General features: G+C 59.4%; 49 protein-coding genes and 1 riboswitch (1 of these 50 running past the window's edge). Of the genes, 26 read left to right on the forward strand and 23 right to left on the reverse strand.

The genetic code is table 11. From position 1 onward, the window contains the following. The first annotated feature begins 253 nt into the window (after positions 1–253). The 11 genes from codB (at position 254) to hemB (ending at position 9,813) form a co-directional block, all read left to right on the forward strand. The gene (gene codB, locus AACT07_RS14800; protein WP_069528553.1) at positions 254–1,498 is read left to right on the forward strand and encodes a cytosine permease; all 1,245 of its coding nucleotides are present in this window, start codon (positions 254–256) and stop codon (positions 1,496–1,498) included. After that, positions 1,492–2,757, forward strand: a complete 1,266-nt coding sequence (locus AACT07_RS14805; protein ID WP_069528555.1) for a cytosine deaminase — start codon at positions 1,492–1,494, stop codon at positions 2,755–2,757. The genes codB and AACT07_RS14805 overlap by 7 nt, the downstream gene beginning before the upstream one ends. 95 nt (positions 2,758–2,852) lie before the next feature. Continuing rightward, entirely contained in the window at positions 2,853–3,230 is a 378-nt protein-coding gene (gene crcB, locus AACT07_RS14810) for a fluoride efflux transporter CrcB (protein ID WP_005339378.1), read from the forward strand. Positions 3,231–3,295: 65 nt separating this feature from the next. Next, a complete protein-coding gene (gene ubiE, locus AACT07_RS14815) occupies positions 3,296–4,048 on the forward strand; it encodes a bifunctional demethylmenaquinone methyltransferase/2-methoxy-6-polyprenyl-1,4-benzoquinol methylase UbiE (protein WP_005342396.1) in 753 nt (250 codons plus the stop codon). Between the two features lie 8 nt (positions 4,049–4,056). Further along, a complete protein-coding gene (locus AACT07_RS14820; protein ID WP_069528557.1) occupies positions 4,057–4,665 on the forward strand; it encodes a ubiquinone biosynthesis accessory factor UbiJ in 609 nt (202 codons plus the stop codon). Continuing rightward, positions 4,665–6,305 (forward strand): ubiquinone biosynthesis regulatory protein kinase UbiB, encoded by a 1,641-nt coding sequence (gene ubiB, locus AACT07_RS14825; RefSeq protein WP_069528559.1) that lies wholly within the window; start codon positions 4,665–4,667, stop codon positions 6,303–6,305. Before AACT07_RS14820 ends, ubiB begins: the two co-directional genes overlap by 1 nt. 42 nt (positions 6,306–6,347) lie before the next feature. After that, positions 6,348–6,599: a Sec-independent protein translocase subunit TatA gene (tatA, locus tag AACT07_RS14830; protein WP_069528561.1), complete on the forward strand. Its 252-nt coding sequence runs from the start codon at positions 6,348–6,350 to the stop codon at positions 6,597–6,599. 3 nt (positions 6,600–6,602) lie between these two features. After that, on the forward strand, positions 6,603–7,067 hold the full coding sequence (gene tatB, locus AACT07_RS14835; RefSeq protein ID WP_069528563.1) for a Sec-independent protein translocase protein TatB: 465 nt from the start codon (positions 6,603–6,605) through the stop codon (positions 7,065–7,067). After that, positions 7,064–7,819: a twin-arginine translocase subunit TatC gene (tatC, locus tag AACT07_RS14840; RefSeq protein WP_005339388.1), complete on the forward strand. Its 756-nt coding sequence runs from the start codon at positions 7,064–7,066 to the stop codon at positions 7,817–7,819. Before tatB ends, tatC begins: the two co-directional genes overlap by 4 nt. 188 nt (positions 7,820–8,007) lie before the next feature. Continuing rightward, on the forward strand, positions 8,008–8,793 hold the full coding sequence (locus AACT07_RS14845; protein ID WP_069528565.1) for a TatD family hydrolase: 786 nt from the start codon (positions 8,008–8,010) through the stop codon (positions 8,791–8,793). Positions 8,794–8,796: 3 nt separating this feature from the next. Further along, positions 8,797–9,813, forward strand: a complete 1,017-nt coding sequence (hemB, locus tag AACT07_RS14850) for a porphobilinogen synthase (RefSeq protein WP_069528567.1) — start codon at positions 8,797–8,799, stop codon at positions 9,811–9,813. Between the two features lie 83 nt (positions 9,814–9,896). Here the strand turns inward: hemB and AACT07_RS14855 are convergent, their stop codons facing one another. Beyond that, the gene (locus tag AACT07_RS14855) at positions 9,897–13,403 is read right to left on the reverse strand and encodes a hypothetical protein (RefSeq protein ID WP_069528569.1); all 3,507 of its coding nucleotides are present in this window, start codon (positions 13,401–13,403) and stop codon (positions 9,897–9,899) included. Positions 13,404–13,571: 168 nt separating this feature from the next. Further along, positions 13,572–15,761: an immunoglobulin-like domain-containing protein gene (locus AACT07_RS14860; protein WP_069528571.1), complete on the reverse strand. Its 2,190-nt coding sequence runs from the start codon at positions 15,759–15,761 to the stop codon at positions 13,572–13,574. Between the two features lie 50 nt (positions 15,762–15,811). After that, positions 15,812–15,897: riboswitch (cyclic di-GMP riboswitch) on the reverse strand. A 437-nt stretch (positions 15,898–16,334) separates the two neighbouring features. On the opposite strand from AACT07_RS14860, the gene prlC reads away from it, so the two are divergent. Together prlC and AACT07_RS14870 are read left to right on the forward strand one after the other, a co-directional pair. Beyond that, positions 16,335–18,377 (forward strand): oligopeptidase A, encoded by a 2,043-nt coding sequence (prlC, locus tag AACT07_RS14865; protein WP_069528573.1) that lies wholly within the window; start codon positions 16,335–16,337, stop codon positions 18,375–18,377. Positions 18,378–18,584: 207 nt separating this feature from the next. Then, a complete protein-coding gene (locus AACT07_RS14870; RefSeq protein WP_069528575.1) occupies positions 18,585–21,131 on the forward strand; it encodes a putative bifunctional diguanylate cyclase/phosphodiesterase in 2,547 nt (848 codons plus the stop codon). Positions 21,132–21,137: 6 nt separating this feature from the next. On the opposite strand, the gene AACT07_RS14875 is transcribed toward AACT07_RS14870, so the two are convergent. Then, positions 21,138–21,878, reverse strand: coding sequence for a substrate-binding periplasmic protein (locus AACT07_RS14875; RefSeq protein ID WP_042081324.1), 741 nt, complete (start codon positions 21,876–21,878; stop codon positions 21,138–21,140). Between the two features lie 76 nt (positions 21,879–21,954). Between AACT07_RS14875 and AACT07_RS14880 the strand changes: the two genes are divergently transcribed. Then, positions 21,955–22,704, forward strand: a complete 750-nt coding sequence (locus AACT07_RS14880) for a class I SAM-dependent methyltransferase (RefSeq protein ID WP_069528577.1) — start codon at positions 21,955–21,957, stop codon at positions 22,702–22,704. A 71-nt stretch (positions 22,705–22,775) separates the two neighbouring features. On the opposite strand, the gene AACT07_RS14885 is transcribed toward AACT07_RS14880, so the two are convergent. Genes AACT07_RS14885 through rhlB form a run of 3 tightly spaced genes read right to left on the reverse strand, consistent with a single transcriptional unit; the run spans position 22,776 to position 25,852 of the window. Further along, entirely contained in the window at positions 22,776–23,030 is a 255-nt protein-coding gene (locus AACT07_RS14885) for a Rho-binding antiterminator (protein WP_069528580.1), read from the reverse strand. Between the two features lie 30 nt (positions 23,031–23,060). Beyond that, positions 23,061–24,551: a guanosine-5'-triphosphate,3'-diphosphate diphosphatase gene (gene gppA / locus AACT07_RS14890; protein ID WP_069528582.1), complete on the reverse strand. Its 1,491-nt coding sequence runs from the start codon at positions 24,549–24,551 to the stop codon at positions 23,061–23,063. An 11-nt stretch (positions 24,552–24,562) separates the two neighbouring features. After that, complete coding sequence (gene rhlB, locus AACT07_RS14895) at positions 24,563–25,852, reverse strand: ATP-dependent RNA helicase RhlB (RefSeq protein WP_069528585.1); 1,290 nt, start codon at positions 25,850–25,852, stop codon at positions 24,563–24,565. A gap of 113 nt (positions 25,853–25,965) precedes the next feature. Between rhlB and trxA the strand changes: the two genes are divergently transcribed. From trxA to AACT07_RS14925, 6 genes are all read left to right on the forward strand, one after another. Beyond that, positions 25,966–26,292 (forward strand): thioredoxin TrxA, encoded by a 327-nt coding sequence (gene trxA / locus AACT07_RS14900; RefSeq protein ID WP_005339416.1) that lies wholly within the window; start codon positions 25,966–25,968, stop codon positions 26,290–26,292. A gap of 204 nt (positions 26,293–26,496) precedes the next feature. Then, positions 26,497–27,762 (forward strand): transcription termination factor Rho, encoded by a 1,266-nt coding sequence (gene rho, locus AACT07_RS14905; protein WP_005339417.1) that lies wholly within the window; start codon positions 26,497–26,499, stop codon positions 27,760–27,762. 108 nt (positions 27,763–27,870) lie between these two features. After that, a complete protein-coding gene (locus AACT07_RS14910; protein WP_069528587.1) occupies positions 27,871–28,863 on the forward strand; it encodes a hypothetical protein in 993 nt (330 codons plus the stop codon). Positions 28,864–28,896: 33 nt separating this feature from the next. Beyond that, positions 28,897–30,366 carry a 4-hydroxy-3-polyprenylbenzoate decarboxylase gene (ubiD, locus tag AACT07_RS14915; protein WP_005339421.1) on the forward strand — a complete coding sequence of 490 codons (1,470 nt, stop codon included), beginning with the start codon at positions 28,897–28,899 and terminating at the stop codon, positions 30,364–30,366. A 146-nt stretch (positions 30,367–30,512) separates the two neighbouring features. Next, positions 30,513–31,211, forward strand: coding sequence for an NAD(P)H-flavin reductase (fre, locus tag AACT07_RS14920; RefSeq protein WP_005339423.1), 699 nt, complete (start codon positions 30,513–30,515; stop codon positions 31,209–31,211). Positions 31,212–31,430: 219 nt separating this feature from the next. Next, positions 31,431–32,444, forward strand: coding sequence for a GGDEF domain-containing protein (locus tag AACT07_RS14925; RefSeq protein WP_005355901.1), 1,014 nt, complete (start codon positions 31,431–31,433; stop codon positions 32,442–32,444). Positions 32,445–32,498: 54 nt separating this feature from the next. Here the strand turns inward: AACT07_RS14925 and ubiK are convergent, their stop codons facing one another. Next, on the reverse strand, positions 32,499–32,756 hold the full coding sequence (gene ubiK, locus AACT07_RS14930) for a ubiquinone biosynthesis accessory factor UbiK (protein WP_005339429.1): 258 nt from the start codon (positions 32,754–32,756) through the stop codon (positions 32,499–32,501). 300 nt (positions 32,757–33,056) lie between these two features. Here ubiK and AACT07_RS14935 point away from each other — a divergent pair, with 300 nt between their 5' ends. Beyond that, positions 33,057–35,501 (forward strand): VolA/Pla-1 family phospholipase, encoded by a 2,445-nt coding sequence (locus AACT07_RS14935; RefSeq protein WP_069528589.1) that lies wholly within the window; start codon positions 33,057–33,059, stop codon positions 35,499–35,501. Positions 35,502–35,567: 66 nt separating this feature from the next. Here AACT07_RS14935 and glpG read toward each other — a convergent pair whose 3' ends face one another. The 7 genes from glpG to AACT07_RS14970 all read right to left on the reverse strand — a co-directional run bounded on the left by glpG (position 35,568) and on the right by AACT07_RS14970 (position 41,708). Further along, entirely contained in the window at positions 35,568–36,401 is an 834-nt protein-coding gene (gene glpG / locus AACT07_RS14940; protein WP_005339431.1) for a rhomboid family intramembrane serine protease GlpG, read from the reverse strand. Beyond that, positions 36,398–36,721, reverse strand: a complete 324-nt coding sequence (glpE, locus tag AACT07_RS14945; protein WP_005355913.1) for a thiosulfate sulfurtransferase GlpE — start codon at positions 36,719–36,721, stop codon at positions 36,398–36,400. The genes glpG and glpE overlap by 4 nt, the downstream gene beginning before the upstream one ends. A 122-nt stretch (positions 36,722–36,843) precedes the next feature. Continuing rightward, a complete protein-coding gene (locus tag AACT07_RS14950) occupies positions 36,844–37,545 on the reverse strand; it encodes an ABC transporter ATP-binding protein (RefSeq protein WP_005339433.1) in 702 nt (233 codons plus the stop codon). 10 nt (positions 37,546–37,555) lie between these two features. Next, complete coding sequence (livG, locus tag AACT07_RS14955; RefSeq protein WP_005339435.1) at positions 37,556–38,329, reverse strand: high-affinity branched-chain amino acid ABC transporter ATP-binding protein LivG; 774 nt, start codon at positions 38,327–38,329, stop codon at positions 37,556–37,558. Beyond that, positions 38,326–39,594 carry a high-affinity branched-chain amino acid ABC transporter permease LivM gene (locus AACT07_RS14960; protein ID WP_069528591.1) on the reverse strand — a complete coding sequence of 423 codons (1,269 nt, stop codon included), beginning with the start codon at positions 39,592–39,594 and terminating at the stop codon, positions 38,326–38,328. Before AACT07_RS14960 ends, livG begins: the two co-directional genes overlap by 4 nt. Further along, complete coding sequence (gene livH, locus AACT07_RS14965) at positions 39,594–40,520, reverse strand: high-affinity branched-chain amino acid ABC transporter permease LivH (protein WP_005339439.1); 927 nt, start codon at positions 40,518–40,520, stop codon at positions 39,594–39,596. Before livH ends, AACT07_RS14960 begins: the two co-directional genes overlap by 1 nt. 66 nt (positions 40,521–40,586) lie before the next feature. Then, positions 40,587–41,708 carry a branched-chain amino acid ABC transporter substrate-binding protein gene (locus AACT07_RS14970; protein WP_069528593.1) on the reverse strand — a complete coding sequence of 374 codons (1,122 nt, stop codon included), beginning with the start codon at positions 41,706–41,708 and terminating at the stop codon, positions 40,587–40,589. Between the two features lie 434 nt (positions 41,709–42,142). Here AACT07_RS14970 and AACT07_RS14975 point away from each other — a divergent pair, with 434 nt between their 5' ends. Next, positions 42,143–43,147: a substrate-binding domain-containing protein gene (locus AACT07_RS14975; RefSeq protein ID WP_005355925.1), complete on the forward strand. Its 1,005-nt coding sequence runs from the start codon at positions 42,143–42,145 to the stop codon at positions 43,145–43,147. 130 nt (positions 43,148–43,277) lie between these two features. Here the strand turns inward: AACT07_RS14975 and AACT07_RS14980 are convergent, their stop codons facing one another. The 3 genes from AACT07_RS14980 to AACT07_RS14990 are packed head-to-tail and all read right to left on the reverse strand — an operon-like array spanning position 43,278 to position 44,963. Beyond that, positions 43,278–43,931: a DUF799 domain-containing protein gene (locus AACT07_RS14980; protein WP_019446311.1), complete on the reverse strand. Its 654-nt coding sequence runs from the start codon at positions 43,929–43,931 to the stop codon at positions 43,278–43,280. Further along, positions 43,928–44,281: a DUF4810 domain-containing protein gene (locus AACT07_RS14985; protein WP_050498494.1), complete on the reverse strand. Its 354-nt coding sequence runs from the start codon at positions 44,279–44,281 to the stop codon at positions 43,928–43,930. Before AACT07_RS14985 ends, AACT07_RS14980 begins: the two co-directional genes overlap by 4 nt. A gap of 10 nt (positions 44,282–44,291) precedes the next feature. After that, entirely contained in the window at positions 44,292–44,963 is a 672-nt protein-coding gene (locus AACT07_RS14990; protein WP_069528594.1) for a CsgG/HfaB family protein, read from the reverse strand. 376 nt (positions 44,964–45,339) lie between these two features. Here AACT07_RS14990 and AACT07_RS14995 point away from each other — a divergent pair, with 376 nt between their 5' ends. After that, positions 45,340–47,604 carry a methyl-accepting chemotaxis protein gene (locus AACT07_RS14995; RefSeq protein WP_069528596.1) on the forward strand — a complete coding sequence of 755 codons (2,265 nt, stop codon included), beginning with the start codon at positions 45,340–45,342 and terminating at the stop codon, positions 47,602–47,604. A 74-nt stretch (positions 47,605–47,678) separates the two neighbouring features. On the opposite strand, the gene AACT07_RS15000 is transcribed toward AACT07_RS14995, so the two are convergent. Next, complete coding sequence (locus AACT07_RS15000) at positions 47,679–48,173, reverse strand: DM13 domain-containing protein (protein ID WP_040069868.1); 495 nt, start codon at positions 48,171–48,173, stop codon at positions 47,679–47,681. Positions 48,174–48,299: 126 nt separating this feature from the next. Further along, on the reverse strand, positions 48,300–48,677 hold the full coding sequence (locus AACT07_RS15005; RefSeq protein ID WP_019446305.1) for a CesT family type III secretion system chaperone: 378 nt from the start codon (positions 48,675–48,677) through the stop codon (positions 48,300–48,302). Between the two features lie 198 nt (positions 48,678–48,875). On the opposite strand from AACT07_RS15005, the gene AACT07_RS15010 reads away from it, so the two are divergent. Continuing rightward, a complete protein-coding gene (locus AACT07_RS15010) occupies positions 48,876–50,237 on the forward strand; it encodes an ADP-ribosyltransferase (protein WP_069528599.1) in 1,362 nt (453 codons plus the stop codon). 230 nt (positions 50,238–50,467) lie between these two features. Continuing rightward, positions 50,468–52,006, forward strand: coding sequence for an ADP-ribosyltransferase (locus tag AACT07_RS15015; RefSeq protein WP_069528601.1), 1,539 nt, complete (start codon positions 50,468–50,470; stop codon positions 52,004–52,006). A 120-nt stretch (positions 52,007–52,126) separates the two neighbouring features. On the opposite strand, the gene AACT07_RS15020 is transcribed toward AACT07_RS15015, so the two are convergent. The 4 genes from AACT07_RS15020 to glyQ all read right to left on the reverse strand — a co-directional run bounded on the left by AACT07_RS15020 (position 52,127) and on the right by glyQ (position 57,327). After that, positions 52,127–52,891: an EAL domain-containing protein gene (locus tag AACT07_RS15020; protein ID WP_069528603.1), complete on the reverse strand. Its 765-nt coding sequence runs from the start codon at positions 52,889–52,891 to the stop codon at positions 52,127–52,129. A gap of 453 nt (positions 52,892–53,344) precedes the next feature. Continuing rightward, positions 53,345–54,163, reverse strand: coding sequence for a restriction endonuclease (locus tag AACT07_RS15025; protein ID WP_069528605.1), 819 nt, complete (start codon positions 54,161–54,163; stop codon positions 53,345–53,347). Positions 54,164–54,324: 161 nt separating this feature from the next. Continuing rightward, positions 54,325–56,394, reverse strand: a complete 2,070-nt coding sequence (gene glyS, locus AACT07_RS15030) for a glycine--tRNA ligase subunit beta (RefSeq protein ID WP_069528607.1) — start codon at positions 56,392–56,394, stop codon at positions 54,325–54,327. A gap of 9 nt (positions 56,395–56,403) precedes the next feature. Then, the gene (glyQ, locus tag AACT07_RS15035) at positions 56,404–57,327 is read right to left on the reverse strand and encodes a glycine--tRNA ligase subunit alpha (RefSeq protein ID WP_005339464.1); all 924 of its coding nucleotides are present in this window, start codon (positions 57,325–57,327) and stop codon (positions 56,404–56,406) included. A gap of 222 nt (positions 57,328–57,549) precedes the next feature. On the opposite strand from glyQ, the gene AACT07_RS15040 reads away from it, so the two are divergent. Next, positions 57,550–57,671: the start of a DNA-3-methyladenine glycosylase I gene (locus AACT07_RS15040; protein ID WP_069528609.1), read on the forward strand. 451 nt of this gene lie beyond the right edge of the window; only the first 122 of its 573 coding nucleotides appear in the window; it begins with the start codon at positions 57,550–57,552; its stop codon lies beyond the right edge, outside the window.

Below are 57,671 nucleotides of genomic sequence, written 5' to 3' on the forward strand. Positions count from 1 at the left end.
TTAAATAGAAAGCCTCCCTGAAAAGGGAGGCTTTTTTGCATCTGTCAGTTTTCTTATATCCCCCTACATTCCCTATTCCCGCAACCCCCCTCTGCTTGCAGTCGACACAGTTTATCTGCTGATTTGAGTCCCGGTGTGTTACTCATTTGACTGCTATTGATGGTTTTATCCAGAGATTTAACCATGATTGATTGACGTAAAACGTTTTACATGTAAAATCCGGCGCGTTTTGCCTATTACGTGGAGAAAGAGCATGGCGCAGGATAACGAATACTGTTTGGGGGCTGTTCCCGCCAAGGGGCGCAAAGGTGTGCTGTCGCTGATGCTGGTGATGCTCGGCCTGACCTTCTTCTCTGCCAGCATGTGGACCGGTGGTGCGCTGGGCACCGGCTTGGTGTTCGATGATTTCATCAAGGCGGTACTGCTCGGCAATTTGCTGCTGGGGATCTACACTGCCTGTCTCGGTTATATCGGTGCTTCAACCGGTCTCTCTACCCATCTGTTGGCGCGCTACTCGTTTGGGGTGAAAGGTTCCTGGCTGCCGTCCCTGCTGCTGGGCGGTACTCAGGTCGGCTGGTTTGGCGTTGGCGTGGCGATGTTTGCCCTGCCGGTGCAGAAGGCGACCGGCATAGATGTGAACTGGTTGATCGCCATTTCGGGCATTTTGATGACGGTAACCGTCTACTTCGGGATCTCCGCCCTGATGGTGCTGAGCTTTGTGGCCGTACCGGCCATTGCTCTGCTTGGCGGCTACTCGGTCTGGCTGGCGGTGACCTCGACCGGGGGCATGGCTGCATTGCAGCAGGTGCAACCAAGCAATCCCATCGAGTTCACCACGGCGTTGACCATGGTGGTCGGTTCCTTTATCAGTGCAGGAACCCTGACCGCCGACTTTGTTCGGTTTGGTCGCAAACCCTGGGGCGCCGTCATGATTACCATGGTGGCGTTTTTTTTGGGCAACACTCTGATGTTCGTCTTCGGCGCAGCCGGTGCGGCTGTGACCGGTCAGGCCGATATCTCGGAAGTGATGCTGATGCAGGGACTGCTGATCCCCGCCATTCTGGTGCTGGGCCTCAATATCTGGACCACCAACGACAACGCGCTCTATGCCTCCGGCCTCGGTTTTGCCAACATTACCGGCCTCAAGAGCAAGCCGCTCAGCGTGATCAACGGCCTAGTCGGTACCGCCTGTGCCCTCTGGCTTTACAACAACTTTGTCGGCTGGCTGGCCTTTTTGAGTACGGCAATTCCGCCGATCGGTGGCATTATCATCATGGATTTCCTGCTCAATCGTGAGCGTTACCGTCAGTTTGCCGATCAGCAGTTCGAGACGGTGCGCTGGCAGGCGCTGGTTGCTACGGCAGTCGGGGTGGCTGTCGGCAAGTGGCTACCGGGCATAGTGCCACTCAACGCGGTATTGGGCGCCGCCTTCACCTATTTCATTCTGGTTCGCCTCACCCAGCGGCCGGTTCTGGTACAGGAAGCTAACAAATGCTGATTCAACATATTCGTTTGGCCGATCGGGAAGGGTTGTGGCAGATCCGCTGTCAGGATGGGGTCATCACCGCCATCGAACCCCATGACGAACATGCCGTCGCCGGTCGGGTATTGGACGGGGAGTGCGGTCTGGCTATCGCCCCCTTTATCGAACCCCACATTCACCTCGATACCACCCAGACGGCCGGTGAGCCGAGCTGGAATCTCTCCGGCACCCTGTTCGAGGGGATCGAGCGCTGGGCCGAACGCAAGGCGCTGCTGACCCATGAGGATGTGAAACAGCGCGCCATCCAGACGCTGAAGTGGCAGATCGCCAACGGCATCCAGTTCGTCCGTACTCACGTCGATGTCTCCGATCCCAATCTGGTGGCGCTCAAGGCGATGCTGGAGGTGCGGGAGGAGATGAAGGAGTGGGTCGAGCTGCAGATCGTCGCCTTCCCGCAGGAGGGGATCCTCTCCTACCCGAATGGCAAGGCATTGCTGGAGGAGGCGCTCAAGCTGGGTGCCGACGTGATTGGCGCGATCCCCCACTTCGAGTTTACCCGAGAATATGGGGTCGAAAGTCTGCACTACATCTTCGATCTTGCCGAAAAGTATCAGGTTCTGGTCGATGTGCACTGCGACGAGATCGATGACGAGCAGTCTCGTTTCATCGAGACGCTGGCAACCCTGGCCTACGAGCGGGGTATCGGTCATAGAGTCACCGCCAGCCACACCACCGCCATGCACTCCTACAACGGCGCCTATGCTTCCCGCCTGTTCCGTCTGCTCAAGATGGCGGACATCAACTTTGTGGCCAATCCGCTGGTGAACATTCACCTGCAGGGGCGGTTCGATACCTATCCCAAACGCCGCGGCATTACCCGGGTGAAGGAGATGCTGGAGGCGAACATCAACGTCTGCTTCGGTCACGACGACGTGTTCGATCCCTGGTATCCCATGGGCACTGCCAACATGTTGCAGGTGCTGCACATGGGGCTGCATGTCTGCCAGATCATGGGTTACGAGCAGATCAACGACGGTCTGAAGCTGATCAGCAGCCACAGCGCCCGCACCCTGAATGTGCAGGATCGCTATGGTATCGAGGTGGGCAAACCGGCCAACCTGTTGATCCTGCCTGCCGACAACGGCTTCGATGCGGTGCGCCGTCAGGTGCCGGTGCGTTACTCGATCCGCCACGGCAAGGTGATTGCCCAGACCCGCCCGGCCCAGACCGAGATCGTGCTGGGTGAGCCAGAGCCGATCGATTTTCGCCGCTGAGATTTCAATCAGGCGGGATGTCGATTAGTTCCGCCTCTGGGCACAAGGGCCGCCATTGCGACATAATGGCGGCCTGACCCTGAGGGAGTGACACCATGCAAACCTGGTTCTATGTTGCTGCAGGGGGCGCCATCGGCGCCTGCCTTCGTTTTGGGATTGCCGAACTGATGGCCTTGCTGCTGGGGCGCCACTTTCCTTACGGGACTCTGGTGGTCAACGTGGTGGGCTCTTTCATCATGGGGGTGGCGTTCGCCCTCATCAGTCATGGTCATGTGGTAGAACACCCGATGAAGCCGCTGCTGATGGTGGGGATCCTCGGAGCCCTGACTACTTTCTCTTCCTTTGCCCTCGATACGGTGGTGCTGGCTCAACATGGGGCCTATCTGAAAGCGCTGCTCAATATCGGTCTCAATCTCTTCCTCTGTCTGGCCATGGTGGTGCTGGGCATGCAGTTGGTTGCGAGCCGGGTTTAAGGTGTCCGGACGCCAGTGGCTCTGGTAAACTGGCGGCCATTCTTTGCTCTATGGGTGTTTAAGGGATGTCAGAACAAGCAACGACAACGCATTTTGGCTTTAAAACCGTGGCCGCGACCGAGAAGGAAACTCTGGTAGCAGGTGTCTTCCATTCGGTGGCAGCCAAGTATGATCTGATGAACGATCTGATGTCGTTCGGCATCCACCGCCTGTGGAAGCGCTTCACCATCGACTGTTCCGGTGTGCGCAAGGGCCAGAAGGTGCTGGATCTGGCCGGTGGTACCGGTGACTTGACCGCCAAGTTCTCCCGCATCGTCGGCGAGACCGGTCAGGTGGTACTGGCGGATATCAACGACTCCATGCTGAAAGTGGGCCGCGACAAGCTGCGCAATCTGGGGGTCGCCAACAACGTCTCCTACGTGCAGGCCAATGCCGAGGCGCTCCCTTTCCCCGATAACCACTTCGATGTGATTACCATCGGCTTCGGCCTGCGCAACGTCACCGACAAGGACAAGGCGCTCGCCTCCATGTTCCGGGTGCTCAAGCCGGGTGGCCGTCTGCTGGTGCTGGAGTTCTCCAAGCCGGTCAGCGAAGTGATCGCCAAGCTCTATGATCTCTACTCCTTCAAACTGCTGCCGAAAATGGGCGAAATCGTCGCGAACGACAGTGAAAGCTACAAATATCTGGCAGAGTCCATCCGCATGCACCCGGATCAGCAGACCCTGGCTGGCATGATGGAAAATGTCGGTTTCGAGCAGGTGGAATACTTCAATCTGACCCAGGGTGTGGTCGCCCTGCACCGCGGTTACAAGTTTTAAGGTTGCCTATGCCGATGGATGCCATGGTCACCGCGGTGATCGAAACCAGCCTCAACCAGTTGCTGGCGCTGGACAAACAGAGCCCGGAGCGGCTGCGCAAACTGGTGGGCAAGGTGCTCAAGCTGGAGCTGCGTGAACTCAAGCCACTCTGGTTTGTCTTCTCCGAGCGTCGGCTGGATGTGCTGGCCCAGCATGAAGGGGAGGCCGATGCGGTGCTCAGCCTGTCGCTGACCGCCCTCGGTCTGCTGAAAGACCCGTCCGCCCTGACCCGCTATATCCGCGAGGAGAAGCTGGATCTGAGCGGTGATCCCCAGCTGGTACAGGCATTCAGCGTGCTATTGGGTGAGCTGGATATCGACTGGGAAGAGGAGCTGTCGCGCTATACCGGCGACGTGCTGGCCCACACCCTGTTCAGCGGTGCCCGTCAGGCGCGTCGCCTGCTCGGTCGCGAGCTGTGCCGCACCCGCAGCCAGCTGGCGGAATATCTGACCGAAGAGGCCCGCCTAGCCCCCGGTCCGCTGGAAGTTGCGAGTTTCAACGATGACGTCGAGGTGCTGGCCCAGCAGCTCAAGGCCGTCGAACTGCGGCTGGCCCGCTTCGAACAGCAGGTGACCTGATGACCCCGAAGGAGTTCAAACGCCTCTATCGCATCATCACCATCCTGCTGGAGCAGGGCATCGACGAACTGGTGCCGGCCCGCTATCAACCCTGGCCGGGTCGTCTGGCCCGTCGCTCCCTGTTCTGGCTCAAGAACAGGCAACCGGAGCTCAGCCGCGGAGCCCGCATCCGCCTCGCCTTCGAGGCTCTCGGCCCCATTTTCATCAAGTTTGGCCAGATGCTCTCGACCCGCCGCGACCTGTTGCCGCCGGATATCGCCGAAGAGCTGGCCCTGCTGCAGGACAGGGTGCCCCCCTTCTGTGGTCAGGCGGCGCGCCAGCAGATCGAGCTGAGCCTGGGTTGTCCCATCGAAACCCTGTTTGACGACTTCGACGAGACGCCGCTGGCGTCGGCTTCCATCGCGCAGGTGCATACCGCCCGCTTGAAGGAGAGTGGCCGCGAGATCGTCATCAAGGTGATCCGTCCCGACATCGAGCCTGTCATCGAGGCCGACCTGCGACTGATGCAGGCGCTGGCCCGTCTGGTGGCCCGTTTTGTGCCCCAGAGCGCGCGACTGCGCCCCATCGAGGTGGTGGAGGAGTATCGCAAGACCATCCTCGACGAGCTGAATTTGATGCGCGAAGCGGCCAACGCCATCCAGCTACGGCGCAATTTCACCGGCTCCGAGGCGCTCTATGTGCCTGAAATCATCACCGATCTCTGCCGCGAGCAGGTGCTGGTGATGGAGCGCATCTACGGTATTCCGGTCTCCGACATTCCAGCGCTGGAAGCCAACGGCACCAACATGAAGCTGCTGGCCGAGCGCGGGGTAGAGGTCTTCTTCACCCAGGTGTTCCGCGACAGCTTCTTCCACGCCGATATGCACCCGGGCAACATCTTCGTCTCTTACGAACATCCGGAAAACCCGCTCTGGATCGGCATCGACTGCGGTATCGTCGGTACCCTCAATCGGGAAGACAAACGCTATCTGGCGGAGAATTTCCTCGCCTTCTTCAACCGTGACTATCGCCGCGTGGCGGAGCTGCACGTGGAGTCGGGCTGGGTACCGTCAGATACCAAGGTGGACGAGTTCGAGTTCGCCATCCGCACCGTGCTGGAGCCCATCTTCGAGAAGCCGCTCTCCGAGATCTCGTTCGGTCACGTGCTGCTCAACCTGTTCAACACCGCGCGTCGCTTCCATATGACGGTGCAGCCGCAGCTGGTGCTGCTGCAAAAGACCCTGCTCTATGTGGAAGGGTTGGGGCGTCAGCTCTACCCGCAGCTCGATTTGTGGCAGACCGCCAAGCCGTTCCTCGAGAACTGGATGCACGAACAGGTCGGGCCCAAGTCGGTATTGAACGCCATCAAGGAGAAGGCGCCATTCTGGGCGGAGAAGCTGCCGGAGCTGCCGGAGCTGGTCTATGAGACCCTGCGTCAGACCCGTCATCAGCAGCGTCATTTCGACCAGATGTTTGCCGAGTTCCGCCGTCACAGCCGTCGGCAGGGGCAGGCCCGCTACCTCTTAGGGGTTGGAGCCAGCCTGCTATTGGCGGGTGTATTCTTGCTGACCCAAAAACAACACATTGAGTGGGGACAAGCCAGTCTCGCCGGTGCAGCCCTCTGCTGGCTGGTCGGCTGGTTGCGAACCCGTTCCCATTAATCAACAACCGCGCCGTCAGGCGCCTGTTCTGGAGAGAAAATCATGGGTGGTATCAGTATTTGGCAATTGTTGATCATTGCAGTCATCGTCGTGCTGCTGTTCGGTACCAAGAAACTGCGCGGCATTGGCGGTGATCTGGGCGCGGCGGTCAAAGGGTTCAAGAAAGCCCTCTCCGACGAGCCGGCTGATGCCAAGGCCGAGCAGAAAGATGCCGAGTTTCCCCCGAAACAGCTGAACGAAGCGGCCACTCAGAGCAGTGAGCCCGCCAAGCAGAAAGACAAAGACCAGGCCTAAGCCATGTTCGATATCGGTTTTTGGGAGCTGGTCGTTATCGGTGTGGTAGCACTGGTGGTACTGGGGCCCGAGCGGCTGCCGGTTGCCATCCGCACGGCTACCCACTGGATCCGCCTCATTCGTTCGACCGCGAACTCGGTCAAGTCCGAGCTGGAGCAGGAGCTCAAGTTGCAAGAGCTGCATAACGACCTCAAGAAGGCCGAACAGTTGCAGATGAGCAACCTGAGCCCCGAGCTGCAGGAGTCCATCGAACAGCTCAAAGCGGCGGCCCAGTCGGTCAATCGCCCCTATCAGGTGGAGAACGAGATCCGTCCGCCGCGCCCCGAGCCGGTCGCCCAGGCTGAGCCTGCCACGCCGGTTGAGCCTGCGGTGCAACTGAGCCACGACGTGCCGCCGGTCAACAGCCAGCGGGAGAGTGAGTCGGTGTCGGTCAGCGACTCCGCAGTAAAAGGGGAGGTGAAGCCATGAGTCAGGCCGAACAACCCCTGATCAGCCATCTGGTTGAGCTGAGAACCCGCTTGCTGCGTTCCATTACCGCCATCCTCGTGGTGTTTCTGGCGCTGATCTACTTCTCCAACAATATCTACGACTTCGTGGCCCAGCCGCTGCTCAGCCAGCTGCCGGAAGGGACCAGCATGATAGCGACGGATGTGGCGACCCCCTTCCTGACGCCGATCAAGCTGACGCTGGTGGTCTCCTTCTTCGTGGCGATCCCCTATCTGCTCTATCAGGCCTGGGCCTTTATCGCCCCCGGTCTGTACCAGCACGAACGGCGCCTGATCATGCCGTTGGTGGTCTCCAGCGCCCTGCTGTTCTATGCGGGGATGGCGTTCGCCTACTACGTGGTGTTCCCGCTGGTGTTCGGTTTCTTCACCAGTACCGCCCCTGCCGGGGTGACGGTGGCGACCGATATCGCCAGCTATCTGGACTTCGTACTGACCCTGTTCTTCGCGTTCGGGGTGGCGTTCGAAATTCCGGTGGCCACCATACTGCTCTGCTGGACTGGCGTGACCACACCGCAAAACCTGAAGGAGAAACGTCCCTACGTCGTCGTCGGGGTGTTTGTGGTCGGCATGCTGCTGACGCCGCCTGATGTCTTCTCCCAGACCCTGCTCGCCATCCCGATGTGGGCGCTGTGGGAGATAGGTCTGTTCTTTGCCCGCTTCTACGTGAAGAAAGAAGATGAAGAGCAACAGGAACAACCGGATGGGGAGAGCTGAGGCTCTGTTCGTCACCTGTTTGCCGGACGGCGAGAGGATGACGAAGTCCGCAGGAATGGCAGAACGAGGGGAGCTGAGGCTCCCTTCCTCTTTTCATGCTCCCGTTCGAGGCGTATGGTAAGACCCCATTCGGTAGATGGTTTTCAAATACCTGATATGTATTCCTTTTGTTCGGAACGTCTCATTCCATGATCGATATCGGTTTAAACCTGACCAGCAGCCAGTTCGTCGGTGAACAGCCTGAGCTGGTAGCCCGTGCCCGTGCCGCCGGAGTGGAGGCGCTGATCCTCACCGGTACCGATCTGACTGGCAGCCGCGAGAGCGCAGAGTTGGCCGCCCGCTGGCCGGGCTACTGCTTCTCCACCGCCGGGGTGCATCCTCACGATGCCAAGAGTGTCGATGAGGCGACCCTGCCCGCCTTGCGCGAGCTGGCGGCACTGCCGCAGGTGGTGGCTATCGGCGAGTGCGGCCTCGACTACAACCGCGACTTCTCCCCCCGCCCGGTGCAGGATGCGGTATTCGATGCCCAGCTGGCGCTGGCCGCCGAACTCGGGATGCCGGTGTTCCTTCACTGTCGCGATGCCCACGCCCGTTTTATCGAGATCCTCCGTCCCTGGTTGCCGAAACTGCCGGGAGCCGTGCTGCACTGCTTCACCGGCTCCGATGAGGAGCTGGACGAGTGTCTGGCGCTGGGGCTGCATATCGGGGTGACCGGCTGGCTTTGCGATGAGCGCCGTGGTCAGCTGCTGCGCGAACAGGTAGCGCGTATTCCGGCCGGTCGGCTGATGATCGAGACCGATGCCCCCTATCTGGTGCCGCGAGATCTGAAACCGCGCCCAAAACGCAACGAACCCGCTTTTTTGCCGCACATCGCCCAGGTGGTGGCGGCCTGTCGTGGTGAAGCGCCCGAGGCCTTGTTGGCCCATACCCGGGCCACCTCCGCCGCGTTCTTCCAACTTCCTCTCCAGGAGTGATTCATGGCTACAACTCTTCCGGGCGCCTTTCCGGACCGCCGCCTGCGCCGTCTGCGCAAACATGATTTCAGCCGTCGTCTGGTGCGCGAGAACGTACTGACCGTCAACGATCTCATCTATCCGGTGTTTGTGCTGGAAGGGGAGAACCGTCGGGAAGCCGTTCCCTCCATGCCGGGGGTAGAGCGTCTCTCCATCGATCTGCTGTTGGAAGAGGCTGCCGAGCTGGTGGAGCTGGGCGTACCAGCTATTGCCCTGTTCCCGGTGACTCCGCTGGAGAGCAAGAGCCTGATGGCGGAAGAGGCCTACAACCCGAACGGGCTGGCCCAGCGCACCGTGCGTGCCCTCAAGGCCCGCTTCCCGGAGCTCGGGGTCATCACCGACGTGGCGCTCGATCCGTTCACCACCCACGGGCAGGACGGCATCATAGATGACGAAGGCTATGTGCTGAACGACATCACCACCGAGATCCTGATCAAGCAGGCGCTCTCCCACGCCGAGGCCGGGGTCGATATCGTCGCGCCGTCCGACATGATGGATGGCCGCATCGGCGCCATCCGCGCTGCGCTGGAAGAGAATGGCTTCATCAACACCCAGATCATGGCCTACTCCGCCAAGTACGCTTCCTGCTACTACGGCCCGTTCCGCGATGCGGTTGGCTCTGCCGGCAACCTCGGCAAGAGCAACAAGGCTACCTATCAGATGGACCCGGCCAACAGCAACGAAGCCCTGCACGAAGTGGCGCTGGATATTCAGGAAGGAGCCGACAGCGTGATGGTCAAGCCGGGTATGCCCTATCTGGACGTGGTTCGTCAGGTGAAGGATCAGTTCGGCGTGCCGACTTTCGCCTATCAGGTCAGCGGCGAGTACGCCATGCACATGGCGGCGATCCAGAACGGCTGGCTGAAAGAGAAGGAGACCATCATGGAGTCCCTGCTCTGCTTCAAGCGGGCCGGGGCTGATGGCATCCTCACCTACTTCGCCAAGCGCGTAGCGCAGTGGTTGAAGGAAGATGCCCGTTAAGCCGGGTTGAAGAGAAAAACGAGAGGGGGAGCCGATGGCTCCCCCTCTGTCGTTATGGCTCTCTTTTGGTAACGAGCGGCTGATTACAGCTTGATCCAGGCATCGCTCCAGGCGCTGCCGGTACCCGGCGCATAGTGGCTGGTCGAGCCGCCACACCAGCCGCTGTAGGGCCAGGGTTTGCACTCGTAGTCGCCACCGTTATTGCTGACCCGTTCGCCACTCTGATAAGCGGTGCCCGCAACATAGGCCGGGTAGCTGCCGTTACCACCGTCACTGTCACCACCCGGAGCCTGTTCCACCAATGCCAGGGTGAAGCGGCGCTCGAAGCCCTGCTTGCTTCCCTCTGCCATGCCCGCCAACAACAGCTCGTAACTGCCTGCCGCAAGGCCAGACTGTGCCAGCTGCAGGGAACCCTGACCATCGATCAGGGCGCTGCCGGTGGCGACCGGATTGCCATCCTGCAACAGGGTCGCGGTGACGGTCACCGGGTTGGCGGTGGTCAGCGTCAGACTGAAGTCGAGCGCGCCGTTGACGATGAGATATTCGGCCGCCAGATCGGTGACGGTGAAGTCACTGCTGCTACCGGTAGTGGGCAGGATGAAGTCTCCGCTCAGGTAGGTCAGACCGGTCCAGCCGGAGCTGGTCAGCCAGTGCTTGCCATTGGTCTGATAGACATTGGGCAACTGGGTGCACTGTTTGTTGTCATTGACGAAGCCGATACCGTAAAAGCCCGCCACATTCTTGTAGCAGAGCTGGCGACCATTCTGGTGCAGCACTGGCTGATCCAGCTTGCCCTTGTGGTGGAGTGACAGCCAGTCAAACTGGTTGATGGCCGAGACCAGCGGCACAAACTGGCCATCGGGCTGACGATAACGGATCAGGGATCCGGCATCACAGAGCAGACCATCAGCCTGCTGTTCGACGTAGCCGTAGTACTGCTCGCCATCCTGGAAGGTGAACCGGCAGAGATTGCCTTTCTCCGACTCTTTGGGGATCCATCCCATCAGCAGTCGCTCCTGATTGTTCAGGGCCGCCAGCTGCCCGGCACTGAAGTCGCTGCCGTTGGCTACCCAGCCTTGCGGCATGGTGGAGAATTGCATGAAGTAGTGGTCGGTATAGTACATGTGGCTGTCAGCGCGGTGCTTGCGAGCCCCCTGGCTGACCGAGTTGTAGCGATAGATGTCGTTTTCCGGCTTGTGGAAACCGTTGAGATCATCGTCCAGATAGGGCAGGTCGCCCTTGCGGATATGGTAGTTGGCCATACCCGTCATCAGCGGATGCCAGCCGTGGCTGCCACGGGCAAACGCGCTCTCATGGCTGTAGGACTTCCCATCGAAGCCGTGTCCAAATTCGTGGGCAATGATGCCCCAGCCGCCGTAGTAGTGGCTGACAAAGTTAAAGGTATCGACCCCGGTGATGCCACCACTCCCCAGCCCGCCCCCCATGGCGGTGATCCCCAGGTTGAGGTAGGGGCGCTTCATCAGGCTGTGGTAGTAGTAGTCATAATCGGCGGCCGTAAAGATCCCGTTCGGCACATAGCTGTTACCGCCATTGCCAAACATCTCGTAGCCGTTCACCGCCTTGAAGTTGTACCAGACGTGTTTGAACTCCTCGGTCGAGACCATGTAGGCCAGGTTGGTGGCGATGATCAGCCACTCGCGGGCGTAGAGGGCATTGATAGGGCGCCAGGAGCCGCTGGTGTTGGTGGCGAAGCGCACGTTCCAGCTTGGCTTGAGGCGTGCCAGCTTCTGGGCAAACGGATCCGAGTTGGAGCTGAACCTGTGCTCGAACTGGGCAGGCAGATTGATGCTGTTGTCGAGCAGGTTGTTGAGATCAAACACGCCATCGCGGCTGGCGCTGTTGAAGCGTCCCTGCTCGCCAAAGGCGCTCAGTGGCAGGGTGATTTGGGCATAGGCGGGCAGGCGATCGAGCTGGCCCAGGATCAGCCACTTGTTGATACCGTTCAGGCGTGACTCGATATTGATGTCATGCAGCTCTCTGGCGGCATAGTTGGTGATGCGCACCGTGTCGTTATCAAGCAGCTCGGTCTTGACCAGCGAATTGATGTTGACCGAACGCTGGGCGCGATCGATCAGCACCTCGTAGGGTTCGTCATTGCGCAGTATGTAGCTGACTGTGGCCGGCATCAGCTGATCGAAGATCAGCGGGCGAGCCGGCAACTGCTCGTCGGCCGTGAAGCTGATCTCCTTGCTCAGCTGCTGGTTGAAACCCAGGCCGCGTTCGTTGGCGGTGACAAGCGCCGAGCCCGCCAGCTGGAGATCTTTCAGCGCCGCCACAGGCTGCTGGTTGATCTCCCGGACAGTAAAGGTCGGGTTCTTGAACTGAAAGTCGTTGGCGATCAGGGTATCGACATCATGCCATTCGATGCGGTCCTTGAAGTTCACCACCAGTCGATCGCCATCCATGTCGATTTTTTGCAGATTGCTGTCGGCGATCACCTGCTCAGGCGCCAGCGGGGTGTTGCTGGCGATGGCATCAGCCAGTTTGCGGAGGTCATAGATGTAGTAGTTTTTGCCGGCGGTGTGGGCCAGCAGATAGTCACCCACCTGATGGAGTTGCACCAGACGGTGGCTGTATTTTCCTTCAAAGGCGAGCCGACCGGCGATGGGGGTCTTGAGGCTGTTCTCCGGCGTCACATCCTGCTGGCGGTAGACCTTGATCTCGCTCAGCGCATCGGCCACCAGCACGTAATCCTGATTGGCAAAGATGGCCTGGGCGCGGTGCAGGCTGTTGCTGCCGGAATCCCGACCGGTTCCCAGGGTGGTGACATAGCGATGCTCGTCGGCCAGATCGAAGATATCGACCCGGTGCGAGTAGCGCGAGACCACGTAGAGCAGGTTGTTGCGGACAAACAGTTCGCTGACCTGGTTGTAGGCCGTGGCACTGCCGGTTTCGGTGCCGCGGATCTCGCCAATCTGCTGGCGGCTCGGGATATCGATAATGGCCACATGGCCCGGATTGCCGTTCTGGCTGACATAGAGCCGATCCTGATAGCGCTCGACCGCCGTGATCAGGCTGGCGTCCAGCCCCAGCTGGTCGGCCGCCAGCTCCTCGCCTTTGTCCAGATATTGCAGCGAGGTGGCAAACGAGTTGACGCTGCAGGAGCTGGTCTCCATCACTACCCGGGTGCGTTCGCCATTCTGGATCTGGCCGTGGGGGAAGTACTCCAGCAGACAGCCGTTGCCGTAGTCATAGTTGCCAAAGCGTTTGTTGACCGCTACGACCCCACCGTCGTACCAGGTCAGCTCCCACTCCTCATCGAAGAAATCAAAGACGTTACGAATGGCTGTTTCGTTGAAAAAGTGGGGTTTGGGCAGATCGAACAGGATGTGGTTATCCGCTGTCAGCGGGTAGAGCAGGCCGTTGATGGCAAGGTGGCGCTTGCCATCCTTGATGATCACGTTCTGCTCGTCAGCCGCACTCTGATGCAGCGCGGCGAGGCGCGCCGTCATCTGCTCGTAGTGTTCCTGATAGGTTTGTTTGAAATAGGCTTGTTCGCGCTCATCGGCCACGACATGGGCCGACAGCAGCAAACCGAGCAGGGTGGCAAGCTTGGTGGTTCTTGGCATGGTGATTTCCTTATCTTGGTTGTTGTTGGATGTTTTTTGGTGGTTGGCAAGCATGTAAAAGAGAGGGGCTAACCCGTCCGGGTCAGTGCATCCTGCCCATCGGCAGCGTGGCCGACGGGCAAGATATGGGCGGGGGCCTGTCGGCCCCCGTTAGTGGTTGGGGCAAGGTCAGAGCTTGATCCAGGCATCGCTCCAGGCAGAGCCGGTACCCGGTGCATAATGGCTGGTCGAGCCGCCACACCAGCCGCTGTAGGGCCAGGGTTTGCACTCGTAGTTGCCACCGGCATTGCTGACCCGATCACCGGCCTGATAGCCGGTGTTGGGGGCGTAGGCCGGGTAGTCACCTTCGCTACCGCCGTTGCTCTCTTCGGTCAGCGCAACCGGGAAGCGCTGTACCACCGGCTGCTGGCCATCTGCCAGACCGGTGATGACTACTTCGTAGCTGCCATCGGTCACATTGCTGCCCTGCAGTACCAGGGTGCTGGTGCCGTTCACCTGGCTGCTGGTGGTACCGTGGCTGTAGCCGCTCTGCTCCAGAGTCGCGGTGATTTGGACCGGGTTGGCGGTGGTCAGGTTGAAGCGGATGCTGACCTGACCGTTGACTATGGTGTACTCGCTCGCCATGGCGCTGACGGTGAAGTCGCTGCTGCCTTCTGCGGGGGGCGTTGTGCCGCCGCAGTCGCTGTCGCCTTGTACGCGCCAGACGCCCCAGTCACCCGTGGTGCCCGGCTCTTCGTTCTGGGTCCACCAGCCTGCCAGCCAGTTCTTGCCGTTGTGGCTGACGATGTCGCCGCCCACGTAGACCTTCTTGGCATCCCAGCTGTTTTCACAGACGGCGCCCTGCTCCCTGACGGTCACGTTGCGCTGCTGGGTTACCTGCTGACCGGCGCTGTCGCTCACCTGATAGGTGAGGGTGTAGCGGCCGACCTTGCTGCTGTCGACGTTGCCGCTGACCTTGATTTGGGCGGTCAGGTCGCCATCTTCTTCATCATGGGCGCTGACGCCGGTCATCGGATCGAAAGCGGTACCCAGTTCCAGCGTGGTGTCGGTGACACCGCTGAACACCGGCTTCATGCTGTAGACCTCGATGGTACGTACCTGCTCGGTGACGTTGTTGTCGCGATCGCTCACCTTGTAGGTGAGGGGGTAGAGGCCGATGCGCTGGCTGTCTACCGAGCCTTCCACCTGGATCTGGCCAGTCAGGTCGCCATCTTCCTTGTCGTTGGCGCTGACACCTGCCAGCGGATCAAAGGCGGTACCCTGCTTGATGCGGGTATCGCTCAGGCCGCTGAACACCGGCTTGCCGTTGTCTACCGGCGGCGTGATCTCCTGATCGTGGATGAAGGGGCCGTAGCTCTTGATGAAGGATTCGTTGTAGGACTGACCGGCGGCGTTGCGGCCCATGTCCCAGTTGATGGACCAGGTCATCACGCCGCGCAGTGGTTGCCCCTCGCTCTTCAGGCGGTTGAAGGCGTTGTAGAGCTTCTGCGGATCCTGCACATAGCCGGTGGCGGCGGCGTCGATGTTGGTCGGAATGCCGAACACCAGCTTGTCATGGGGGATCTTGTAGAAGCCGCGGGTACCGTTGCTCAGCGAATCCGCCATGTAGTAGATGAACTCTTCTTTCAGGGCATCGTTGTTCTGGGCAATCCAGCCGATGCCATCGATGTAGATACCGTCGCCACCCTGGTTGTAGAACTGAGGGTTGATCCAGTCGTAGTACCCTTCCAGATTGCGGATATAGGGGACGTAGGCGCCAGTCTGGGTCAGATAGGGGAACTCCGGCGCCATGGTGATGAGGAAGTTTTTCCCCTGGGCGCGGTAGTGATCCTTGACCAGCCGCAGGGCCGCCGGGATCACGGTCTGGTTGTCGGCGGCGGTGATGGCGGCCTGTTCCAGATCGATATCCAGCCCGTCGAAGCCATAGGTCTCCACCAGACGGATGATCTCGTCGGCAAAGGCCTGCTCCTGACCCTTGCGCAGCTCGATGTGCGCATCGGCACCGCCCAGCGCCAGCAGCACGGCACGGCCCTGACGGTTCAGCTCGGCGATCTGCTCGATAAACTGGCTTTCGCTCATGCCGATGGCCGGGTCGAGTTTGAAGGTGGGGATGGGATCGCTGCCATACACCTTCATGAAGGAGACATCGACCACGTTGTATTGCGGGTTGACCTGATCGAGCTTGACGCAGGGGGCGATACCGCCCTTGTAGCCCGAGCCGTCACACCAGTTGTGCCAATAGCCGACCACTACGCCGGACTGGGGGTTGACCATCGCCTGACCGGCACTGGCGGCATATGCCATGGGGGCGCCCATGCCGAGCAGGCAGCCAAGCAGGGATAATTTGAGTTTGTTCATCGTCTCTCCGTACGGTGCAAATGGGGCGTCGGTTGTGACCGGACGTCCCCGGGGGCAGCCCCGCTGTCATAGGTGTTTTCCCTTAGACCGGTGGCTTTGCGTCGCGCCCTTTCGGGTCACTTTGCCTTTTTCACCCGATTTCTGTGCAGCACAGAGAATCAAGTGACCTGCATGGCAGGTTGCCTATGATAGATGCTTGAAAATAAATTAATCAATAGTTGGTTTTGATTCTAATTAACTGAAAAATATTGATAATTTGTTACAGCTACCACATTTTGTCCGTTTCCATGATTGAGCATGACGGTACTTGGTTGGCAGCTGTGGCGCCGGTAAATGGCGACTTTTTGCCCCTTGAAAGTAGCGGTAAGAGCCAAAAAAGGCCCACAGATTCATTCTGTTACTGGCTGTTGATGGCAAAACTGCAGCAACGGCAGAGATCCGGGTCGCAATGGCTGGAAAAGTACAGGGTTGCGGCGGATTCCCGCTTGATTATTGCGTGGCTTGGCCACATGTTAGAAAGCCATACAGAGCTGCTAAAGCGGTCTGTTCAAGACCAAACAAGAGGTAACCGGGATGAATAACCCTTTGCTGACAATGGATTCGCTGCCCCCTTTCAGCCAGATCAAGCCGGAGCAGGTTCAGCCTGCCGTGATTCAGGCGATTGCTGACTGCAAGCAGAAGATCAGCGATGTGCTGGCCCAGCGTGATCCCCATACCTGGGATAGCCTGATTGCCCCGCTGGAAGAGGTAAATGACCGCCTGTCACGGATCTGGTCACCGGTCAGCCACCTCAACTCCGTACTCAACAGCGAAGCGCTGCGCGAGGCCCATGATGCCTGCCTGCCGCTGCTCTCCGAATTCCAGACCTATGTCGGTCAGCATGAAGGGCTCTATCAGGCCTATCTGGCCCTCTCCCAGAGCGATGATTTCCCGCTGCTGAGCGGTGCCCAGCGCAAGGAGATCCAGAATACCCTGCGTGACTTCCGCCTCTCCGGCATCGGTCTGCCTGCCGAGGCGCAGCAGCGTTACGGCGAGATTCAGGCCCGCCTCTCCGAGCTGGCCTCCCGTTTCAGCAACAACGTGCTGGATGCGACCCAGGGCTGGCACAAGCTGGTGGCCGATGAAGCCGAATTGGCCGGTCTGCCCGACAGCGTGCGTGCCGCTGCCCGTCAGATGGCCGAGCTAAAGGGCAAAGAGGGGTGGCTGTTCACGCTGGATATCCCCTCTTATCTGCCGGTGATGATGTATGCCGACAACCGCGAGCTGCGGGCCGAGATGTACGAAGCCTTCACCACTCGTGCCTCCGATCAGGGCCCCAATGCGGGCAAGTGGGACAACTCCGCCATCATGAGCGAGCTGCTCACCCTGCGCCGCGAACTGGCCCAGCTGCTGGGCTTTGCCAACTATGCCGAGCTCTCCCTGGCCACCAAGATGGCGGACAAGACCGAACAGGTGGTGAGCTTCCTCACCGATCTGGCGGCCAAATCCCTGCCGCAAGGCAAGGCCGAGCTGGAGGAGATCCGCGCCTTCGCCGCCGAGCAGCACGGTCAGAGCGAGCTGGCCGCCTGGGATCTCGCCTACTACGCCGAGAAGCTCAAACAGCACAAGTTTTCCATCTCCGACGAGCAGCTGCGCCCCTACTTCCCCGCCCGCAAGGTGGTGAAGGGGCTGTTCGAAGTGGTGAAGCGGGTGTTCGGCATGAAGGTGCGCGAGCGCCTCGGCATCGACACCTGGCACCCGGACGTGCGCTTCTACGATATCTTCGATGCTGACGACGAGCTGCGCGGCAGCTTCTACCTCGACCTCTACGCCCGCGAGCACAAGCAGGGCGGGGCCTGGATGGATGTCTGTCTGGGTCGTCGCTACCGTCAGGATGGCTCGCTGCAAAAACCGGTGGCCTACCTGACCTGCAACTTCAACGGCCCGGTGGATGGTAAACCGGCGCTGTTCACCCACAACGAAGTGGTCACCCTGTTCCATGAGTTTGGCCACGGCATCCACCACATGCTGACCCGCATCGATGTGGCCGGTGTCGCCGGTATCAACGGCGTGGCCTGGGATGCGGTAGAGCTGCCGAGCCAGTTCCTCGAGAACTGGTGCTGGGAGTCTGAGGCGCTGGCCTTTATCTCCGGCCACTACGAGACCGGCGAGCCGTTGCCTGCCGATCTGCTGGAGAAGATGCTAACCGCCCGCAACTTCCAGGCCGCCATGCAGATGCTGCGCCAGCTGGAGTTCGCCCTGTTCGACTTCCGTCTCCATCAGGAGTTTGATCCGGCCAATCCGGCGCAGCTTCCGGCGCTGCTGGATGAGGTGCGCAGTCAGGTAGCCGTGATGACGCCACCGGCGTTCAACCGCTTCCAGCACAGCTTCTCCCACATTTTCGCGGGCGGCTATGCGGCGGGCTACTACAGCTACAAGTGGGCCGAGGTGCTCTCTGCCGATGCCTTCTCCCGCTTCGAGGAGGAGGGGATCTTCAACCCGGCCACCGGCCAATCTTTCCTGAAGAATATTCTGGAGAAGGGTGGCTCGAAGGAGCCGATGGAGCTGTTCCGAGCCTTCCGTGGTCGTGAGCCCAAGGTGGATGCGCTGTTGCGACACAGCGGGATCGCTGCCTGAGATTCCTGACCCGCCGCCTGTGTGAGCTTCAAGCAGGTACACTGTTTTGCGGCATAGTGGGATCGAGTCGTGATTTCTGCGACAAAAAGGGACCTTTTGGTCCCTTTTTTCAAGGCTTTTTAATATCTTGCTGATTGCATATTTGCACTGCTCACAGCTCTTCAGTAGAGTCGTGTTCTAACCTTCAAGGAGAGAAAGCCACTTGCCATGAGGCGAGCACTCGATTCCGTCTATCAAATCATCTCAAGTCTGGCTCATTCGAGCGGCCAGGGATATTTCGATACCTTTGTGAGTGAAATCGCCGCTGCTGTGATGGCTGATGTCGTCCTGATCGCCAGCAGGGAATCAAATGCTTCCCATCTTACGGTTCAGGCTGCCCATCCCTCCTCTCTTGACCCCGATACCCTGACGCTGCCAATCACTGACTCTCCCGATGCCATTACCTGGCAGGAGGGGGAAGCCTGGTTCAGCGATCGTCTGTTGCAGCTGTTCCCCGCGATGCCGCTTGCCGATGCGTGGCAAGCCCAGGCCTACGCCGGGATCGCCCTCAAGGATGCGGATGGCGAAACCATAGGTATCTGCTGCCTGCTCTATCGTCAGCCGCAGGCCAATATGACCAAGGTGATGGGGCTGCTCCGGTTGCTGGGGCCGCTGGCCGGTCGCGAACTGGCGCTGATGCTGCAACGCCAGCTGCCGCAACTCTTGCCTGATACCCCTCATGTGCTGCAGAGCATGCTGTTTCAGGCCCCGGTGGGGATCGGCAAGCTCGATCTCACCGGCCGCATTCTCTGGGCCAATCCGGCTATCGAGAAGATGTTGGGCTATCCCCTAGACGAGCTGCTTCATCGCTCCATCTCCGACATCAATCACCCGGAGGATTGGCAGCGCAGCCTTGAGTGCTACGAAGAGATCCGGCGCGGCGAGCGCAGCAGTTTCACCCAGGAGAAGCGCTACTTCTGCAAGGGGGGCGAGATCCTGTGGGGGCGGGTAACTGTCACCCTGATCCGCGACGAGCAGCAGCAGCCGGACTACCTGATGGTGCTGCTGGAGAATATCGATCCCCTCAAGCGTCATGCGGAGCAGCTCAAGCTCTCCCACCGGGTCTACGACAACCTCTCCGAAGCGATTCTGGTGTGCGATGCCGACAGCCGCATCATCTCGGTCAACCCGGCCTTCGAGCAGATCACTGGCTACAGCAGCGACGAGGTGCGGGGCCAACGTCCCAGCATGCTCAAGTCCGGGCTGCACGATCAGACCTTCTATGCCGACATGTACCACGCGCTGGAGCGGGTGGGGGTGTGGCGTGGCGAAGTGTGGAACAAGCGCAAGAATGGCAAGCTCTATCCGCAGCAGCTGATGATCAGCACCCTGCGTGAAGCTGGCAAAATCCAGCAATATATCGCCATTTTCAGCGATCTTTCCCAGACCAAAGTGGCCGAGCAGAAGATCGCGACCCAGGCCAACTACGACAACCTTACCAGCCTGCCCAACCGCTGGCTGTTTGGCCGCTGCCTCACCCGCTTCTGCGAGCGGGGCGAGCGCTTCGCGCTCATGGTGCTCGACCTCAACAACTTCAAGGCGGTCAACAACAGCATGGATCACCATGCTGGCGATGCCCTGTTGCGGGAGGTGTCGGATCGACTGGTGAGCCGGGTGCGCACCGAAGATCTGGTGGCCCGTATCGGTGGCGATGAGTTCGCGTTCCTGGTGCCCGGCATCGTCACCCGCCGTCAGGCCGAGGTGTTTGCCAAGCAGGTGATCGGCAGCTTTGCCCGTCCCTTTATGCTGGCCAACCAGCACCTCTATGTGACCGCGACCATCGGCATGACCCTCTGCCCGGTCGATGGCAGCGAGAGCGACGAGCTGCTGCGCAACGCCGAGCAGGCGCTGTTTGCGGCCAAGCGGCAGGGAAGGTTGCTCGGAGCCTACTGCTCATCCATGCGGGAAGAGGTGCGCCAGCGCCACCAGATGCAGCAGGATTTGGCCGAAGCGATCAAGCTGGAGCTGCTGACCATGGCCTACCAGCCCATCTGGGACAATCGCAGTGGACGGGTCGCCAAGCTGGAGGCGCTGGTGCGCTGGTATCACCCCCACTGGGGGCAGGTATCCCCTGCCGAGTTTATTCCGCTGGCGGAAGAGGCGGGATTGATTCAGGGGCTGGGTGCGCTGGTATTGTGGCAATCGTGCCGGGATCTGGCGCGGTTGCAGCAATCCGGCTTCCCTGACCTGCAGATGTCGATTAACCGTTCCACCATGGAGTTCCAGACCATCGACCCAGAGGCGAGTGAGTGGCTCAAGGTGATCCAGCACTTCGGGCTCGATCCTGCCGACATCGTCATCGAAATCACCGAATCTCTGCTGATGGAGAGCAGCGATCAGCACAGGGTGCGGATCGATGCCCTGCGCGAGGCGGGCTGCAAGCTGGCCATCGACGATTTCGGTACCGGCTACTCGGCCCTCAACTATCTGCGCACCTTCCCGGTCGATCTGGTCAAGATCGACCGCTCCTTCGTGCGCCATATCCCCTTCAATGAGCAGGATCGGATGCTGCTCGACGGCATCATCAACATAGTGCACAACCTCGGCATGCAGGTGGTAATCGAGGGGGTAGAGACCCGCGAGCAGCTCAATTTCCTCTGCCAGAAGGGGTGTGCCTTCACCCAGGGTTATCTGCTCAGCCGCCCGCTGGCCTATGACGATCTCACCGAATATCTGCAGCTCAATGACAAAGGGATGTTTCTGCAGATCAGCTAGTGGCGCTTACTCCTTCGATGTCATCTGTTCCTGTTTGGTTTTCAATGTCCGGTAATCCTCGCCGAGATAGCGCAAATAGATGCGATCCAGTACTCCCTCATCCTGCATCTGTTGCAGCGCCTTGTTGTAGGCAGGCAGCAGGTCAGCCTTCTGTTTGCCAAAACAGAGGTAGAGCGGCGTCGAATCGATAAAGGGGGTGAGGGCGCGGATCCTGACGTCCTGCTCTCTCGACAGAATGGGGGCAGAGAAGTAGTCCAGGATGATCATATCGACCCGGCTCTTTTCCAGCATCAGTAGCAGCTGTTTGTCGGAGTGAACCTTGATGGGCTCCCAGCCGGTGAAGTTCCTGATCTTGGCCGTATAGTCATACCCCCTGACCATCCCTACTTTCAGCCCCTTGGCCATCTCCCACGAGAAGTTCTGTAACGGACTGTCGGTACGCACATAGGCGGCCAGAGGATAGAAGGCGGTGGCAAGGTCAGAGTGATAGCAACCGGGGAGAGGGGCGTTGTCGAGAATGCCATCCGCCAGCTGGGTGCTGACATATTGCTCGCAGCGTCCCCAAGGCAGTTCAAGCAGGGTGAGGTTCATGCCAAGGCGGCGCGCCACCTCTTGATGGATCTCCACCGAAATGCCCTCTTTCAGGTTGCCCTGTTCGGCATAAGAAAAGGGAGGCCAGTCTACGCCGCAGACCTTCAGGTTTGTGCCGCTCTGGGCGGCGAGGAGCAGGGCAATGAACAGGTTCATGGGATTTCCTCCCTACAGCGACTTGAAGGGGCTGTGGTACACTCGGTTCACTGAACTTAGAACGCATCCAAAGACCATGCAAATTCTCCTCGAAGACCCCGCCAAGGCCGCGCAGGCAGACGCGCTGGCCAGCCAGCTTGCTCTGCTCGACCTTCCCCAGTTTGCCCTGGTGTTTACCCCGGAAAGGTTGGAACTGCGCAAGCTGGATGAGCCCAAGCTGGGGGCCGTCTATGTGGACTTCGTGGAAGGGGCGGTGGCGCATCGCCGCAAGTTTGGCGGCGGTCGGGGCCAGTCCATCGCCAAGGCGGTGGGGCTCAAGGCTGGTGCCACACCGACCGTGGTGGATGCCACTGCCGGGCTGGGGCGCGATGCCTTCGTGCTCGCCTCCCTCGGTTGCAAGGTGACCCTGATCGAACGCAGCCCCGTGGTCGCTGCCCTGTTGCAGGACGGGCTGGCGCGGGCGGCACAGGATCCCGAGATTGGCTCCTGGGTCAGTGAGCGGATGCTCCTGCTGCAAGGCCCGGCGGTGGACAATCTGCTGGCGCTGCCGGAGCGGCCCGAGGTGATCTACCTTGACCCCATGTTCCCCCACAAGCAGAAGTCAGCGTTGGTGAAAAAGGAGATGCGGGTGTTCCAGTCGCTGGTGGGGCCGGATCTTGATGCTGATGCTCTGCTGCCAGCTGCGCTTCAAATGGCAGAGAAGCGGGTGGTGGTGAAGCGGCCGGACTACGCCGGCTGGCTCAATGAACAGAAGCCCAGCATGGCTATCGAGACCAAGAGCAACCGCTTCGATGTCTATGTGATGGCGGCGCTGGTGGCGAGTTAACGGTCGGTGCGAGTTGCGGATGCAAAAAAGGAGGGCCAACGTCATGTTGGCCCTCCTTTTTCGTATTGGATTCAGTTGGTTGGCGCGAAGCGGATCAGCATTTCTTCCCCTTGCCAGTTCAGGCGCAGGGTCGCCAGTTCTGCCAGACTGAGCCGCTCGCCACTGTGCAGCAGCAGATACTCGACCCCTTCGCTGGCTTCGATAGTGCGGATCTTGTCATCCCGCTGGCGACCATCGCGGCTGGTGAGGGTCACCGGCAGTTGCCAGCTGGCAGCAATTTCGAGCCAGTCGTAGAGATCGCAGCTGATGGGTTGATAATCCGGCATGATCGGCTCCAAAACAGGCAGGTTGCTGAGTCAGGCTTCCTGTACTCGGGTCGGCCAGCCCATCTTCTGCTGGCGTTCCACCTCGAGCCGCAGCTCGCTGGCGCGCAGGTAGTGTTCATCCATCCAGCCCTTGGGCAGGGTCAGGGTCAGTGACTCCTCTTCTGCCTGCAGGGTGAAGCTGGGCACTGTGCCCTGGGTACGGCGCATGCAGAGGATCAGCGCGATGCGCAGGATACGGGCCAGCCGGATCGCCTGACGACCGGTGACTGCACCCTGTTTCTCCAGTGGTTCCAGCTTGAATTCGTCCCGCTGGTTGAACAGCAGGGCCGACAACAGCTTCTTTTGCGCAGGGGTAAAGCCCGGCATGTCGATGTTGTCGATGATGTAGGCGGCGTGTTGCGGCGCCTTCTTGTACTCGATACAGAGGCCGATCTCGTGCAGCAGGGCGGCATAACGCAAGATCGGGCGACCGTAGCGTTTGGAGAGTCGCCAGGCCGGTTGCAGCTGGTTGAACGCCTCGACAGCGGTATCGCGCACCCGTTCGGCGTGCTCTTTATCCAGCTGATAGCGGCTGATCAGGCTGTCGGCGGTGCGATCCCGGGCATCACAGTCGTGATTGTTGCCAAGCAGACCGTAGATCAGTCCTTCACGCAGGGCGCCCCCCGCGAGGGTCATGCTCTCGATATCGAGGGTTTCGAAGATGGCGATCAGGATGGCGAGGCCGGAGGGGAATACGGTCAGCCGCTCGGCCGCCAGCCCTTCCAGTTGCAGCCGGTCGAGCTTGCCGCAGGCGATGGCCTGACCCATCAGCTCCTGGAGCTTGGGCAGGGTGACCCGCTCGCTCTTCCCTTGCGCCAGCATGATCTCTTGCAGCGCCTGCACCGTGCCGGAGGCGCCGACACAGGTACGCCAGCCGAGGGCGCGGTAATCGTCCGCCACCTTCTCCAGCACCGCCTTGGCGGCAGCAATCGCCTGCTCGAAACGGGCTTCGGAGAGCTCGCCATCACCAAAGTGATTGTTGAGCCAGGTGACGCAGCCCATGTGCAGGCTGTTGAGCAGTTTTGCTTCGCTGTGCTCGCCAATCACCAGTTCGGTACTGGCACCGCCGATGTCGATCACCAGCCGGTTGCCTTCCCCGGCAGAGGTCCAGGAGACCCCTTCATAGATGGTCTTGGCCTCTTCCTCGCCCGAGATGATCTCGATACTGTGGTTGAGTACCCGTTCCGCTTCGCTGAGGAATTCGTCGACGTTGGTAGCAAGCCGCAAGGTTGCGGTGCCCACCACCCGGATATTGTCGGCCGGAATGTCCTGCAACTGTTCGGAGAAGAGACGCAAACAGTCCCAGCCCCGCTCCATGGCGGCACGGCTGAGACGAAATTCCGGATCGAGCCCGGCTGCGAGGCGAACCTTGCGCTTGACCTTGGCGACGGTGCGCAGAGCACCGGCGACCTCGCGCACCACCAGCATATGAAAGCTGTTGGAGCCGAGGTCGATGGCGGCATAGAGAGGCGAGTTGTGCAACGGGCCTGTCCTTAGCTCTTGCGCGGCGGACGACGACGGTTGTTGCTGTTGCCACCGCCCTGACGATCCCGCATGTTGCGGTTCACCGGCTGACGGTTGCGGAACACCCGTTTCGGCGGGGTCACGTCATCCAGCAGCGCTTCACGGTCGTACTTGCTGACCGGAATGGCGTGGTGGATGTACTCCTCGATGGCCGGCAGGTTGAAGGCATAGTCTTCACAGGCCAGGCTGATGGAGTGACCGCTCTTGCCGGCACGACCGGTACGACCGATACGGTGTACATAGTCTTCGGCGTCGTCGGGCAGGTCATAGTTGAAGACGTGGGTCACGTCAGGGATGTGCAGACCACGGGCGGCCACGTCGGTGGCGACCAGAATATCGAGCGCCCCCTTGGTGAAATCCTCGAGGATCTTCATCCGCTTCTTCTGCGGCACGTCACCGGTCAGCAGACCGACGCGGTGGCCGTCGTTTTCCAGCCAGGCATGGACGTCTTCACAGACATGCTTGGTGTTGGCGAAGACGATCGCTTTTTCCGGCCACTCCTCTTCCATCAGGGAGAGCAGCAGCAACATCTTGTCTTCATTGGAGGGGTAGAACAGCTCCTCCTTGATCCGCACGCCGGTCATCTGCTCCGGCTCTACCTGCACATGTTCCGGGTGGTTCATGTGTTCGTAGGCCAGCTCCTGCACGCGCAGGGAGAGGGTGGCGGAGAACAGCATGCTCATACGCTCGGTCGCGGGCGGCATGCGGCGGAACAGGAAGCGGATGTCCTTGATGAAGCCCAGATCGAACATGCGATCCGCTTCGTCCAGTACCACGACCTGAATGTTGCTCAGATCGATCACCTTGGACTTGAAGTAGTCGATGATGCGGCCGGTGGTGCCGATCAGGATGTCGACGCCCTGCTCCAGCACGGCCAGCTGCTTGTCGTAACCTTCGCCACCGTAGGCGAGGCCGAGTTTCAGGCCGGTAGAAGCGGCGATGCTGTCGGCATCGTTATAGATCTGTACTGCCAGTTCCCGGGTGGGTGCCATGATGATGGCTCTGGGTTGGTTAACCAGACGGGGCTTGGTCAGCGGGTGAGTCAGCAAATAGTTGAATGTCGCGGCCAGGAAGGCAATGGTCTTGCCGGTTCCTGTCTGGGCCTGACCGGCGAGGTCATGACCTTCTACCAGCAGTGGCAGAGACAGTGCCTGGATGGGCGTGCAATAGTGAAATCCCTTTGATTCCAGACCAGCCAGAACTTCGGGTTCGAGGCCCATTTGGGCGAATTTGTCGGTCGTTAAGTGTGTTTTGCTCATGGCGGTAGGTTATCAGGTTAGGCTTGCAATAATAAACAGGATCATTTCAAATAGGGCAACTATTGCCTTTGTTGATATGTCAATAAAGCCTTAATTACTGACTGGAGTTGGAGATGAGTGACAAGATTGTTCAGCTGAGCGATGCCAGCTTCGAGGCAGATGTAATCAAAGCCGATGGCGCCGTTCTGGTCGACTTCTGGGCCGAGTGGTGTGGTCCGTGCAAGATGATTGCCCCGATCCTGGAAGAAGTTGCCCAAGAGTACGAAGGTCGCGTGACCGTAGCCAAACTGAACATCGACCATAACTCTGATACTCCGCCCAAGTACGGCATTCGTGGTATCCCGACCCTCTTGCTGTTCAAGAATGGCGAAGTGGCAGCGACCAAGGTCGGTGCACTGTCCAAGACTCAGCTGAAAGAGTTCCTGGACGGCAACCTGTAATAATTAAAGAGGAGCGCATTGCAATAATGCGCTCCTTGTGTTTTATCACCTAGACGCTCATCCCGATTGGTGCTAGTTTATCGCTCGTTTGCTAACCTTTTTGCCTGACTCTTTGCTAACCACAGCCTGGCAATCAAATCCGATCAGCATCAATCCAGCAGACTGTCTCCTCATTTCAATCCTTGCTTACAGACTTTCACCACTATGAATCTGACTGAATTAAAGAACACTCCTGTGTCCGAGCTGGTCAAGCTTGGCGAATCCATGGGGTTGGAAAATCTGGCTCGGGCGCACAAGAAAGATATTATTTTTGCAATCCTCAAGGCGCACGCCAAGGGTGGTGAAGATATCTTTGGCGACGGTGTGCTGGAAATCCTGACCGATGGTTTCGGCTTCCTGCGCAGTGCAGACGGCTCCTATCTGGCAGGCCCTGACGATATCTACGTCTCCCCGAGCCAGATCCGCCGCTTCAACCTGCGTACCGGCGATACCATCTCCGGCAAGATCCGGCCACCGAAAGAGGGCGAACGCTACTTCGCACTGCTCAAGGTCAATGAGGTCAACTACGACCGTCCGGAAAACTCCCGCAACAAGATCCTGTTTGAAAACCTTACCCCCCTGCATGCCAACGAACGTCTGCGTATGGAACGGGGTAATGGCTCTACCGAAGATATCACCGCCCGTGTACTGGATCTGGCTTCCCCCATCGGTAAAGGCCAGCGCGGCCTGATCGTGGCGCCGCCCAAGGCCGGTAAGACCATGCTGCTGCAGAACATCGCCCAGAGCATCGCCTACAACCACCCGGACTGTGAACTGATCGTTCTGCTGATCGACGAGCGTCCGGAAGAGGTGACCGAGATGCAGCGGATGGTGAAAGGTGAAGTGATCGCTTCCACCTTTGACGAACCGGCTTCCCGCCACGTTCAGGTTGCCGAAATGGTGATCGAGAAGGCCAAGCGTCTGGTCGAGCACAAGAAAGATGTAGTGATCCTGCTGGACTCTATCACCCGTCTGGCCCGTGCCTACAACACCGTCATCCCGTCATCCGGCAAGGTACTGACCGGTGGTGTGGATGCCAACGCCCTGCACCGTCCGAAGCGCTTCTTCGGCGCCGCGCGTAATGTTGAGGAGGGCGGCAGCCTGACCATCATCGCCACTGCGCTGATCGATACCGGTTCCAAGATGGACGAGGTTATCTACGAAGAGTTCAAGGGTACCGGCAACATGGAACTGCACCTCTCGCGCAAGATTGCCGAGAAACGTGTCTACCCGGCCATCGACATCACCCGCTCAGGCACCCGTAAAGAAGAGCTGCTCACCTCCGGTGACGAGCTGCAGAAGATGTGGATCCTGCGCAAGATTGTCCACCCGATGGGCGAGATCGACGGTATCGAATTCCTCATCGACAAGCTGGCGATGACCAAGACCAACGACGAGTTCTTCGACGCCATGCGGCGCCAGCAGAAGTAAGTCCGGTCAGAAAATGACGAAACCGCGGCCCTGGTCGCGGTTTTTGTTTATCTGTTTTCCGGTCGCCCTAGTAGTATGAGATCCCGATGTCACATGGATGGAGACGTCATGAAGCCTGTTTTCTGGTTATTGCTGGGGTTGCTGAGCGCAATGCCAGCCTGCGCGCAGAGTGCGCCGATCGCGGTGACAGCCGAGACGTTGCAGACTCACCAGCGCTATCTGGCGGGCCGTCTGCAGGAGGGGCAATTTGCAGCCATCGACTCTCTGCTGGCGACCCTGAGTCGCGAGCGGCGGGAGTTCCTGCTGTTGCAGCTTCTGCGGGATATTCCCGCTACCACCCCTGCATCCCCTGCGTTGCAACAGTGGGTCGAGGCTCAGGCCGACAAGGCCCCCGAGTGGCTCATGGAGCAGCAGGTCGACGGTTTTCTGGTGCAGCAACCTGTCTATGATTTTGCCGCGCAGGCCCGTCAGCTGCTGGGGGCGTGGCAACTGCAATCACTGGTGCAGCGCTATCGGCAGCAGCTTGCCCAGGGCAGCTTCCAGCTAAAGTCCATCTACTACAGCAGTAACCCCGATCTCGCCATGCAGCAGCAAGCCCTGTTGCTGGCCCTCGATACCTTGCCGCAACCGATCTGGATGCGGGAGGCGCAAGCGCTGGCCAGCCAGAATATCTATCTGCCCGATAATCATCTGTTGTTCCATCTGTTGCAGCGCACCGGCGAACCGGCGCTCTATAGCATGCTGTGGCGGCGGCCGGCAGATCAGGATGCGCTGCGTGCACTCTCTACCATCAACCGCTTCCATCACGGCAGTGCTGCCAGCGATCTGCTGATTGCCGCCAGTGGCAACGAGGGGTTGAAGGGAGCCGCCCTGCGGCATCTGAGCGCACTCTCCCCCTTGCCGCCGCAAGCCCAGAAATACCTGCTGGCGGAGCTCTCCAACCGCCAATACGGGGCGCTGGTGGCCGGTCTGTTGATGGAGGTGGACGAGCCCCAACTGCTCTCTGCGCTGGCCAGACGCCTCGGCCAGCGTGACATGCCACCCATTGCACCGAGTCTGCTGCCCGATTCGGGTACACCCGATGGGCAGCCAGGGTTATAATGCGTGACCTCCTGAACCCGGTTGGGAACTTGCATGAAATACAAGGATTTGCGTGATTTCATCGCGCAGCTGGAACAAAACGGACAACTCAAGCGGATCACCCGCGAGATAGATCCCTATCTGGAGATGACCGAGATCAGCGATCGCACCCTGCGTGCGGGTGGCCCGGCTCTGCTGTTCGAAAATCCCAAAGGCTACACCATGCCGGTGCTGACCAACCTGTTCGGCACCCCGGATCGGGTTGCCATGGGCATGGGGCAGCCCGATGTGGGCGCACTGCGTCAGGTCGGGGTCTGGCTCTCCTATCTCAAGGAGCCCGAGCCGCCCAAGGGATTCAAGGAGCTGATGGAGAAGCTGCCGATCTTCAAGCAGGTGCTCAACATGCCGACCAAGCGCCTCTCTTCCGCCCCCTGCCAGCAGGTGGTGCAGGAGGGAGATGCGGTCGATCTCGACCAGATCCCGATCCAGCACTGCTGGCCCGGCGATGTGGCGCCGCTGGTCACCTGGGGCCTCACCATCACCCGCGGCCCCTACAAGAAGCGCCAGAACCTCGGCATCTATCGCCAGCAGAAGATCGCCAAAAACAAGCTGATCATGCGCTGGCTGGATCATCGTGGCGGTGCCATCGATTTTCGCGAGTGGCAGGAGGCCCATCCCGGTGAGCGATTCCCGGTGGTGGTGGCGCTCGGCGCCGATCCGGCGACCATTCTCGGCGCGGTGACGCCGGTGCCGGATACCCTCTCCGAATATGCCTTTGCCGGTCTGCTGCGCGGCAGCCGTACCGAGGTGATCAAGGCCATCAGCTGCGATCTGGAGGTGCCCGCCAGCGCCGAGATCGTGCTGGAAGGCTATCTGGAGCCGGGTGAGATGGCGCCGGAAGGCCCTTATGGCGACCACACCGGCTACTACAACGAGGTGGACGAGTTCCCGGTCTTCACCATCACCCACATCACCAAGCGGCGCGATGCCATCTATCACAGCACCTACACCGGCCGTCCGCCCGATGAACCGGCGGTGCTGGGTCTGGCGCTGAACGAGGTGTTCGTGCCGCTGCTGCAGAAGCAGTTCCCCGAGATTGTGGACTTCTATCTTCCGCCGGAGGGGTGCTCCTACCGGATGGCGGTGGTGACCATCAAGAAGCGTTACCCGGGCCACGCCAAGCGGGTGATGTTGGGGGTCTGGTCATTCCTGCGCCAGTTCATGTACACCAAGTTCGTGGTGGTGTGTGACGATGACGTCAACGCTCGCGACTGGAAGGATGTGATCTGGGCCATCACCACCCGGATGGACCCGGCACGGGACACCACCTTGATCGAGCATACGCCGATCGACTATCTGGACTTCGCCTCGCCGGTCTCTGGCCTCGGTTCCAAGATGGGGCTGGATGCCACCAACAAGTGGCCGGGCGAGACCAACCGGGAGTGGGGTCAGCCCATAGTTCAGGATGAGGCGGTGAAGCAGAAGGTTGATGCCATCTGGGATGAGCTCAATATCCTCGGATGAGGCAAACATGACAGCTTTGCTGCAAAAAGTGATGCGATCCACACTGATTTGAGTATTCTCGACTGACGGGGCCAGGGCTGCTGGTCGTCACTCCATAGTGAAACAATGAGCGAAGCGGGCCGAGCGAGCCCGCCACAAGGACAAGAATGCAACGTATCAAATGCCGCGTAGAGGAACTGCGCGAATATGTCGACACCATCTGGCATGTGGCCCTGACGCCGCAGCAAGCGATCAGCTTCAAGCCAGGCCAGTATCTGCTGGTGGTGATGAGCGATTCGGACAAGCGCCCCTTCTCCATCGCCAACTCGCCGACCCGCCCGGGCGTGCTGGAGCTGCAGATAGGCGCCACTCCCGAGAACGCCTACGCTGGTCAGGTGCTGGCCCGCATGCGCGAGCAGGGGGAGATCGAGGTTGAATTGCCGGCTGGCAAGGCGTTCCTGCGCGATGAATCCCCCCGTCCGCTGATCCTGATGGCGGGCGGCACCGGTTTCTCTTACGCCCGCTCCATTCTGGAGTACCTGATCGACACGGGCAGCAAGCGTCCGGTGTTCTTCTACTGGGGTGTGCGTCAGGCTCACTGGCTCTACGAACTGGAGCAGATGCAGCAGTGGGAGCGTGACTATGCGCCGCTCACCTTTATTCCGGTGGTGCAGGAGCCGGAGGCTGACTGGACTGGCAAGAGCGGGCTGGTGCACAAGGCGATCATGGATGACTTCGTCAGTCTCCACGACTACGACATCTATGTCGCCGGCCGTTTCGAGATGGCGGGTGCCGCGCGGGAGGAGTTCAAGATCCTTGGCGCCGAGCCGGAGCGCATCTTCGGTGACGCCTACGAATTTATCTGACGGTAGTCCCGTCTGGATGACGCAGCCCCCGGTTTTGCCGGGGGCTTTTGTTTTTGTGGCAGCTGCAGTACCTGATCGTACCGAATGGTTGGATTATCGCGGCGTTATCCCATTATTTTTCAATATTTTGGCTATGAATGGCTACTAATCGAGCCTAGCTGATGGCATCTTTGTGGGGGATTGACAAGAGCATCCATAGAGCGAGCACAAGGAGGCGCAGTGTTGAGTGAAGAGGGCAGGGCATCTGCGGAGGATGACAGGGGAGAGACCGGCTCTGTCGAGCGGGTCGCAACGCTGATCCCGTCCCCTCATGGCGGTGAAATGGCCCGTTTGCAGGCAGAGATCGCCGCTTTGCAGCATGAAAACGGCCTGTTGCAGGAGAAGCTCAATGCCGCCCTCGATGGCACCGGCATCTGTCTCTGGCAGGGCACCATTCCCACCGGCGAGCTGCGGGTCTTCAATCTGCAGAACTTTCAGGCCGGTGACATGGCCCCTCATTTCGATCAGTGGAGCGCCAAGCTCCATCCCGACGATCGCGCACATGCCATGGGCAGCTACTTTGCCCACCTTGAGGGCAAAACCCCCTTCTATGAAGCCGAATACCGCACCATCAATCCGCAAGGCGAGGTCACCTGGCTGTGGGATAGGGGTCGGGTCGTCGATCGGGATGGCGATGGCAAGCCGCTGCGGATCATGGGCTCCCATATCGATATCACCCAGCGCAAGGCTTATGAGCAGCGACTGGCGGAGCGCGCCAACAGCGACGCGCTGACCGGCTTGCTCAACCGGCAGGGGTTTGGCAAGGCGTTTGCCCAACTGCAGCCGCAAGGGGCGGGGGCGCTGCTCTTTATCGATCTGGATGATTTCAAGGGGATCAATGACCAGCTGGGCCATGCCTGCGGCGATCTGGTGTTGCAGCAGATGGCGGACTGGCTGCGCCTTATTATGCCTGGCTCGGCGCTATGCGGCCGTTACGGCGGCGACGAGTTTGTGGTGCATCTGCACCGGGATGTGTCGAGCCATGGCCTGGCGCAGCTGGCTGACGCCCTGATCAGCCGGATGCACGGCTATGTGCCCAAACCCGGTTGCCCGCAACGGGTGGGGCTGAGTATCGGCATCGCCCTGTGGGAGGAGGAGCCATTGAGCTTCCGACAGGCATTGGAGGTGGCCGACCGTGCCATGTATGAGGCCAAGGCACGCGGCAAGCGGGCCTGGTATCTGCTTCAGGTGTGATGGTTTTTACAGGTTCAATACAAAGCAAAAACCCCAGCCGAGCTGGGGTTTTTGTTATTCGCCTTTGGCGCCGAGCTGCTGCTCGAGCTGAGCCAGCTTGCTTTCGAGGGCAGCCAGTTTTTCACGGGTACGCAGCAGCACCTTGGTCTGCACGTCGAACTCTTCGCGGCTGACCAGATCCAGCTTGCCCAGCTGGGCTTGCAGTACCTGACGCATCTTCTTCTCGGCCTCTTCACCCATGCTGCGAATACCGGGCGGCAGGGAGTTGTGCACCTGCTTGGCGATCTCTTCCAGTTTCTTCGGGTCGATCATGATGTCCTCCTTAAGCGTTGGCGGACATTCTACCGACAATTCCCTCACTTTGCCGAGATCGCGGCGGCTTTTTAGTCGTGATGGTGCCCGCTGGCTGGTCGGGTCTGGTGATGGGGCTACAACTGCTACCCTTGCGCCCCTTTGTTAACCTGAAACCATGACATGCACCACAAAGCTGAGCCAGAACTGTCCGGCATGAGTCTTATTTAGTGTTGGTTTTATGTTAACGTTTTGCAGTCGAGGTCGTGATGACCCCGTTGGCTTGTGATGGATAACAACCCTATAAAAAGAGAATAAAAAATGAAGAAGAAGCTAATCTATGCAGCTGTTGTCAGCGCCCTGCTGGCCGGATGTGGTGGAGATGACAACAAGGGAGACACCACCAGCTCCCTCGACTACGTCCTGAGTGGCGCCAACGGGGTGCGCCCGAGCGTGCTGGCCCCTCGTGCCAGCGACGGTACCCTGAAGTTTTCGACAGAAACTGCTGATCTGTCTAACCCGGTATCTGCCCTCTCCACCCTGGATGGCTGGTCAACCACCCAACCCGTCCAGCTGGTACCGGCGACCGTGACCGGTGTCTCTGTGCCGGCACCGGCGGCCAGCGAGTATGCCTCTGCCGTTGCGCCCCTCTACCTGCTCGAGCTCACGCTGGATCCTGTCACTCTGCAACCCAACGGAGTCAAGGGCGGCAAGCCACTGGTTTATGGGACCGACTTTGTGGTCACTGGCGGGGACGGCAAGCTCAATCTGGTTCCGCTCAAGCCGCTCAATCCCTCTTCTTACTACATGATAGTGGCTACCGATGCACTCAAGGACAGTCGTGGCACTCCGCTCAAGGCGGGCGGCGATTACAGCAGCTTCAAATCGACAGCAGGCGCAACCACTCAGGAGCAGACCATTAACGGCCTGATCTCGCTGCAGGAAGGTCTGTTCAAGGCGGCCACCGGGATCACCAGCGATCGGGTGATCTTCTCCGACTGGTTTGCCACCCAATCTGGTGCCGATGTGCTGCTGGCGGTGAAGAGTGCCGCCGCTTCCGTGCTGAAGAGCCCGAGCCTGGACGCCGCAGCGCTGTGGAAACAGGATGCCAAGGGCAACACCAGCCTGCCAGCAACCTATACCATCAACGGTCTTAATGGCGGGGTGGATTTTCTGACCCAGCTGGCGAATGAGCCATTCTTGCCGCAGAAAGATCGTGATGCGATTGCTGCCGCTGTGGCGGCTAATGGCACCCTAAACGGAGTTGCAGCGGTGACCAAGGTGTATACCGGTACCGTCAAACTCCCTTACTTCCTCTCAACCCCGGCGATAGCCGGCTCCTGGGACAAGGCCAAGACCCAATCTTGGCACGGCGCCATTCCCAGCCTCTATGCCATCGCCAACGCGCTGAAAGCGGGCGATACCGAGGTGATCGGTGGACTGGTCGGGGCGGGCGTGGACCCGGCATTGCTGGGTGAGCTGATCGCCGACCCGAGCCGTCAGAGTGAACTGCTGACCGAGGCAAGCAAGCTGATCGGGGTGACTCTCACCTCCGGTGGCAAGCCGCTGGATGCCGAGCGCAATATCGGCCGTTTCAACCCGTTGCCGACCCTGAGCGAAGTACAATCGGTACCGCTGCGGATCTTCGCCGCTGCACCGCTCAATACCATTACCGATGTGATCATCTATCAACACGGGGTTACCTCCATCAAGGAGAACGCCTATGCGCTGGCGCTGGGCCAGATTGGTGCTGGTCTGCAAGTCACACCAACAGCCAAAAATGTCGCTGTGGTAGTGATCGATCATCCGCTGCACGGCGAGCGTGGTTATGCCCTGAGCAACAGCATGGCGACGGTGACTACATCGGAGAACCCGCTCCCCTATCTGAACCTCAACTATCTGACGGTGGCGCGGGACAACCTGAAACAGAGCGTGGCCGATCTGCTGGGACTGCGACTGGCTGTCGGTCTGGCCAACACCCAGGGATTGGGTGGCCAATTGGGTGGTGCCGGTCTGAAAGTTCACTTCCTCGGTCACTCACTCGGTGCCATTACCGGGGCCAATCTGCTGGCTGTCGCCAACCAGACCACCGGCAGTGCTCAGGCTGATGCCCTGTTCAAGTTCGATACCGGTGGTCTGGCGATGCCGGGTGGCGGCATCGCGCCGTTGTTGCTCAACTCGCCGAGCTTCGGGCCGACCATCAAGATGAGCGTGCTGATAGCAGGCAGCCCCGAGTTGAAAGCGGGCTTTGCGGCCTATGAACCCAACTGCAAGACAGTCAAGGCAACCTGCTTCGTCAACGAGTTCCTGCCCAGTCTGGATGCGGCCACGCAGGCGGGTGCGGCGAGCACCTTGCAGAGCTATACCTTTGCCGCCCAGTCAGTGCTGGACTCTGCGGACCCGATCAATCTGGGCAGTGGCGTCGCCAAGAGCTTCCCGCTGTTCGCTACCGAGATCGTGGGTGATGGCGCCCTCAACCTGCCGGATCAAGTGATCCCCAACAGCATCGTCTCTGCGCCGCTGGGTGGCACCGAGCCGCTGTTCCGGGTGCTGGGTTTGCAAGAGCTGAAGGGTTCCGGCATGCTCCCGGCGGGTCACCATGCTGCGCGCTTCCTGAAAGGGGGCCATAGCTCGCTGCTGGCTCCTGACGAGAACTTCGATCAGGCTGGCGCGGTCACCACCGAGATCCAGACCCAGTTCGCCAGCTTCTTTATGAGTGGCGGTGCGGCGGTCAAGGTAACCGATGACACCCTGATCAAGCAGTAACTGCCTATCGCGTAAAAAAACGCCGCCCCTCGGGGCGGCGTTCTCGTTTCTGCAACTGCTGAAAAATCAGGTCGGCTGGTGGTTGCGATCCAGCCAGCCTTGCAGCAGGCCGACCAGCAGGCCGGTCAGGTGGGCGATGTTGGCGGTGCTGGTGCCGAGCATGTCGAAGAAGCCGAGCACCATCCAGAACAGCATAAAGCCCATCAGCGCCGGTGGCAGAGTGAGGCCGCAGGCCGGTTGCAGCTTGCTGCGCAGCCAGCAGTAGCCGAGCAGGGCATAGACCACGCCGGAGAGGCCGCCAAACAGCGGGCCGCTGGCAAAGAACTCGGCGATATTGGGCAGGGCGGCGCCCACCAGCAGCAGGATCAGCAGCTTGCCGCTGCCAAGGCGCTGCTCGATCTGGCCGCCGAGATACCACCACCAGAGCAAGTTGAACACCAGATGGAGCACCGAGAAGTGGATCAGGGCGGGGGTGAAATAACGCCATGCCTGCCAGTCGGTGAACTGGGCCAGCGTCGGGTGGAATGCCAGTTCGTCGTAGATGGGCAGGCCGATGGCCTCGATCCCGTAGATGGCGAGACAGGCGATGATGACCACCAGCGTCAGCGGCCCCGCCTGATGGAGGAAATCGGTGATGGGATCCGTCATCCCCTTGCTGTAGTCGATGCGAGCATCGGCGCGGCCGGATTGCCAGGAGGCTTCCATATAGCGCGGGTGGCCCGGCTCGGCCAGAAAGCGCTTCACCTCCAGCTGGGCCTGCGCGAGGCGTTGCTCGTCCGCCAGCCAGATGGTGACCCCCAGCTCGGACTGGGTCAGCTCGCAGGAGATCCCCAGGGTAGCCAGATAGTCCACCAGCGCCTGTGCCATGCGGGCGTTGTCGAGCACCAGCAGCTGGATCATGCCTCGCCTGCCTCGATGGGAAACTCCCGGCGCCACGCCTCGAAACCGCCATCCAGACTGTAGACCTCGTCATAACCCTGTTGCAGCAGGTATTGGGCGGCCCCCTGACTGCTGTTGCCGTGATAGCACATCACGATGACCGGGGTATCGAAATCCACTTCGTTCATAAAGCGCACCAGGGTGCCGTTGGTGAGGTGGAAGGCGCCGACCGCGTGGGCCGCTTCAAAGGATTGCGGGTCGCGAATATCCACCAGACGGGCTTCACCCGCGCTCAGTTTCTGGTGGGCATCATGGGCATTGATATGGGCAAACTGGTCCATCGGGATGTCCTGCGAATAGGTTGATTACGGGCCAGTGTACCGCAAGCTTGGGCGCAAACTAACCCCACAAAAGATAAGGGAGCCAGCGGCTCCCTTGTCGATATGGCATGCGGGGCAGTGGGTTAACCGCCGAGATAAGCTTGTCGCACTGCCGGGTTGGCCAGCAGGGCGGCGCCCGTGTCTTGCAGCACCACGTGGCCGTTCTCCAGCACATAGCCGCGGTCGGCCAGCTTGAGCGCCTGGTTGGCGTTCTGCTCCACCAGAAAGATGGTCATCCCCTTCTGCCGCAACTGCTCTATGGTGTCGAAGATCTGCTGGATGACGATGGGGGCCAGCCCCAGCGAGGGTTCATCAAGCAGCAGCAGGCGCGGTTTGCTCATCAGGGCGCGGCCGATGGCCAGCATCTGCTGCTCGCCGCCGGACATGGTGCCTGCCCGCTGTTCCAGCCGTTCGTGCAGTCGCGGGAACAGGGTAAACACCTGATCCAGCAGGCCATGCTGCTCTGCCTTGTCGACGAAGAAGGCGCCCATCAGCAGGTTCTCCTCCACCGTCAGGCGGGCGAAGATACGGCGCCCCTCCGGCACCACGGCGATATCCTTGCGCATGATGCGGGCGGTGGTGAGGGAGCTGATCTGTTCCCCCTCAAACCAGATGGAGCCGCTGCTGGGCTTGGGTTCACCGCAGAGGGTCATCAGCAGGGTGGTCTTGCCTGCGCCGTTGGCACCGATCAGGGTGACGATTTCCCCCTCTTTCACCTCGACGCTGACATCGTGCAGTGCCTGAATTTTGCCGTAGTGGGTCGATACGTTGCGAAGTTCTAACATCTTTTTGTCCTTACGACTCGCCCAGATAGGCCTTGATCACTGCCGGGTTGTTACGGATCTCATCCGGCTTGCCGTGGGCCAGCGGGGTGCCCTGGCTGACTACGAAGATGCGGTTGGAGATACCCATCACCAGCTTCATATCGTGCTCGATCAGCAGCACCGAGACCCCGAATTCGTCCCGCAGGCTCATGATCAGCTCATCCAACTCGTCGGTCTCCTTCGGGTTGAGGCCGGCGGCCGGTTCATCCAGCATCAGCAGCTCGGGACGGGTCGCCATGCAGCGGGCGATCTCGAGGCGGCGCTGCTGACCGTAGGCCAGGTTGCCGGCGGCGCGGTTGGCGAGATCTTTGAGCCCCACTTTATCCAGCCAGAAGGCGGCCCGCTCCAGCCCCTCCTGCTCGGCACGGCGGAAGGCCGGGGTCTTGAACAGGCCAGCGATAAAGCTGGTGTTGAGGTGCTGGTGCTGGGCAACCAGCAGGTTCTCCACCGCCGTCATCTCCTTGAACAGCCGCACGTGCTGGAAGGTACGCACAATCCCCTTGCGGGCGATGAGGTGGCCGGGCAGCCCCTGGATCTCCTCACCCTTGTAGCGGATGGTGCCGCCGCTCGGGCAGTAGAAACCGGTCAGGCAGTTGAAGATGGTGGTCTTGCCCGCACCGTTGGGGCCGATGATGGAGATCACCTCGCCCTTGTCGATATCCAGCTTGACCCCGTTGACGGCCAGCAGGCCCCCGAAGCGCATCGACAAATCAGATACTTCCATTAACTTCTGATGTGTACTCATTTCTTCAACTCCAGATGCGGACGGGTCATCGGCAGCAATCCCTGTGGCCGCCAGATCATCATGAACACCATCAAGAGGCCGAACATCAGCATGCGGTACTCGTTGAATTCGCGGGCCAGCTCCGGCAGCACCGTCATCACGATGGCAGCCAGCACCACCCCGATCTGGGAGCCCATACCACCCAGCACCACAATCGCCAGCACAATGGCCGACTCGATAAAGACGAAGGATTCCGGGCTGATAAAGCCCTGCCGCGAGGCAAAGAAGCTGCCTGCGAAACCGGCAAAGGTGGCGCCTATGGTGAAGGCGGTCAGCTTGATGATGGTGGGGTTGAGCCCCAGCGATTTGCAGGCGATCTCGTCTTCCCGCAGCGCTTCCCAGGCGCGGCCAAGGGGCATGCGCAGCAGGCGGTTGATGACAAACAGGGTCACCACCACCAGCACCAGCGCCATCAGGTAGAGGAAGATCACCTTGTGGTTGGCGTTGTAGGTAATGCCGAAGAAGTTGTGGAAGGTATCAAAGCCGCCATCCTTGACGGTGCGGTTGAACTCCAGACCCCCCAGCGTCGGCTTGGGAATGCCGGAGATCCCGTTCGGGCCGCCGGTCAGGGTGGTCATGTTGTTGAGCAGGATGCGGATGATCTCGCCAAAACCCAGGGTGACGATGGCCAGATAGTCCCCCCGCAGCCGCAGTACCGGGAAACCGAGCAGGAAGCCGAAGGTAGCGGCCATCAGCCCGGCGATGGGCAGGCACTCCCAGAAGCTCAGCCCGAAGTAGTTGTTGAGCAGGGCATAGCTGTAGGCGCCGACCGCATAGAAGCCGACATAGCCGAGATCGAGCAGACCGGCGAGGCCGACCACCACGTTCAGCCCCAGCCCCAGCATGATGTAAATCAGGGTGAGGGTGGCGAGATCGATGGCGCCGCGAGAGGCCATAAAGGGCCAGCTCACCGCGAACAGCAGTACCAGCACGGCGGTGAGGTTATAGAGCTTGGGCGCCTCTTCCGGGCTCGGCAGCACCAGCTTGGTGAAGCCGACCGAGAAGCCGCTGATGGAGGCCTGAAACAGCTTGGCGATCTGGCCGCGCAGCATCTGGAACCAGAAAACGAGGGTGGCGCCCCCCAGCAGCCAGGCCAGCGACACATCGAGGCGGCTCACTACCTGCAGGCTGGAGCCATCGGTCTCCAGCTTGAAGCCGAGCAGCCAGAAGGAGAGCACCAGCAGCACCAGGCTGGCGATACAGGCGTGGATAAATTGATGTTTCATCACACTTTCTCCACTTCCGGACGACCCAGGATGCCAGTAGGCATAAAGAGCAGCACAAAAATGAGCAGGGCAAACGCCATCACATCCTTGTACTCGGTGCTGAGATAACCGGCGGTGAGCGCTTCAACCACGCCGAGCAGCAGGCCGCCCAGTACGGCGCCCGGAATGCTGCCGATACCGCCCAGCACTGCGGCAGTGAAAGCCTTCAGACCGGCCATAAAGCCGAGGTAGGGATTGATGACGCCGTAATACATGCCGAGCAGCACCCCGGCGACGGCGGCCAGCGCAGCCCCCAGCACGAAGGTGATGGAGATGACCACGTGGGTGTCGATCCCCAGCAGGTTGGCCATCTTGATATCTTCCGAACAGGCGCGGCAGGCGCGGCCCATGCGGGAGCGGCCGATGAACTGGGTCAGCGCCAGCATGGTGATGAAAGTCACCACGAAGATGATCAGCTGCATATAGGAGAGGCTGGCCTGAAAACCATCCTCACCCCCCAGGGTCCAGCCACCTGAGATCAGGCTGGGCATGGCGATATCCCGTGAGCCCTGAGCCATCCGCATCATGTTCTGCAAGAAGATCGACATGCCGATGGCGGAGATGAGGGGGATCAGCCGGTTGCCACCGCGCAGTGGCCGGTAGGCGACCCGCTCGATGCTCCAGCCATAGGTGCCGGTGATGATGATACTGACCAGGAAGGCGCCTCCCAGCAGTAGAAAGGTGCTGTCGATGCCCATCATCATGAGCCCCGCCATCACCATAAAAGCGACATAGGAGCCGATCATGTACACCTCGCCGTGGGCGAAGTTGATCATGCCGATGATGCCATAGACCATGGTGTAGCCAATAGCGATCAACGCATAGGTGCTGCCTATGGTTAATCCGTTCAGCAGTTGCTGAACCAGATAGAGGAGGTGTTCGGACATACTGCGTTCCCTGTACTTGCCCGCAAAGAGAGGAGGGGGTGAGCGTACTCACCCCCGATCGGCAGATTATTTGACTTGGCTGGAAGTACCGTCAACGTGCCACTGGAACACACCGAATTCGAAGCCTTTCAGGTCACCGTTCGGTGCCCAGGTCAGGGGGCCCATCACGGTATCGATCGGTGCGGCCTTGATGGCGGTGGCAACGGCAGCCGGGTCATCTTCACCCGCCTTGGCGATACCGGCGGCCAGGGTTTGCACCGCGGCATAGGTAGTCCAGACGAACGGGCCGGAGGAGTCCTGACCCTTGGCTTTGAACGCCGCCACCAGCGGGGCGTTGGCAGGCACCAGATCATACTTGTTCGGCAGGGTCACCAGCAGGCCTTCGGAAGCCGGGCCACCGATGGCGGAGATATCCTTGTTACCCACCCCTTCCGGGCCCATGAACTTGGCTTTCAGCCCCTTCTCGCCAGCCTGACGCAGGATCAGACCCAGCTCAGGGTGATAGCCGCCGTAGTAGACGAAATCGACGTTCTCTTTCTGCAGCTTGGCGATCAGGGCGGAGAAGTCCTTGTCACCGGCGGTGATCCCTTCAAAGGCCACCACTTTCACGCCAGCCTTGTCGAGCGCCGCTTTGACGCTAGAGGCGATCCCTTCGCCGTACTGCTTCTTGTCGTGGATAACGGCCACGCGCTGGGGTTTGACCTGCTCGATGATGTATTTGGCGGCAGTCGGGCCCTGATCGCTATCCAGGCCGATGGTGCGCAGGGTCAGCTGGTAACCGCGCTCGGTGATCTTGGGGTTGGTGGAGGCTGGGGTGACCATCAGGATCCCCTCGTCTTCATAGATGTCGGAGGCGGGCAGGGTGTTGTCGGAGCAGAGGTGACCGACCACGAACTTGACGCCGTCGTTCACCACCTTGTTGGCAACGGCCACCGCCTGCTTGGGATCGCAGGCATCGTCATAGACGACCGCTTCGATCTGCTTGCCATTGATACCGCCAGCCTTGTTGATCTGCTCGACAGCCATCTTGCCGCCGGTGAACTGCATGTCCCCATACTGGGCTACCGGACCGGTGACCGGGCCTGCGATACCAATCTTGATGGTGTCTGCCGCGTGGGCGATGGAGATCGATCCAAACAGAGCCAAAGAAACCGCTGCGCCAACTGTGATTTTGCTCAACTTATGCATTGATTCGTCCCTTAATCAGTGGATTGTTTCATTTCCGTGTGCCATTCCGGATCTACATCCCGTGCATCCGGCTATAGGTATGGTTCTATCATTCCTCACGGGGCAATAACAAGCTGTTAAAGATACTAACCAGAGGGGGTTGGATGAGTGGATTTTGAAATAAATGACCTGTTATTTTTGGTTAATCAGAGCTTAATTTTGATTTGTTGACTTAACATCTTGGTAACGAGAGGCGATTCTGACAAACGCCAGAGGATTAATCTGGCGATATTTTACTCTGACAGCGCTCCCATTTTGACCACAATCCATTTGCGCAAACAGAAATGAGCGCCTAAATTAGCCGGCATTGACAATTCCGTGGCAGAGCTCGTTAAAACCAAGCCTTTATTCGGGAAATCTGCTAATGTTCCGCCTTTGACAGTCAGGAGACAGAGATGGCCACTATCAAGGATGTCGCCTCGCGCGCAGGCGTATCCATCTCCACCGTCTCACATGTGCTCAACCACACTCGGCGGGTCAGCGAAGACGCGACCCAGAAAGTGATTGAGGCGGTGGCAGAACTCAACTACGCGCCCAACTCGGTAGCGCGCAGTCTTAAAATAAATTCGACCAAGACCATTGGTATGCTGGTGACCACCAGCGTAAACCCCTTCTTCGCAGAAGTGGTGCAAGGGGTTGAAGCGTACTGCTTCGAACAGGGCTACAGCCTGATCCTCTGCAACACCGAAAACCAGCCGCCTCGCCAACAGCATTACCTGAGAATGCTGATGGAAAAACGGGTGGATGGCCTGCTGGTATTGGGTACCGATATCGACACCCCGTTGCGCGACATGCTGCGCATCCACAAGAACGTGCCGCAGGTGGTACTGGATTGGGGCACGGAGTGCGATTTCGCCAACGTCATCAACGACAACGCCCGCATCGGCGCCCGCATGGCCGTACGCCATCTGCTGGAGCTGGGGCACCGCGACATCGTCTGCATCACTGGCCAGCTCTCCAAGCCGACCACCCAGCAGCGACTGGACGGGGTGCGTGATGCGCTGGGCGAGCACGGTCTGACCCTTAAAGATGAACAGGTCTTTGAAGGGGACTACGAGAGCCAGAGCGGCTTCGATGCCATGCAGCGCATTCTGGCCCTGCAGCCTCGTCCGACCGCGGTCTTTGCCTTCGACGATCCCATGGCGATCGGCGCGATTTGTGCTGCCTGGGAAGCGGGAGTCAAGGTGCCGGACGATATCTCCATCATCGGCTACGACGATGTGGAGATGGCGCGCTTCTCCAGCCCACCGCTGACCACCATCCGTCACCCTAAGGCCGAACTGGGCCAGCTGGCGGTGAAGCATCTGGTCAGCCGGATCCGCAACAAGGAGCTGGAAGTGGAATCGATGACGGTACAGCCCGAGCTGATTGTCCGTCGCTCGGTCAAACCGCTGCGTTAATCTCGCACCCGTTGCCAACACGAAAAACCCCCTCTGTCACGAGGGGGTTTTTGTTTTCGCAGGCTGGAGTACAAGAGGATTTTCCCCAAGCAACTCTGCTTATCCTCACTTCTGTCAGAAGCAGGAATGGTTATTTTTGTGTGTTGTATTTCGGTGAGTAGGGGCCATACAGGATGCCATTAGGCATACCTGCGCTTAGCAGTCTGAAACTGGTTATCCCTGCGATATCATGGCCCTTGTCCATCACAGTGTTGGTGATCTGGTCAACGACGGCGACGACCAGCATGCCAACCAGGCTACCACCACCATTGGACTTTTGCTCTGCGCTTGAAGCGCGGGCTGTACCTTCCCATATGGTTTTGCCGTTACGCAGGTCCACCAATTTTGCTTTCGCTGTCACGGCTGTTTCACTCGAGACCACCATATAGCTGGTGCCATATTCGGTGATGTCCAGATAGAGCGCGGTATCAGCACCAAAAATCTGATGCAGTTTGCTGATGGGCAAAGAGTGGATATCTTCCGCAACAGTCATGCCGTTCTGACGGAAGGTTTCGTTGGTCAGTGAGACCGGGAAAACATAATAGCCAGACTCGGCCAGTGGCATGGTGCTCTGGGAGAGCAGGCTATTGCCGGCTTTAACATCTGGACTGTGGTTTACGGGAGGCAAAACCAGAATCGATGTAGGGTGACTTTCCCGAAATGCTGTGTAGTCATACGCAGCTTGTTGGGATGCGCAACCAGCCAGTAGCAGTGAGCCCATGATGGAAATCAGTAACTTTTTCATTTGGCTGCTCCTTGCTTCTGGGTGAGCAGAAAATTAATGAAAGTGGTTGATTCTGGGAAGAGTTGCTTCTCTTTCTCGAAGTGTTCCAGTGCGAGGTTGTCACGCCCCTGCTGGGCATAAAGCATGGCCAGATGAGCATGGAAACCGGGCGGCACCTTTTCCCCTTTGCCATTGGCTTCTTGCAGGTTTTTCTCAAGCCGATCGATCTGTTCACCGTTATCTTTTTCTTCAAGGTTCTGGTAGACCGAATCCTGATATTCACCCCAGTTGTACAGGGGCTTGGGTGGGGTCGCACAACCGTAGCTGAAGAGGGCAAAAGCCAGACAGAGTCCTTGACGCATTTTGTTCATTGATTCCCCCTTAGCGAGCCGGTTGCCAGGCACCGTTCTGGATGCCAGAGACCAGATTGTTTACGGCTTCACGAATCGCCAGGTCGAGCACCTTGCCATTGAGTGTGGAGTCATAATCGGCCGTGCCACCAAAACCGATAACTTCGCGGTTGGAAAGCTCGAATTCGCCTGCCCCTTGTGACGAGAAAACAACTTCTGACGTTTTGACATCGACGATGTTGAGGTTGACTTTGGCATAGGCGATCTGCGATTTGCCCCTGCCGAGAATGCCAAACAGCTGATGATCTCCCACCGCTTTTCGGCCAAATTCAGTGACATCGCCTGTGACGACGTAATCGGCGCCTTTCAGCGTCTGAGTCTCTTTCTTGAGCCCTGCTTCCGCTTGCAACTCTTCCATGTTGGCTCTGTCCAGAACACTGAAACGGCCAGTTTGTTGCAGGTGGGTGATCAGGATTGTCTTGGCCTGGCTACCCAGGCGGTCGTTACCATCGGAGAATATACCGCGCATGTAGCTTGAGCGATTATCAAACTTGCCCACAGAAATGGGGCTGCGAGTGCCTTGGTATTGGGTCTGGTAAGAGGTCACTTTGGCAACTTCAAGTGTTCGGGAGGATTCGCTTGAACAACCCGCAAGTGTCAAGCTTGCTGCGATAGTCACAGCAACAATGTGATACTTTGTCATGACAGCCTTATTAAGTTTATGATTATTAATGTTTTTTTTGTGGGGCCTGTATCGTATACCAATGAAGCTCCCAACGGAACCGTTTCAGCTGGAAGCCTTAATAAAACTCCTTGTTGTGCTTTGGTAACCAAGGTGGGGGATTGAAGGGGGATCTCCAAATTTTGTAGTGTGATCGTTGTGTTGGACTGAAAACTGTCAGTTGTATGCACCAAGACCCAATTCCAGCCCATATGATAAACATTCCCCCCGTTTGACCCACCTCGCATTTTACTTGTTAATCGTTTGATCAATATCAACAAAGGGTTAAGTTCTGATGGACTCCCGACTTAACCGCTCCATCCTGTAGGTTGGGTATGACTGTCAAGGATGGTGTCTTATGTTCCCCCCTCGCAAGCTGGGTCACCAGATCACGCTGCTGGCAATTGGCGGCATCGTATTGCTCGCCGTGGTGCTGCTTACCTTTAATCTGTTTGAAAATCGCCAGCGGGCGCTCGCGGCCGAGCAGGCTGCACTGCGGAGTCAGCTCCAGAATGTGGAAGCGGTGATCAAAAACACCAGCCATGAAACCGTGCTGGCGGCGACTCTGATCGCCCAGCGGCCGGATGCAGCCAGGGCGGTGGCTGACAAGGATTGGCAGACCCTCGCCAATCTGTTTGATCCGCTCTGGCCCGCCATCAAGGCGCAGGGGATCGAGCAGTTCCAGTTCCACCTGCCGCCAGCCACTTCCCTCTATCGGGTACACAAGCCTGAAAAACACGGTGATGACCTCTCTGCCATTCGCCCCACTGTGGTTGAGATGAATCGCGAGCATCATGCCGTTGGCGGGCTGGAGATTGGTGTGGCTGGTACCGGTTTGCGCGGGGTCGTGCCGGTCACCTTCAACGGGCAGCCGGTCGGTTCGGTGGAGTTTGGTCGTGCCCTGGATGAAAAGCTGTTTGGCCAACTGCTGGACAAACAGGTGCAGCTCGCCATCTATCTGTTTGAGCAGGGCAAGCTGGTGACGCTGGTTGGCACATCCCGGCTTGGTGAGGCGATGGAGTGGTATCAGCCGGTACTGGCCGGTGAGGAACGTTTCGTCAATATGACGCAACAGGGGAGTGATTTGCTGGTGATGGCGGCCCCCCTGCGCGATTACTCCGGCAAGGCGGTCGGTATCATTGAGTTGACCCGGGATCACAGTCTGGTCGCGGCCGATCTGGCGCGTCAGGGCTGGCAGATGGCGATCATCTCTCTGGTAGGGGCTCTGGTGATTGCCATGGTGATGGCGTTTGCACTCAATCGCATCAATCGACCGCTGCTCGACAGCGTCAAGGCGCTGGAGGCGCTGGCCAATGGCTCCGGCGATCTCGGCAGCAAGCTGCCGGTGGCAGGGCCGGAGGAGATCCGCCGCCTCGGGTCGGCGTTCAATGGCTTTGTTGCCAAGATCCGCGACACCATCAGCCAGCTCACCGCCACTTTGGGCGAACTGGCTGGCGAGAGCGAGCGGCTGTCGCGCAGTGCGGCGGGCAACCTTGGCAGCATGACGCGCCAGCAGGAGCAGACCACCCAGCTCGCCACCGCCATGACCGAGATGACCAGCACGGTACACGAGGTGGCCAACAACACGGCACAGGCGGCCGAAGCGGCCAACGAAGCAGACAATCAGGCGGTCACCGGTGATGAGGTGGTGCAGCAGAGCGTCAACATGATCGAACAGCTGGCGGAGGAGATCGCCAGCGCGGGCAACACGGTGAAAGAGGTTGCCAAGGCCAGCGAGCAGATTGGCTCTGTGCTGGCGGTGATCCAGTCCATCGCCGAGCAGACCAACCTGCTGGCCCTCAACGCCGCCATCGAGGCGGCCCGGGCCGGTGAACAGGGGCGCGGTTTTGCGGTGGTGGCCGACGAGGTGCGCTCGCTGGCCGGGCGCACCCAGCACTCCACCGCCGAGATCCGCGGCACCATCGAGCAGTTGCAACGGGCGGTGGGTACCACGGTGACCATGATCGAACACAGCGTCTCGCGGGCCGGGGAGTCGGTGGAGCGGGCCAATCAGGCGGGAGAAGCCCTCGGCCGGATCAAGGGGGCGGTCAACAGCATTCGCGACATGAACACCCAGATCGCCGCCGCTTCGGAGGAGCAATCCTCGGTGAGCGACGAGATCACCCGCAATATCGTCAGCGTCCACGAGATCTCCCAGGCCACCACGCTGGTGGCGCGGGATACCGCCCATATCGCCAGCCATGTGGCGACCCTGGTGGACAAGCTGGGGGATCTGGCCGGGCAGTTCCAGGATGGTTCCAACGTGCGGATGGTGCTGAGTCGCGCCCGCGCCGCTCACATGGGCTGGAAGACCCGGGTGCGTGCCTATCTGGATGGGCAGGAGGGGCTGTCGCGCAGCGAGGCGGTCAGTGACAAGGAGTGCCGCCTTGGCCACTGGTACTTCAGCGAAGGGCAGGCATGCTGCGGCGATCAACCCGCCTTCAGGGCGATGGCCGCCCCCCACGCCAGACTGCATCAGGTGATCCAGCAGGTTATCGAGCTGAAAAATCAGCACAAGCATGAAGAGGCGGAGGCGCTCTACCGCGAGATCGAGCAGAACTCAGAGCAGGTAGTGGGCTGCATCGATCAGCTGCTGCGGGAGATGACCACGCCGGAGCGTTAATGACGAGCGGATCGGATAGCCAAAGGGCTGACAGCGATGTTAGCCCTTTTTCATGGTGCGGGTCAGGGGCGAGGTTACTGCTCCGGACGCAGATCCTGATAACGGGCGGCGGTGATGAACTGGCCGAAGGTTTCACACCAGACGATCACGCTGCTGTAGCGGGCCGGATCGATCGTGGCGGGCAGCGGCACGATAAAGTTGTCGAAGGTCTTCACCGGCCCGACTCGCACCATTTGATCCTTGAGGCGGGCAAAATCGGCTTCGGTCTCGACAAACTCGGGGGAGAGGTAGAGCTGGTAGTCCGGCCCGGGGGCCAGCTTGCCCATCAGACTGACGGCATCCGGCCCTATGCTCACCTTGCCTTCCCCCCAGTGCAGCCGATCGCTGTCTTTCAGATCCCGGCGAAAAGTGCCGTGGAATCTCGCTTGCTGCTGGCTGGCCGCGACCTGCTCGGTATCAGGGGCGGGTGGCGCGATCAGGATCGGCAGGGTGTAGACACCGGCGGCAAAGCCTGCCGCCGCGACCAGCAGATGGGTGCCCAGCAGCAGGGCCATGGTTTTGCGTTTCATGATATCTCGGTCGTTGATGAATTGATGGCAAAACCATACCAGTCCGGGGGCCCGCTACCCAGTTTGCTCAGGCCAGAGGTGTCGTTATCCATCTATGGTGACTTGGGGTGTGGTCACGCCAATGGCTCAAGGCCGGATAGTGCCGTCCTGCCCTTTGTTGATCTCGCTGGCGGCGTGCACCAGCTGTTCCAGCTGGTGGTGGATCTGGGTGCGATCCAGTTGCTGCAAGGGCTGACGACTCCACAGCACCGGTGTCAGGCTCTCGGTATCGAAACCCAGTACCGGCTTGCATGGGTCCTGACTGAACAGGTTCTGGGCCGCGGCTTGGGCGCTGGTGGCCGCGTCGAGGCGAGTAAACATCAGCAGATAGTCGGCCGGGTGTTCGGTCAGATGGCAGGTCAGTTCGCCGATCTGCAGGCTGGTGACGCTCTCCTCCTGTTGCGGCGCAGGCAGGGAGAGGGAGAGAAACAGCTGGTGGATGGCGGCGTGATAAAGAGAGTTCATTGATGGCTCCAGATTGATGATGGCGCCATTAGAGCAGGTCACCGCCAGCGGCACTGTTAATGGTGGCTCTCTTTTTTTAGCTTTTCGGTCAGCGAGATAGCGCACCGCGCTCAGTACAAAAATCGCGACCAATCCCGATAGTCCCTGTTGATGGCCTCTCCTAGACTGGCGGCGAAACATCACAAGAAGACAATCATCATGCAGATTCAAGCAAACACCGTCGGCACACAGGCCGTCGCTCACCACAGTGATGCAACCACAGGGGTTGGCCGGATGGGCCAGCTGGAGGCACGTCAGGTCGCCACCGGACAAGATGCGATCTTGCTGGGCAGCCGCAGCGAACCGCAGAAAGGGCAGGGGCTGCTCTCGCGATTGGGGGCCCAACTGGCCCGCCCGTTTGTGGCCATCAAAGAGTGGATCGGCAACCTGCTGGGGAGCGGAAAGAGTGCCGCTGCGCCGAAGACTCAGGTAGCAGAAAACCTCTCCATGGCGGATCAGAAACGTCTTTTTTTGCAAAAGGCACTGCCCTATACCTTGAGCGCGCTCGACAAGACAAGCGAGCTGAAAAGTATCAATGCTGAACAACTGCGCAAGGACCACACCACGCTGGCGACTGGCAACGGTGCTCTGCGTTCCTTGGTCACTGCCCTGAGCGGTATTCGTGATGGATCAAAAATCGAGGCAACCACTCATCAGGCCGCCCGCCTGCTTGAACTGAATTTGGGCGGGATTGCTCTGCAGCAATGGGGAACCACGGGCAGGCAGGCCAGCGAATGGGTGAGCTCCGCCACGCAGGAGCAACTTGGTGAGGTTGCAGCCGGATTGAACGACCTGATGCATGAGGTTGCCCAATTACGCTATGCCGTCGAGAGCGAAGTTAAAGGTGAGCCCGCCGACAAGGCGCTGGCTGAGGGCTTGCAGAATCAATTTGGCCTGGAGGCTGAACAATATCTGGGTGAACAGCCCCACGGTTTTTACAGCGATGCTGAAGTCATGGCGCTTGGTCTCTACACCAATGGCGAATACCAGCACCTGAATCGCTCGCTGCGTCAGGAAAAGCAGCTGGATGCAGGGCAAGCATTGATCGATCAGGGCATGTCTGCTGCTTTTGAAAAAAGCACTCCCGCCGAGCAATTGGTCAAGACCTTCCGCGGTACCCACGGTGGCGATGCGTTCAGCGGGGTGGCAGAGGGGCAAGTCGGTCATGATGCCGCTTATTTCTCCACCTCCCGGGATCCCAAGGTGGCCACCAGCTTTGGTGGTTCAGGCACTATTTCCACGGTATTTGGCCGCTCGGGGATCGATGTCAGCGACATATCCGTTGAAGGGGATGAGCAGGAGATCCTCTATAACAAGGCGACGGATATGCGGGTGTTGCTGAGTGCCAAAGATGAGCGGGGAGTCACCAGGCGGGTACTGGAAGAGGCCAAGTTGGGAGAACAAAGCGGCCATAGCAAGGGGCTGCTGGATGCGCTGGATCTGGCAAGAGGGTCGGGCGGTGCCGACAAGCCGCAAGAGGTTGATATCCGTCTGAAGATGCGCGGCCTCGATCTGGCGTGACCAGATAGCACGAGAACTGATACCAATGGACACCCTCGGGTGTCCGTTTTTTTATTCTGGCGGGAGTGGGCTATAGGGGGCTCAGTGCAAGTTGGTGGCTCTCTTTTTTTAGCTTTTCGGTCAGCGAGATAGCACGCCGCGCTCAGTGCAAAAATCGCGACCAATCCCGATAGTCCCTGTTGATGGCCTCTCCTAGACTGACGGCGAAACATCACAAGAAGACAATCATCATGCAGATTCAAGCAAACACCGTCGGCACACAGGCCGTCGCTCACCACAGTGATGCAACCACAGGGGTTGGCCGGATGGGCCAGCTGGAGGCACGTCAGGTTGCCACCGGACAAGATGCGATCTTGCTGGGCAACCGCAGCGAACCGCAGAAAGGGCAGGGGCTGCTCTCGCGATTGGGGGCCCAACTGGCCCGCCCGTTTGTGGCCATCAAAGAGTGGATCGGCAACCTGCTGGGGAGCGGCAAGAGTGCCGCTGCGCCGAAGACGCAAACCGCCACTTCCCCCGAGGATCTTCAGCGCCTGATGAAGCAGGCTGCATTTGGCAGCTCGCTGGGTGGCTTTGCCAAGGCGGACGTATTGAACAACATCGCCGCCGAACAACTGGGCAAGGAGCACGCCACTCTGGCGACCGGCAACGGCCCACTGCGCTCTCTCTGCACCGCGTTGCAGGCTGTTGTCGTCGGCTCCCAGCAGCCGGAACTCCGGGAATTGGCTGCCGGGCTGCTGGCCCGCCCCATCGCCGGTATCCCGCTCCAGCAGTGGGGCACTGTGGGGGGCAAGGTGACCGACCTGCTCGCGAGCGCCACCCCCGAACTGCTGCAGGATGCGATGAGCCAGCTGCACACCGCGATGGGTGAAGTGGCCGACCTGCAGCGGGCCGTCAAGGCTGAAATCGCTGGTGAACCGGCGCAAAGCGCGGCCACAACAGCGGATGCGGTGCCCGTCCAAAGCGGTGAAAGCAAAGGGGCTGCTCGCGAACAGGTCGCCATGGCGCGGCAGACCCCGGCCACCGGCTACAAGTTGGCGCTGGATCTTATCAGCTATCAGGCCAGCTACCTGCTGCGGGATCAAACCTCGACCGAGGTGACCCTGAGCAGCAGCGATCTCAACGCCCTGCATCAACACATTGCCGATGGCTCCATCAATGGCTCCCACATGGCCAAGTTGCAGACCCGCGGCGACCTGCAAACCCTGCGCACTCTGGCGCTCTCGCTGGCCAGCGGCAGCGATGCCAAGGGTTCTTCCCTTGGTCATGCCCTCGACAGCCTCGCCTCGGCGCGTCCCAACCAGCGGCTGGTGCTGGGCGGCCTGATGCAGTTTGCCGGTCAGACCGAGCAGGCGTGGGTGGACCATACCGCGCTCAAGCCGCGAGAGGAACGGCTAGATGCCGGGGCGCGACTGCGCTTTGACTCCGGCCATATGCAGGCGGAGCTGGGGCGTCTCGGCGACAGCGAGGCGCGGCAGGTGCTGCAACAGCTGGAAGGGGCTTTTGGTGATCGGGCCAGGGCTATCTGCGACTTCGCGGTGGCTCAGGTCTCCGGCTTTGCCGATAGCGAAAGCAGTCCTGAGGCCGTGCTGGTCTCCCGCCTGACCCGCATGGGCAATCTGGTGGGCAGCCTGACCGATGCGCTCAAGGAGCGGCTGCAACTGCCCGGGTCCGCCCGTGGCGAGCCGACCATGATCGACTCCGCCAGCCAGCTGACACCGCTCGAACTGGCTGCGCTGGCCCATATCGGCGTCGATGAGAGCTATCTGTAAACCGTCAGCACACAGCCCCTCGGGGCAAGGTGATATGACATAAAAACGGACACCCTCGGGTGTCCGTTTTCTTATTCGGGCGGGAGTAGGTTGAGGGGGAGGCAGTGCAGACCGACTGGCTTATAGGCTGGCGAAATCTACTTCGGGCAGGGTTTCAAAGCCGGGGCGGGCAAACAGATAGCCCTGCATCAGGCTGATGCCCATCTCCCGCAGGCAGGCCATCTCTTCGCGGGTTTCGATCCCCTCCGCCAGCGGGGTGATCTGCAGCTCGGCAAACAGGGCCAGACAGTGGCGCACTATGGCTTGTCGGGTCGGGTCATGGTCGATGCCGCGCAGCAGGTGCATATCGAGCTTGACGATGTTGGGGTGAAAATCGGCCAGCAGGTTGAGGCCTGAGTAACCGGCGCCAAAGTCATCGATCGCCGTTTTGAAGCCGAGGGCCTGATAGTGATCGACGATACCGCGAAGATGCTGGCTATCCTGCACCTGCTCTACCTCGGTCAGCTCGAACATGATCTGCGCGATGGGGAAGTGGTGCTCGCGGGCCGCCTGCAGGGTGGTGCGGATGCAGCGCTCCGGGCGATAGACCGCGTTGGGCAGAAAATTGATGCTCAGCATCCCCTTCATCCCGAGCCGTGCCGCCAGCGTGATGGCCTTGATGCGGCACAGCTGATCGAAGCGGTAGCGGTTGTCGTCGTTGACCCGGGCAATCACGCTCTGCGCCGGTTCATTGTTGATCCCCCGCACCAGCGCCTCATAGCCGAAGATGGTGCGCTGGCTGCAATCGACGATGGGCTGGAAGGCCATGGTGAAGTCGAAGTCGAGATCTGCTTTCTCCTGACACAGCTGGCAGATGGCGGGGGATGGGGCAGCAGGTATATCCATGACGTTCCTCTGATTGGCCGTGGCGGCGCTGGGCACTGTCTCAAATGATAACAGCTCATTACCCCCCTGTAGGTTCGATTAGCGCAGCGTAATCGGACGAACGAGAGGCTTTGGTTGCGGTTGTTGCCGTGAGTTAGGGTTGGCCAGCCGGAGGGGAGAATTCGGCTGGCCGTTATGGCGAGAGAATCGATTTACGCGAACGTCCGATTACGCCTGGCGGCTAATCGAACCTACGGGCTGGGCACTGTCTCAAATGATAACAGCTCATTACCCCCTGTAGGTTCGATTAGCGCAGTGTAATCGGACGAACGAGAGGTGTTGATAGTTGTTGTTGCCGTGCAACAGGATCGGCCAGCAGGAGGGGGAAGTGCGGCTGGCCGTTATGGCGAGAGAATCGATTTACGCGAATGTCCGATTACGCCTGACGGCTAATCGAACCTACGATCAAAAATTTCAATCATCTTCAAAATAGTCATTGTCAACTTTAAATGTGGAGTAGTTTTTAATAGTTGACACTCCTACACCATGGTTAATCATTAAGTCACATAAAAGAATTCCATCTACTAAAATAATACTTTTTTGTTGTTTTGCTGCATACTCAATGGCAGTTTTTGAAAATGACGACGTTGTGATGAAAACTCCTTTTTGGACATTTTCCATTGCGCCAACAAATTGTTGTACATCGGGTCTTCCAATGCTTTTCTCTGAATATCTCTTGGCTTGAATATATATTTTATCTAGACCAAGCTTGTCTTCTTTTATCACGCCGTCAATGCCACCATCTCCAGGAGATCCACTAACTAATCCTGCATCTGGGGAGTTTCCGCCATAACCCATTGACAGTAATAGATCAACAACTAGCCTTTCAAAAAATGCAGGGTCAGATGCTAGAATTCTTTCTAGTAGAAGGGATTTAACATTATTGATATGCTCCCGATATGCATCATGGAGTTTCTCTTCTGGAATTTTATCCGTACTTGTTTCGGTGACTTCTTTTTTGCTCAGTAACTTCTGTTGCTGGACGTTTTCAAATATGAAGTATTTAGTTATCTTTCCATTCTTACTAGATATTATAAAATGTTTTGCAGGACTAGAGGATGGAAAGTCCAATCCAAAACAATGCTTTCGTAACTTACTGTTTACAATCGATTCTGGTTGCTTTGCTCCAAACTCATATAGCCCTCTAGATATGATTTCACTATATATTTCCTGTGAGGTCATTGGTTTGTTGTTTGAGCTAAGAACTTCTTTTATCGCCTCAACAATAGTCATTGTATTTTCCCAGAAAAACAAAGCTAATATTAATATCCTCCATATAACTTGTAATGGTCAAGTGAGGAAGCCTCCATATGAAATAGCATTGATGTTTATGTGATCAAAAACAAAAAAAGGCGCCTTACGGCGCCGTTTTTAATATCACTTACCCAACCATATCACTGCAGCAGGGAGATATCCGCGACTTGCAGGAACAGGTTGCGCAGGTTGTTCAGCAGCGCCAGACGGTTGGCCTTGAGAGCTTCGTCATCGGCCATCACCATCACTTCGTTGAAGAAGGTATCGACCGGCTCGCGCAGGGCGGCCAGACGGGTGAGGGCAGCCTGATAGTCACCGGCGGCGAACAGCGGGGCCAGTTCGGCTTGCAGTTCGGCAACCTGGGTAGCCAGCGCCTTCTCGGCGGCATCGACCAGCAGTTCCGGTTTGACGGCGGTCGGCAGTTCGCCTTCGACCTTGGCCAGAATGTTGCTCACGCGCTTGTTGGCGGCAGCCAGTGCCAGTGCGGCATCCAGCGTGCGGAAGTGGCTGACGGCCTTGACGCGACGATCGAAGTCGAGCGGACGGGTCGGGCGGCGGGCCAGTACGGCCAGCACCACGTCGGCACCGATGCCTTCGTCCTGATAGGCGGCGCGGAAGCGGCCCAGCATAAAGTCGACCACGTCGGTAACGACGGTTTTGTTGGTTAGCTTGTCGCCGTAGACGCGTACCGCTTCTTCAACCAGTTCAACCAGATCCAGATCCAGCTGCTTCTCGGTCATGATGCGCAGGGCACCGATGGCGGCGCGACGCAGGGCGAACGGATCCTTGTCACCCTTCGGCAGCATGCCGATGCCGAAGATACCGGCCAGGGTGTCGAACTTGTCGGCCAGCGCGACGGCGCAGGCAACCAGACCGGACGGCAGGGCATCACCGGCAAAGCGCGGCATGTACTGCTCGTTGAGGGCCACAGCCACTGCTTCGTCTTCGCCATCGTGACGGGCGTAGTGCATCCCCATGACACCCTGGGTGTCGGTGAACTCGCCGACCATGTTGGTCATCAGGTCACACTTGGAGAGCAGACCGGCACGCTTGGCCTGAGTGACATCAGCACCGATGTGCTCGGCGATAAAGCCGGCGACGGTCTCGATACGCTCGACCTTGGCCTTGACGGTGCCCAGCTGTTGCTGGAACAGCACGGTTTCAAGGCGCGGCAGGCGGGAGGCCAGAGTCTGTTTGAGGTCGGTCTTGAAGAAGAACTCGGCGTCAGAGAGACGGGGGCGAACCACCTTCTCGTTGCCGCTGATGATCTGGCTCGGGTCTTTGGACTCGATGTTGGTGACGAAGATGAACTTCGGCAGCAGCTTGCCGTTCTTGTCGTAGACCGGGAAGTACTTCTGGTCACCCTTCATGGTGTGCACCAGTGCTTCAGCCGGAACGGCCAGGAACTTCTCTTCGAAGTTGGCGGTCAGCACCACAGGCCACTCGACCAGTGCGGTCACTTCTTCCAGCAGGGCGTCGTCCAGATCGGCTACGCCACCGAAGGCGGCAGCGGCCGCTTCGACGTCAGCCTTGATCTTGGCCTTGCGGGCCATAAAGTCGGCAATCACCATGCCGCGTTCCTGCAGGATCTGCGGGTACTGGTTGGCGTTGTCGATGGTGAATTCGCTCTCGCCCATAAAGCGGTGACCGCGGATGGTGCGGGCAGAGTCGATACCCAGAATGTGGGCGGGCACCAGCTCACCATCCAGCAGCAGGGTCACGGTGAAGACCGGACGCACGAACTGGATGGTCTTGTCGCCCCAGCGCATCATCTTGGGGATCGGCAGCTTGGCCAGTGCAGAGGCAACCAGCTCGCCCAGCAGATCGACGGCCGGACGGCCTTCGACCTTGGCGGTGTGAACCAGCCACTCGCCCTTGTCGGTGACCAGACGCTCGGCCTGCTCAACGGTGATGCCGTTGCCACGGGCCCAGCCTTCGGCAGCCTTGGTCGGCTTGCCTTCAGCATCGAACGCCTGAGCGACGGCCGGGCCGCGTTTCTCGACGCTCTTGCTCGGCTGTTCGCCTGCCAGCTCGCTTACCTTCAGTGCCAGACGGCGCGGTGAAGCAAACCACTCGACGTCGCCGAAGGCCAGGTCGGCCTTGGTCAGTTCGGCTTTGAAGTTGTCGGCAAAGGCTTCGGCCAGGGAGCGCAGGGCTTTGGGCGGCAGCTCAGCAGTACCGATCTCTACCAGAAATGTATGTTGTGCCATGTCCGTTCCTTAACCTTGCTTGTTCTCACTGCGCTGACACATAGGGAAGCCCAGCGCTTCGCGGGAGGCGTAGTATGCCTCTGCCACGGCCTTGGTCAGGGTGCGAATGCGCAGGATGTAGCGCTGACGCTCGGTGACCGAGATGGCCTTGCGGGCATCCAGCAGGTTGAAGGAGTGAGCGGCTTTGAGGATGCGCTCGTAGGCAGGCAGCGGCAGCGGTTTTTCCAGTGCCAGCAGATTCTGGGCTTCCTTCTCGTACTGCTCGAAGCAGTGGAACAGGAACTCCACATCGGCGTGTTCGAAGTTGTAGGTGGATTGCTCCACTTCGTTCTGGTGGAACACGTCGCCGTAGGTGGTCTTGCCCAGAGGGCCGTCAGACCAGACCAGATCGTAGACGCTGTCCACGCCCTGAATGTACATGGCCAGACGCTCGAGACCGTAGGTGATCTCGCCGGTGACCGGCTTGCACTCGAGGCCGCCAACCTGCTGGAAGTAGGTGAACTGGGTCACTTCCATGCCGTTCAGCCACACTTCCCAACCCAGACCCCAGGCACCCAGAGTCGGGTTTTCCCAGTTGTCTTCCACGAAGCGGATGTCGTGGATTTCAGGATCCATGCCCAGCTCTTTCAGGGAGCCCAGATAGAGTTCCTGAATGTTGTCGGGGGAAGGCTTGATGATCACCTGGAACTGGTAGTAGTGCTGCAGGCGGTTCGGGTTTTCACCGTAGCGGCCGTCGGTCGGACGGCGGGACGGTTGCACGTAAGCGCAGGCGATGGGCTCCGGGCCCAGGGCACGCAGACAGGTCATGGGGTGGGAAGTACCGGCACCCACTTCCATATCCAGCGGCTGAATGATGGTACAGCCCTGGCGGGACCAATAGTCCTGCAGCTGCAGGATCAGGCCCTGAAAGGTTTTGACATCGAATTTTTGCATAATTTTTTTCGCGCGAAGTGAAAATCAGAGCAAGATTTGCTGAATGTGAACCGAGGGAGTATACCGTCTGGCATGGTCGGATAATAGGCGAAATTGCAGCGGATTCGCGGGATGGTGCTGCGCTGTGGCTGGTCGGGCGGGATGTCCGGTATATGATGTGAGCAGTGCCGCCTGCAGAGTGGGCAGGGTCGGGCAAACCGCTGAAATAACGAGGGAGAGGAAATGGAACTGCGCTGCGCCTGGGTGACCAAAGACCCGGAATACATTGAATACCATGACAAACAGTGGGGCAGGCCGGTCTATGACGCCCGCGAGCTGTTTGCCAAGCTCTGCCTCGACGGTCA

Source organism: Aeromonas sp. ANP5, from assembly GCF_963870295.1.
Classification (GTDB): Bacteria; Pseudomonadota; Gammaproteobacteria; order Enterobacterales; family Aeromonadaceae; genus Aeromonas; species Aeromonas veronii.

Coding starts and splice junctions, on each gene's coding strand:
- codB (WP_069528553.1), top strand. CDS start 254: ATGGCGCAGGATAACGAATACTGTTTGGGGGCTGTTCCCGCCAAGGGG.
- AACT07_RS14805 (WP_069528555.1), top strand. CDS start 1,492: ATGCTGATTCAACATATTCGTTTGGCCGATCGGGAAGGGTTGTGGCAG.
- crcB (WP_005339378.1), top strand. CDS start 2,853: ATGCAAACCTGGTTCTATGTTGCTGCAGGGGGCGCCATCGGCGCCTGC.
- ubiE (WP_005342396.1), top strand. CDS start 3,296: ATGTCAGAACAAGCAACGACAACGCATTTTGGCTTTAAAACCGTGGCC.
- AACT07_RS14820 (WP_069528557.1), top strand. CDS start 4,057: ATGCCGATGGATGCCATGGTCACCGCGGTGATCGAAACCAGCCTCAAC.
- ubiB (WP_069528559.1), top strand. CDS start 4,665: ATGACCCCGAAGGAGTTCAAACGCCTCTATCGCATCATCACCATCCTG.
- tatA (WP_069528561.1), top strand. CDS start 6,348: ATGGGTGGTATCAGTATTTGGCAATTGTTGATCATTGCAGTCATCGTC.
- tatB (WP_069528563.1), top strand. CDS start 6,603: ATGTTCGATATCGGTTTTTGGGAGCTGGTCGTTATCGGTGTGGTAGCA.
- tatC (WP_005339388.1), top strand. CDS start 7,064: ATGAGTCAGGCCGAACAACCCCTGATCAGCCATCTGGTTGAGCTGAGA.
- AACT07_RS14845 (WP_069528565.1), top strand. CDS start 8,008: ATGATCGATATCGGTTTAAACCTGACCAGCAGCCAGTTCGTCGGTGAA.
- hemB (WP_069528567.1), top strand. CDS start 8,797: ATGGCTACAACTCTTCCGGGCGCCTTTCCGGACCGCCGCCTGCGCCGT.
- AACT07_RS14855 (WP_069528569.1), bottom strand. CDS start 13,403: ATGCCAAGAACCACCAAGCTTGCCACCCTGCTCGGTTTGCTGCTGTCG.
- AACT07_RS14860 (WP_069528571.1), bottom strand. CDS start 15,761: ATGAACAAACTCAAATTATCCCTGCTTGGCTGCCTGCTCGGCATGGGC.
- prlC (WP_069528573.1), top strand. CDS start 16,335: ATGAATAACCCTTTGCTGACAATGGATTCGCTGCCCCCTTTCAGCCAG.
- AACT07_RS14870 (WP_069528575.1), top strand. CDS start 18,585: ATGAGGCGAGCACTCGATTCCGTCTATCAAATCATCTCAAGTCTGGCT.
- AACT07_RS14875 (WP_042081324.1), bottom strand. CDS start 21,878: ATGAACCTGTTCATTGCCCTGCTCCTCGCCGCCCAGAGCGGCACAAAC.
- AACT07_RS14880 (WP_069528577.1), top strand. CDS start 21,955: ATGCAAATTCTCCTCGAAGACCCCGCCAAGGCCGCGCAGGCAGACGCG.
- AACT07_RS14885 (WP_069528580.1), bottom strand. CDS start 23,030: ATGCCGGATTATCAACCCATCAGCTGCGATCTCTACGACTGGCTCGAA.
- rhlB (WP_069528585.1), bottom strand. CDS start 25,852: ATGAGCAAAACACACTTAACGACCGACAAATTCGCCCAAATGGGCCTC.
- trxA (WP_005339416.1), top strand. CDS start 25,966: ATGAGTGACAAGATTGTTCAGCTGAGCGATGCCAGCTTCGAGGCAGAT.
- rho (WP_005339417.1), top strand. CDS start 26,497: ATGAATCTGACTGAATTAAAGAACACTCCTGTGTCCGAGCTGGTCAAG.
- AACT07_RS14910 (WP_069528587.1), top strand. CDS start 27,871: ATGAAGCCTGTTTTCTGGTTATTGCTGGGGTTGCTGAGCGCAATGCCA.
- ubiD (WP_005339421.1), top strand. CDS start 28,897: ATGAAATACAAGGATTTGCGTGATTTCATCGCGCAGCTGGAACAAAAC.
- fre (WP_005339423.1), top strand. CDS start 30,513: ATGCAACGTATCAAATGCCGCGTAGAGGAACTGCGCGAATATGTCGAC.
- ubiK (WP_005339429.1), bottom strand. CDS start 32,756: ATGATCGACCCGAAGAAACTGGAAGAGATCGCCAAGCAGGTGCACAAC.
- AACT07_RS14935 (WP_069528589.1), top strand. CDS start 33,057: ATGAAGAAGAAGCTAATCTATGCAGCTGTTGTCAGCGCCCTGCTGGCC.
- glpG (WP_005339431.1), bottom strand. CDS start 36,401: ATGATCCAGCTGCTGGTGCTCGACAACGCCCGCATGGCACAGGCGCTG.
- glpE (WP_005355913.1), bottom strand. CDS start 36,721: ATGGACCAGTTTGCCCATATCAATGCCCATGATGCCCACCAGAAACTG.
- AACT07_RS14950 (WP_005339433.1), bottom strand. CDS start 37,545: ATGTTAGAACTTCGCAACGTATCGACCCACTACGGCAAAATTCAGGCA.
- livG (WP_005339435.1), bottom strand. CDS start 38,329: ATGAGTACACATCAGAAGTTAATGGAAGTATCTGATTTGTCGATGCGC.
- AACT07_RS14960 (WP_069528591.1), bottom strand. CDS start 39,594: ATGAAACATCAATTTATCCACGCCTGTATCGCCAGCCTGGTGCTGCTG.
- livH (WP_005339439.1), bottom strand. CDS start 40,520: ATGTCCGAACACCTCCTCTATCTGGTTCAGCAACTGCTGAACGGATTA.
- AACT07_RS14970 (WP_069528593.1), bottom strand. CDS start 41,708: ATGCATAAGTTGAGCAAAATCACAGTTGGCGCAGCGGTTTCTTTGGCT.
- AACT07_RS14975 (WP_005355925.1), top strand. CDS start 42,143: ATGGCCACTATCAAGGATGTCGCCTCGCGCGCAGGCGTATCCATCTCC.
- AACT07_RS14980 (WP_019446311.1), bottom strand. CDS start 43,931: ATGAAAAAGTTACTGATTTCCATCATGGGCTCACTGCTACTGGCTGGT.
- AACT07_RS14985 (WP_050498494.1), bottom strand. CDS start 44,281: ATGAACAAAATGCGTCAAGGACTCTGTCTGGCTTTTGCCCTCTTCAGC.
- AACT07_RS14990 (WP_069528594.1), bottom strand. CDS start 44,963: ATGACAAAGTATCACATTGTTGCTGTGACTATCGCAGCAAGCTTGACA.
- AACT07_RS14995 (WP_069528596.1), top strand. CDS start 45,340: ATGTTCCCCCCTCGCAAGCTGGGTCACCAGATCACGCTGCTGGCAATT.
- AACT07_RS15000 (WP_040069868.1), bottom strand. CDS start 48,173: ATGAAACGCAAAACCATGGCCCTGCTGCTGGGCACCCATCTGCTGGTC.
- AACT07_RS15005 (WP_019446305.1), bottom strand. CDS start 48,677: ATGAACTCTCTTTATCACGCCGCCATCCACCAGCTGTTTCTCTCCCTC.
- AACT07_RS15010 (WP_069528599.1), top strand. CDS start 48,876: ATGCAGATTCAAGCAAACACCGTCGGCACACAGGCCGTCGCTCACCAC.
- AACT07_RS15015 (WP_069528601.1), top strand. CDS start 50,468: ATGCAGATTCAAGCAAACACCGTCGGCACACAGGCCGTCGCTCACCAC.
- AACT07_RS15020 (WP_069528603.1), bottom strand. CDS start 52,891: ATGGATATACCTGCTGCCCCATCCCCCGCCATCTGCCAGCTGTGTCAG.
- AACT07_RS15025 (WP_069528605.1), bottom strand. CDS start 54,163: ATGACTATTGTTGAGGCGATAAAAGAAGTTCTTAGCTCAAACAACAAA.
- glyS (WP_069528607.1), bottom strand. CDS start 56,394: ATGGCACAACATACATTTCTGGTAGAGATCGGTACTGCTGAGCTGCCG.
- glyQ (WP_005339464.1), bottom strand. CDS start 57,327: ATGCAAAAATTCGATGTCAAAACCTTTCAGGGCCTGATCCTGCAGCTG.